This window comes from Polycladidibacter stylochi (assembly GCF_001562055.1).
Classification (GTDB): Bacteria; Pseudomonadota; Alphaproteobacteria; order Rhizobiales; family Stappiaceae; genus Pseudovibrio; species Pseudovibrio stylochi.
On the sequence record NZ_LLWE01000014.1, the window covers coordinates 173015 to 230685 of the forward strand.

Here is a 57671-nt window from a genome sequence, read left to right on the forward strand (position 1 = left end):
GTCGTCAATCTTTTGAATTTCCTTAATCAAGTCCGGCATGGACATAGCGTTATAGTACTCGTAGGAGCCATTTGACACCTTATGGTAAGGGTGATTTTCATCGCCCTGACGGTTAAACGAGAACAGAACATCATCAGCGTTAAAGTCGCGTGATGGCATAAATTCCTTGGTTGTATGGAATTTTACACCTTTACGAAGGTGGAATGTGTATTCCAAACCGTCTTCAGATATATCCCAGCTTTCAGCTAGACCTGGAATAATTTTGGTTGTACCGCGCTCAAACTCGACCAATTTATTAAACACTTGACGGGCAGATGCATCAAACGTTGTGCCGGTTGTGAAAAGAGAAGGCGTAAACCCCTCAGGAGAGGCCTCTGAACAATAAACCAGTGTTTTTGACATTGCAGGTGCTGCCAATACAGCAGAGGCTGCAAAAACAGAGGCTAAAAGAAAAGATTTTTTCACTATCTGTCCCCCAGACTTATAGGTGATTTTGAAGAGTAAACTCTTCCACTACACTATGGCAGTTTTCTTTCTTCCTATGATTGCCTGCCAACTACTCCCTGTTGACCGGGATTATTAAGTTAAGACAGTATTACTTTGCCATTCACAACGAATATGCAAACAGCACCTAAAACGTGAATATGTTTTCACCGCAACCATAAGAATCTAAGTGCTTACACTAGACATGTTTTTTGGAAAAATCTCCCTCTAAATGAGCGAAATCCCCGATAATAACTAATATTATATACCTACAGTAGAAATTTATTGTATATTTTTTAAGCACATTGCAAACATTATTACCAATTCGCCCTTCAAAGAGTTTTATTCTCTCTTTGCGGAAAAAGTTGTTCTCGGCAATAGCTTTAAAGTTTTTGACAAAAAAAGCCGACCCTAGGGCCGGCTTTTCTTTTTTTTGAATAACTACAGTTTAGCTATGCTGTGCTTGCAAGCGCTTTTTGATATGAGCGATATCCGCCTGTGGTGTCGCGTTAAACAATGTCTTGGTATAGTCGTGCTGAGGATTACCAAACACCTCATCACGCGTACCATGCTCAACAACTTCACCAAAGTACATTACCATCACCTCATCAGCGATATAACGCACAACAGACAAATCGTGGGAGATGAACAAGTAGGTTAGATTAAACTCGTCTTGTAAATCTGCCAGCAAGTTGAGGATTTGCGCTTGAACGGACAAATCGAGCGCGGATACCGGCTCATCCAAAATCAGCAGTTTTGGATTAAGCACCAAAGCGCGTGCAATTGCTACACGCTGACGCTGCCCGCCCGAGAACATGTGCGGATAACGATTGTAGTGCTCTGGACCCAGCCCCACCTTAACCAGCATATCCATTGCGTATTCGCGGCGCTGCTGCGGTGTCATATCCGTATTTAGCATCAACGGTTCGGTCAGTACATCTCCGACCCTTTGGCGCGGATTAAGCGAGCCATACGGGTTTTGGAAAACAATTTGCACTTTACGACGCATCTCACGAGTGAGCTTTTGCCTACGAATATCAATGGGCTGACCACCAATGAGAAGCTCCCCAGTGGTAGCCGGATCTATCATCGTCAATATGCGGGCGAGCGTAGATTTACCGCAACCACTTTCACCAACCACAGCAAGAGTTTTACCACGCTCCAACTGGAAGCTCACGCCTTTCAGAGCGCGGGTTACAACAGGTTTGCCGAGCAGACCTTCTTTGGTGTGATATTCACGTACGAGATTTCGCGCCTCTAGAACAATATCTTTATTCTGTTCCATTATGATGCTCCTCCCTGTTCAAGGTGGAAATCTGAAACAGTTGGCAAACGATCTCCAGTCGCATTTTCCGGCAACGCCGATAGCAAGGCTTTGGTATAAGCGTGTTTTGGACTTTCAAAGAGGTCCAAAACACCCGCCTCTTCCATTTTGTTGCCTTTGTACTGCACCACAACGCGATCCGCAGTTTCGGCAACTACAGCCATATCATGGGTAATCATGATTAAGCCCATGCCACTTTCTTTTTGCAACTCCAACAACAAATCAAGGATTTGCTTTTGAATTGTCACATCAAGAGCCGTTGTCGGCTCATCTGCTATGAGCAGTTTCGGGCGACACGCAATAGCCATAGCAATCATGACGCGCTGACATTGCCCGCCCGACATCTGGTGCGGGAACTTTTTCAGCGCTTTTTCAGGTTGAGGCATGCCAACAGAGTCTAGCAATTCAACCGCACGCTCATGACGCTGTTTGCGATTGAGCTGTGTATGCTCTTTCAAGGTCTCGCTTATTTGAAAGCCCACAGTAAAACAAGGGTTCAAGCTGGCGATTGGCTCCTGAAAGATCATGGAGATATCTTTACCAATGACTTTGCGGCGCTGTTTGGGCGACATCGTGAGAAGGTCCTGCCCCTCAAACATCAATTTGTCCGCCCAAACATGGGAATTGTTTGCCAATAGACCCATAACTGCAAGCATGGCGACAGATTTACCCGAGCCACTTTCTCCCACAACAGCCAGCACTTCACCAGCCTCAACGGAGTAGCTCACGCCATTCAAAGCTCTAAAACGACCGTTTACAGTATCGAACTCGACCGTTAAGTTTTCAATTTCAAGAAGCGCCATAATCAGCTCCTTTTCAACTTAGGATCAAGTGCATCGCGCAAACCGTCACCGATCAGGTTGATAGCAACCACTGTGGACAATATGGCAAGCCCCGGGAAAGCCATTATCCATGGTGAGGACAGAATGAATTCACGAGATTCGGCGAGCATAGTACCCCACTCTGGTGTTGGTGGTTGCGCTCCTACACCAAGGAAGCCAAGTGCAGCTGCATCCAAAATTGCTGTCGAGAACGAGAGCGCTGCTTGCACAATTAGCGGAGCCATACAGTTTGGTAGTACTGTTTTGAACATTAGGCGCGGAGTACGCACACCGGAAACACGTGCGGCCATGACGTACTCACGGCTCATTTCTGACATAACCGAAGCACGTGTAAGACGCACATAATATGGCTGCTGCACGATGGCAATTGCTATCATGGCGTTTACGAGTGTAGGCCCCAAAATTGCAACCAAAACTAACGCAAGCAATAGTGATGGGAATGAGAGGATTATATCCATGATGCGCATGATCACAGTATCCACCCAACCGCGGAACGTCCCCGCAAGCAAGCCTAAAAAGATACCGGCGATCAAGGCAATTGAAACCACGATAACGCCAACAAACAAGGAGTAGCGCGAACCATAGATTATACGTGATAGAATATCGCGCCCCACAGCATCCGTTCCGAGGATAAACTTCCAGCTGCCGCCATCCATCCAGACAGGAGGCTGCTGAAAAGCATCACGGTATTGTTCAATCGGGCTATGCTGTGCAATGAGTGGTGCGAAAATGGCAACGAATACCAGCGCCACAAAAAAGTACAGGCCGTATACAGCACCTTTGTTGGTGCGGAAGTGACGCCAGAAATTCACGAGGAGATCCAGCTGTGTATCCGCTTTTACTTCTGTAGAAACGTCGCTCATGCCTTACTCCGTATGCCTGATTTTCGGGTTCACCAAACCGTATGTTAAATCTACGATCAAGTTCACAATCATAATGATAGCCGCAATCATGAGTAGACCGCCCTGCACCACCGGATAATCACGGCGGAAGATGCTGTCTACCATCCACTTACCGATGCCCGGCCAAGAGAAAACGGTTTCTGTGAGGATAGCGCCTGCGAACAGAACACCAATTTGCAGCCCAATAACAGTCACAACCGGAATTAAAGCATTTCGTAGTGCATGAATGCCAATAATGCGGAATGGAGACAACCCTTTGGCACGTGCGGTGCGCACAAAATCTTCATCCAGCACCTCCAACATAGCCGAGCGGGTTTGACGCGCAATCACAGCTAGAGGAATGGTGCCCAACACGATGGTTGGCAAAATCAGATGCTGAACAGCTGATAGAAATGCTCCCTGTTCATCTGAATAGAACAACGTATCAATCAACATGAAACCGGTGGTTGGCTCTATCCAAAACATATTGGAGATGCGACCGGATACCGGCGTTAAACCAAGAAAGCCTGAGAAGATAATTATCAGCATTGGCCCCCACCAAAAGATGGGCATGGAGTAGCCAACAAGAGCGGTTGACATAACAGTATGGTCAACCGCTTTACCGCGACGGATGGCTGCAAATATACCAGCGGGCAAACCAAAGGCGACCGCAAAGATAATTGCGCACACGCCTAGTTCTACTGTCGCCGGAAAGAGCGTGAAGAACTCTTGTACCACCGGTTGCTTGGTAGAAAATGACACGCCCAGATCCCCATGAAAGAGATCAATCAAGAAATTCAGGTATTGAACGAATATCGGTTTATCATATCCGAACTGCACCATTAGCTCCTGATAGCGTTCGGGGCTTACACCACGCTCACCAGCCAGAAGTAGAATTGGATCACCCGGAAGCAACCGGATGAAAAAGAAAGATGTCAGGGTCACACCAACAAATGTTGGAATGAGAAGCCCCAGTTTTTTTAATATGAGACGAAGCATTCTTCAGTCACACTATTCTAGCGGGTTGATCACACAGTGACCAAAGCCACTGACACGGAACATAAACATAAAAGTATCCCGGCGAATACTCGCCGGGATACGTTATGTCCAGCGGAAAATTATTTTATTTTAGGTCGACACCATAGAAGTTGTGGCCACCGAACGGATCAATCTTGTAGTTTTTAACACGTACACTGACTGGCTCGGAAACAACAGAGTGTGCAATGGTAGCCCAAGGAGCTTCACGTTTAAAGACCACTTGTGCCTCTTCGTAAAGTTTTGTCCGCTCTTTAACATCTGAAACGGATTTTGCCTTTTTAATCAAGGCATCGAACTCCTCATTACACCACTGCGAGCGGTTGGAACCTCCAATGCCATCGCATGACAACAACACGCCTAAGAAGTTATCTGGGTCACCATTATCACCAGTCCAACCTAAGAGTGCCGCACCGTCACGATCGACCTGAGAAGAACGCTTTAAGTACTCTCCCCATTCGTAGGTGACGATTTCCACATTTACGCCCACTTTTGCAAAATCAGCTTGCATAAGTTCAGCCATGCGTCGTGCATTTGGATTGTACGGACGCTGCACAGGCATTGCCCATAGCTTCATAGACAGATTCTTTACACCTGCCTCTTCCAGCATTTTCTTTGCAGTTTCTGGGTCGTACTTGTCGTCCTCAATAGCGTTATTGTAAGACCACATTGTTGGTGGAATCGGATTTTTAGCAATTTTACCCGCGCCTTGGAACACTGCATCAATAATCGCTTGCTTATTGATTGCCATGTTTAGCGCTCTGCGCACTTTCGGATTATCAAAAGGAGCCTGCTGGGTGTTGTAGGCCATATAACCGATATTCAGCCCTTCTTGCTGCATCAAGTTGATATTCGGATCCTTTTTCATTTCCGCAATATCTGCAGGATTTGGGTAGGCCATAACCTGACACTCATCCGCTTTCATCTTCTGATAGCGTACGGCAGCATCTGGGGTGATTGTAAATACGAGCGTATCAACCGGATTCACACCACGCCAATAGTCTGGGTTCGCCTTATAGCGGATCAAGCTATCCTTGCGATACCCAACCATCTGGAATGGTCCGGTACCTACAGGTTTTTGATCAAACAGATCTTTATTATCTTTGGTTTTATCGGCAAATTCTGCTGACTGGATAGAAGCAAAGTCCATCGCCAAGTTGGCAATCATCGGCGCTTCAGGTCGGTTCAAAATAAATTTAACAGTGTAATCATCGACCTTGACGATATCTTTAATCAGATCACCCATGCCCATGCCACTGAAGTATTCATAGGAACCACCAGAAACATTATGGTAAGGGTGGTCTTTCAGGCGTTGGCGATTGAAAGAGAATAGTACATCGTCGGCATTAAATTCACGAGTTGGCGTAAACCATTTTGTTGTATGGAATTTTACGCCTTTACGAAGGTGGAATGTGTATTCCAAGCCATCCTTTGAAATATCCCAGGATTCAGCAAGCCCTGGCTGAATTTCTGTGGTTCCTGGCTTAAACTCAACCAGCTTATTATAAACAGCACGTGAACTGGCATCAAATGTTGTACCAGACGTAAACAAGGCTGGTGTAAAACCCTCCGGAGAGCCTTCAGAGCAATATACCAATGTTTTCGCAAGTACAGGGCTTGCAAAACTCATAGCTGCGGCCAAGCTAACACCGACCAATAGTTTCCGTGAAAGGTTCATTTTTCCCTCATTATATCATTGGCACCCAATGGGGGTGCTTACTCAACAAAAACGCAGACTTACACGCAATGACATTGCATATGCATTTTGTGCATGAGTCACATAAAAAGGGAAGATCAATTCAAATGCTGACGTCAACACTTCCTAAAGATCAGATTTGTTTTTGACAGGGTCAGAGACGTTTGGCACGTCTAAAACTATTCAGCGACCTTCAATTGCGCGTGTACATTCCTCAAGTAGACACGGACTTCGGCTTATCTCACTACATAAGAACCAACCCAAAGTACAAAGCACCAATTCAAGATAGCAAAGTAGCATATAATTGCCCAAACACCCGCCTTGAGGTGTTTTTGTTCGCTGTAACCCTATTTTCCCTCATTAAGTTTCTCATATAGCCAATTAAACTAGTAAAAATTTCCGGTATTTATATATAGTTGGTAATATTACATAGCTATCTAGGGAGAAAATTTATGCAAGTAATGGACATTGTGAAAAGGCGCTTACTAAAAAAAATAAAGACGCACTAATAAACAAAACTCCAAAAAATCAACTTTCCTCAAATAATAAATAAATAAAAAAATAGTAGTCCATGTATACGAATGAGTTTCTCTTTGTGTAATCATTATTTATTATTACCAGACGCAATAGAGAAAGTAATTTATGTATTATGTATTAAACACTTATCAGCTAATATACTGGCAAAGCCAATTCTCATAACAACATTTCGTTTTTCGATTTAACATGAGTTGCGTAGTGCTAGCACCCAATACACTTCACATGATATTGTAGCTATGCTTTGAGCTGTATAAAGTGCTCTAGCACCTACACATGATGACCATACATAGCCGAATGCGGAAAATACCCATGAAATCCGAGCTAGAAGCACGTATCGTTGATTTAGAAATACACGTCGCTCATCAGGCCGATACGATCGAGGCGTTGAATGACGAATTGATTAATCAGCAAAAAAAGATGAATCGACTCATTGCAAGTATTGGCGCTCTTAAAGAACAGCTCATCGATTTGCAAGATCTCATTGATGAAGCACCTAAAGTTGAAAAGCCGCCACATTATTGACCTGAGACCACAGCGAAATGAAAAAGAATATCGAATTAATAAATGGCGACACCACAGGTGTTACCTATAGCTTTAACTGGTTTCGCTTTGAAGGGATATCGTCAACAGCCCCAAGCGCGTACCTGCAAGCCGGTCTACATGCAGATGAACTGCCTGGTCCTGCTGTTTTGCATTTCCTTATGAACAAGCTCAGAAAAGCAGAACAAGACGGCAAAGTACTGGGACAAATTACGATTGTACCGCAAGCGAACCCTATTGGCTCGGCTCAGTGGAGCTTCTTAAAGCTGAATGGGCGTTTTCATAGTGCCACAAGAGAAAATTATAATAGAGCGCATCCACTCTTCGATAAGCCTGAGAGCAAACTAGCACATACCAATGAAGAACTGCTGAGCGTCGACCAAAGGTTAAAGCACCGTTTGGCACGATTGTCTTTGGGGCATCAAATAATACTTGATTTACACTGTGATGACGAGTCACTGAACTATGTTTACATTGCTGAAGAGCTCTGGCCACAAACCTGTGATTTGGTTGCCTCGTTGGACGCTGATGCCGTGTTGTTATGGCAAGGAGATGCAGATTGCCCATTTGAAGCCGCTGCCTTGCACCCATACCTCGGTGCTGAGTATGAAAAGGATCGTCAGGAAAACATTGTTATTGCAACGCTTGAGTTGCGTGGTGTTTGTGATGTTAATCTAGAACTTGCTCAAAAGGATGCAGACAGAATTTTCGATTTTCTTGTGGCTCGCGGCACCATTAAAGGTGAAAGCACTAAAACAGCAGCCAATTATAGTGGCCCGGCTGTCCCACTACAACATATCGAAATGCTGCCTGCTCCAACCAGCGGGGTGATTATGTATCATGTGGCACCAGGAGCAATCGTAGAAGAAGGCGATAAACTCGTAACGATCATCCATCAACCGGGCTCCCCCGAGAAAGACGTTGATATATTCGCGCCGCAAAGTGGGCTTGTGCTTACACGCCGCTCCCATCGTTATACACGTGCTGGAGATGATCTGCTGAAATTGCTTGGAACGAAACCAAGCCGTGACAATCGACAGGGCATACTAGAAGCTCGTTAGCCTTTCCTTATTGAGGCCGCCACTCTCGTGGCCTCAATAACTACTAAACCGTATATTTCCATTGCGTAATTTTAAATTCTACCAACAAATTTTTACAAATTAGGATGTGCAAAATATTATAAACTCCGATATATTAGCTAAGGTTTAGGACAGAATTAGCCATAAGCTACAATAGCTCCGAAAGACTGTGACATGTTTGCGCATCTTTCACGTAGGGGCTTTATTAAGGTAAGCATTTGGTTTTTAAAGTCGGAGCTAGATAAAGTATCACAGTATTCGTTAGGTCGTCCATTTTAAGAAGTCGGCAATTAAACCTAACGTTTAAACGTCCGCCCCCCGCTAGCGGACAAAACGGAAAGAAAGAAACCCATGGCGATTGAAGATATTCTCTCAAAGCACACGAAAGAAAGTTTGGCTGATAAATCTTATCGTCTTATCGAGGAATTGATTGTCAATCTGGACCTAGTACCAGGTATGGCCTTAACAGAAGGCGACCTTTGTGATCGCACCGATATAGGGCGTACACCTGTACGCGAAGCTATTAAGCGCCTTTCAACTGAAGGGCTAATTGTTATCCGCCCTCGTAAAGGCCTTTTTGTCTCTGAAATTGCTCCCAGTGAATATGTTTTGGTACTCGAAACACGTAGCCCCCTAGAAAATTTGCTGGTTGCTTCTGCTGTAGAGCGGGCAAGCGAAGAAGAAAGGGAAGCACTACAGGCATGTGCGGACGAAATGGTCGCTCAAGCACAGGCTGGCGATGTAAAAGGCTATCTGCGGGCTGATAAGGTGTTTGACGAGATTTTAGCCCTAGCCTCGCGCAACCCGTTTACTACCCGAGCAATTTTACCACTGCAAACAATGAGTCGTTGGGCCTGGAGCGTATTTCGTGGCAACCAGAAGCTGGTTGATTCAGCACAAATGCATAAAAACCTTGCTGAAGCAATTGCCAAAAACGATCCAACTGCTGCGCAAGAGGCAGCTGATGCAATGATGCAGCACCTGAGCAGCTTTGCTCGTGAAAATGCAGCAAAATAACCACTACAAACAGAAAAACCCGCTTTCGAGCGGGTTTTTTACGCCTTGAAGACGGTATTTTGCATAACTTAGCCGATTGAAACCGCATGTAATGCGCCCCTTAAGGCACGGGCACTGAAAGCTACCTTGCTAAATCTATTCGTGCTGTACGCCCTGTCGCGCCCATCAATATCATGTAGGACTGACTATAGGATATTCGGCACGGAGCAGCACCATACACTCCGGTAAAGCGAAATCTAATTTCCCCATGGGGGGTATCGGCTGCATAGGTCCCGCCGCCATGATCTTTGATCTTGGCTGGTGCGTATAGTATTTCACTTCTTGTGGGCGCACGCGTCGGGCGCAAGATAATTAAGGCATTGGCTTTAATATCTTGACCCTCAGCATTCACATCAAGGCGCCCCATGGCATGATGTACAACCGTAAAATTACAAGTCATCAATTAGCTATTGGTATTTGTATTCGCTGGCTTGAGAGATTCTTTTAGGGAATCTTTTTGGGATTGCATGTCACGTGGTACGTGGAAAGTAAACTCTTGCACCAACAAATCTTGAATTAACTCAACGCCAAAACGCTCGTTAACACGGTGGCGTATTTCTTCAGTCAAATCGCGCAGTTCTGTTTTTTCAAGTTTTGCAAATTCCGGATCTGCCTTGCTATAAATTAATCGAAACGCTTCGTCGATTACAAATGCCTCAGGTGGAACAGCCAATTTCGAAAGTGTTTCGCCATCCACCGTAAACACAAATTGCGCAATAATGTAACCATGGACACTACCGTTATCCAAAACCGGTACGTTAATAACGTCGGTCTTTTGATAATCCAGCCCTTCCATGTGCGCTTCTTTCTTCACCATCGGGTCATAATAGGTTTTGTACAGCGCAGTACCGTACCCTGCCGCTATAGTTACGGCACATATCCAAAGACTTGTAATAATTATTTTCAGCATGGAATCCTACCAGTTTCCGTAGGGAGCCTGATACGTCCCATCAGAATCAAGGTCTTTCATTGTCACTGTGAGCCGATCGGTGATCCCCTTTACGGCCTCAAGCTGTGTCGATAGCAAACGCATATTGAGATCTATTCTCTCACGTAATTGATTGAGCTTTTCTTCAGCTTCCTCCGGCAATTGCGTTGCCCTTGCAAAGCTCTCTGCACGCTCCAGTTCGAGCATCGCTTTTGCCTTGCGATAAGCTGATTCCTCCAAATCAATTGAGTCAAAAGCTAACAGCCTTGTGTTTTCATCTTCAAGAACTCCGTCCAACCGATCAACAACAGCATACAAAGCCATCAATGTTTCCGGGACTTCAGGCGCTTCAGTTTCAACAAGTTCTGTCGATTGTTCCGTAACTTGTGCTGGTTCGTATAAATCTTCAGTAACAGCTACCAGATCGGTGGAATTTGACTGCACAGTTAAGCCTCATTTTCTTGTTTTTGTACTGCATCAGGAAGAACCTTATCAGCAAGCCCCAAGACACCATTTTTTGCGATCTGATTTGCCAATTGCTCGGCCATCATTGACTTCCAAATAGAGCCGGCAGTTCCACCGCCATACACGCTTTCCATTTCTTGCGGCAGCATATTTTGCACAAATGTTTGCAAAACAGCCGCTTCAAGCTTTTCACCCAATTTATGGCTATCTTTTCTTTGGGTTGTATTGTTTTGCATTGCTGTAATTACATCGTCTGCGGATGAGGAGGACAAACCTCCACGCGCAAGAGGAGATAATGGCGCACGTTTATTTTCAGCCTTTTGCATTTCGTCAGCAAAGCTAAAGTCACTGCCATTTGATGCAAATACATTTCCGGAATTGGTAACAACAGGCAGATCTGCAGCAACCTTAGCGGGTCTGGCTAAAGCGTGGCGGGCGCGTGAAGAGGCTAAAGGGTCTGCCTCTTTTAGTACATCAAGAACCAGATCACCGACGGGTTGAATCGACATGTTTTATTTCCCAGCTCTTCGCGCCACCAAATGGCAGGCGTCAAATCGAATTATTGAAAGGGTTCGTGCCGGTCTTTTAAACCGAGATGAAAGTTACTTATTGAGACTTATCCGTAACTGACCTTTCCGCAATAAACTGGAGTTCGGTTATATCCATCAAGTTTTTGCGTTCTTGTTTACGGGAGTAATCTGTTTTCACTTTTTTATGTTGGCGTTTGGCCACTGTGGTTGTTCTGGAAGAATCCAACAAGTCTTCAAGTAATGATTGTTTATAATCATTTTTAATGGACTTATCACGCTGGAAGGAGCGCATACGTCTTGCTATGGTTTGATCGACCAATTCACGTATCGGGCCTTCATGCTTCCCCCACATGGAAAGCATTTCAGTTTCCTGGTCTTCTATCGCGTTAATCTCGCTATCCATCAAAGCGATTTCGTAGCGTATAGCTTTTTCGCGCTGCTCTTGTAGTTTTAATAGGCGTTGCAATCGCTGAACGCGTTTATGTTCTGCCATTACGTCCTCATATCAACTGTAGCCATGTATCTAGACCTGCAAAAAACAGGGTAATAACTTCAGTGATGACTTTCCATAGAAGGTATAAGCCACCTGCCATTACAAAAGGCATACCTATAAAATAAACCGGCATTTGCGGCATCAATCGGTTGGTAATACCTAGCGATAAATTGACGATGAGACCGTAAACAATAAAAGGTGAAGTAATACGAAGGGCAAGCATAGTCGCATAAAGAAGCTTCGTGGTTAGCTGATCAATACCTGCTGCCGGTACGTATTGACTACCTACTGGCACAGACACATAAGATTGCATGAGAGCGGCAAAAACATCAGCATGTGCGTTACTAATAAACATCATAGCCATAACGCTTAAAGATACCATTTCAGCAAATGGTGGCAATTGCTGATATTCTTCTACCATGGGTACTGCCATATTAAAGCTGGACATTTGTGCAGATGCACCAGCCATCATACGAATACCTTCAAAGAAAGCCCTCCCAAATAAACCAATCAAACCGCCCAATAATAGCTCTGTGACCAGTATACGATAGATTTCAGATTGCGGCGCTGCTGTAACAACCGGCATGATACTATCAACAACCATTGGTGCTACAGCAAAAGTACTGGCTAAAGCCAAGGCTAATCTTATTTGAATTGAAACACGTGGAGAGGAAAACCCCGGCATGGCCATAAGGCAGCCGCCAACTCGACAAAATACAATAAAGACCGAGAGGATATAATCCGGGGTAGCCGATAATGTCACGAAATTGATCCCAAAACTTCAATCTCAACACCGCGCGCAACTTCCATATGAGATAGAACCGGCAATGCCGGGAACATGCGTTCTGTAATCATGCGAACGTATTGACGCGCCTCTGGTGAAACAACAACAGCAAAGCGAACACCGGAACTGATCAATTTGCGAATATGCTCTGCACTTTCCTTAGCAAACTCCTCAACCATTTTAGGCTCCATATCAAACTCAACCGCTTCTCCTGAAGGATCACGGCGTATTGACTGATGGAAAGCCAAATCCCATCGATTGCCAAGACGCAATACCTTAAGAGCGCCATCATCAGAAATATCGCCACAAATTTGCGTCCCCATACGCACGCGTACATGATCGGCAATTTGCTCAGGGCGACGCGCGTGAGGAGCTATTTCGGCGATGGCCTCAAGGATTAGAGATAGGTTGCGGATTGAAATGCGCTCGGTCAAAAGTAGTTTCAAGACCGCTTGCAAACCGGAATAGGAAATATGCTGAGGGCAAATATCATCCAGTAGTCTTTGATAGGCAGGATCCAAACGGTCGACAAGTGAGCGCATATCCTTGTATGACAACAACATAGACAAATTGTTACGAATAACCTCACTCAAGTGCGTTAATACCACAGAGAGGTTATCGACAACCGTGTAACCATTGCGCTTCACTTCATGCTCAAAAGCGCTTTGAACCCACATCGCCTTCATACCAAAGGCCGGTTCTTTTGTCTCCACACCTGGTAATGCTGGCAATTCACGATCGCCACCGATGACAAGCAGCTCGCCAACATTGATCGATTGTGCAGCAACTACGGTGCCATGAATTCTAAACTCATAGCTCTTGGGTGCAAGGTCGATATTGTCGGTTAACTTGATTTCAGGCACAACGAAGCCGTATTGCTCGGCAAACTTTTTACGCATTTTGTTAATGCGATTACCTATCTCAGGTTTTGCTGCCAACAAACGCGCTGTCAGCTGCTTGCCAAGGCGTACTTCAATTTCTGGTAGCTCCAAGCTATCCTTGACAGACTCGCGCTTATTTTCAAGCTCCAGCTGTCTTGCTTCTTCAATTTGTTTCGCTTGCTCAGCTTCTGCTTCCTGTGCTTTACGCGGTATGATGTAGGTACCGAAAGCAAATAGTGCGCCTAAGCCTACAAATGGTAAAAACGGTAGGCCAGGCATGATAGCCATGACGAACATCATAACAGCTGCAACTGCCAACGCACGGGGGTAACCTGCCAGCTGGCCGATAACAGCCGCTTCTGCGGTTCCTCTTGTGCCGCCTTTTGATACTAAAAGACCAGCAGCGAGTGATACAATAAGCGCCGGGATTTGCGAAACCAGGCCATCGCCTACAGATAGCTTCGTAAATACATCTGCAGCTTCTGCAAGTGTCATTTCATAGCGTGTTACGCCAATGATAATACCACCTAAAATATTCACCGCGGTAATGATAAGACCGGCAACCGCATCACCGCGCACAAATTTCGAAGCACCATCCATCGCACCAAAGAAGGAGCTTTCTTCCTCCAACTCGGAGCGCCTTTGTTGTGCTTCTTTCTCATCAATCATGCCAGCTGATAAGTCGGCATCGATCGCCATTTGCTTGCCTGGAATAGCATCCAAGGTAAAACGAGCGCCCACTTCCGCAATACGTGTGGCACCCTTTGTAATAACAAGAAAGTTAACAATAACAAGAATTGCAAATACGATAAGACCAATGACAAAGTCGCCACTCATCACGAACTTTGAAAAACCGTTGATAACGTAGCCCGCGGCCAAAGGCCCTTCGTGACCATTTGCCAAAATTGCGCGCGTTGTTGCAATATTGAGTGATAATCGCAACATTGTAGCTATGAGTAGAATTGTTGGGAAAGAGGAGAATTCCAATGGTCTTTGAATCCAAAGGGACACCATTAGAATTAACACTGAAAACGCCACTGATATCGCCAAACCAAAATCAATCATAAAGGTTGGCATCGGCAGGAATAGCACCGACAGGATAAATACTATCCCTAATGCGAACCCTATATCTCGACGGCTATCAGAACCGGTGACGGGAGCTTGTAATGTTGACATCTACTCTCTCAAAATACAACGTGCGCCTAGCGCTCTTCTTTGGGACATTCGCCAACGAAACTTGTGTGAACATGGACCATAAAAACTCAAGGATTTAAACAGTAAAAAACCGGCTCAGAAGCCGGTCTCTATGCGCCCATATAACATTTCTGTTAGCGAATATATTTGGGCTCCCATATACGGCCCTGTCATCGCCACCATTAACATAATTATGATAATCTTCGGTATGAACGTTAGGGTCATTTCTTGAATCTGTGTCAGCGCTTGAAATAACGCGATAATCAGACCAACAAACATCGCTGCACCAACAGCTGGCCCTGTAGCCACAATAACTGTCCATACCGCATTACGCACTATGTCCAGTGCATCGGCTTCATTCATAGTTTTTCCCTTGCAAACTTTTCGTCCTTGCAGGGCGATTGGGCAGACATCTCAGCCCAATCGTTGCGCAGATTAGTTCGATATCAGTTTTAGGCCTTTGCTTCAGGCTTAGTCTCAGATACTGTCATGCCAGGCCCTACTAAGACTTTCGTCCCATCATCAAGTATGGCCACATTACCATCAGAGAAAATTTTGATCGAACTTACTTTACCAACAACACCGTCAGATGTTGTTACATATTTTCCTATAAGGTTAGAAGCTTGATTGACATTGCTTTGCTGCATCATCGCGGTCAAGTTCTTATTCATCTGAACGGTTTGTTCAACATTCGAGAACTGCGCCAGCTGCCCCATGTATTCGGCTGTTTTCATAGGAGCTGTTGGGTCCTGATTTTTCAAAGACGCCATAAATAGCTTTAAGAATGCCTGATAATCTAGATATGACTTATCTGTACGCTGGGTGCTTGTAGTTGGATTTGATTTTGTGGATGCTGCCGGTGTAACTGGTGAAACTGTCATAATTGAATCCTAAGCTGCAACATTTGCAATTTCTTCAAGACGATCTCGTTCGGTACACCCCTGTTCACCGTTCAAGATGCTTTCTTCAATTGCGAACAATTTTCTCAATGTTTTTAATGCATCGAAGTAGCGTTTCCTAGAAACTTGATCCTCAATTAAATCAAGTCCCTCGTGAATATCGATGTTCGAAATCGCCCTGCGAATTAGTCCCATGATAGTTGTATACTGGCACAAAGATGCCGCATCACCTATCGGAGAAATCAACGCGTCTTGTATTGTAAAGTAAAGTTGACGCAGTGGCGTTGTTGTCTCTTCTACCTGCAATACATAACTACCTAGTAGAAACCTGACATCATTCAACAAGTTGAGCGTTGTTTTTTGGTCAAACGAAATCACTGCTCCGTTTAGAAAAACTTTTTCCCCTGCCCTTAGATGAATCCGCATCCAAGCCCCCTAATTCAAACCGTCACGAATGTTTTCGTTAATCTCGATCAAGCCATCGAAGTCATCGCTCTCACCTGAGCGAATTTTATCAGCCTGCTTCACACACCAAAGGCCGATTGAAATCAAATCTGCACGTAGATTTTCAGGAAGCGAATTTTCGTCGCTCCCCAAGTCTTCAATTAAAAAAGTCCAGAGGCGACCAATAGTCGTTAAAGCAGTAATCGCTTCATCCGAGTTAGGTCCTTTTTCTTTTGCCTCGCGCAATTGCATGATTGCGAGCGTGAAGACTTCTTTTTCTTGTCCACGTTTATCGTAGGCTGAGTCTTCGATGGTCTCAGCATATGACATTTGATACATTAGATTACCTTACTGCCTATTTTGTCTTATCTGAGATAATTCAAAATGCTCAACTGGTTTAGACGTGATGTGACGCTATAATTGGCCTGAAGTTGAGTTTGCACATTATTCAGCTCAAGCGCGATTTGCTCCATACTCACGTTTTCAATAGAGTTGATACGCTTATTTAAAACATCCATCTTCGCTTTAAGATCGGTAGACATATCATTGACACGCTTAACGTTCGCACCATTTTGCGCCTGATCTTTAATAATTAGAGATGTACCGGTATGTAGCTTTTCTGTTGCGTTATCGATTATTGTTTTTTCGACATCAGATTTCAAACCGATATTGCCAAAAGCGGTTATCATTACATAGCTAGAAGCAATATCTCGATAGCTCTTCGCATTTGCTGAGGCTGTATTATCTACGCTCACGCCTTCTGAGACTGTTGAGGTCATCAAATCATCAGTGGCTGTAGACCAGTTTGCCTTCCAGTTTGCTTCGCTAAATAAGTTAGCAAAATCACCCTTTAAGAAGGTGTCCATTTCCGCTGATGTAATGTCAGCAACACGTGGATCTGTGACTGGAAAACCAAAATGGGCGTCAAATGCCTCGTTCACCAAGTCCCTATTAGATTTTGCAGGTGTGCCTACTTTTTCATCAAATCCACGCATCGGAGATTCGTTGACATTTAAGCCAGAGAAAACTGAAATACCGCCAACTGAAGTATTAAGCTGTGACAACAACGAATCCAGTTCGGTATTGGCAAGCTTTTCCATCGACTTCAAGGTACCTTTGGTATCGCGAAGACCGACCAAATCAGCACGAAAACGTTCTGCACCCTTACGCATCGCAGAATACGAAGTATCCATTACATCGACGCGCATTTTCACTTGGCTGTTCGATGTTTTTAACGCGTCGAGATACAAAAACTCACGATGCATAGATACATCGTTACCGAGTGATGCTCCGAGGGTATTGGCCATATCCGCGTGTTTGCCAGTACCGGTTGATGTCACCAAATCATCAAGCTTACGCTTGTTGAATTCGATATAATCCATCATTTTGGTACTCATCGTCAAAGACGAAACATTATAAATACCCATAGCTACCTCGCAGCATTCAGCAATGTTTGGAACATGCCATCAATTGTCGTTAATAAACGCGCTGATGCGCTGTAAGACTTTTCAATACTTAGCAACAACTGCATTTGCTTATCTATGCTAACGCCTGTTTTACCTGAGAGCGTTTCATTTGCAGCACGGAATGCAGTCGAATTCAACGCGGCTGTCTCGGTTCCGCGTTTCCTCTCAGCAGCAAACCAGCTCGCCGTATTCGCGGCAAATTGCATCAAGTCAGATTCAGTATTTACACTGGCAGCAGCATCAAATGTGCGTGACTGCTTCATGCTATCAACCAGAGTATTTAATCGATCTGCATATGCTGCGTTATTATCTGGATTATAATCGTAGGTAGCGCCATCACGCACTAGCTCAAGATTACCCACATAAGCATCATTTACCTGAATGGACGCTGCGATGTTATCTACATCTGCTGGCCTTGTCGGCATTGCTGTACCACCGGCCCAAGTAAATAGACCAGGTGCATCAGCTCCACCTCCTGCTGGATCCGTCTCTTTAAATGCATCAATGAGTGAAAAAGCGAGTTCATCAACTTGCTTTTGCATAGTGATTGCAGTCTCATCACGCATTTTCGCATAGCCAGCAATAGCACCACCCTTAATAGGGTTCCTTGCACCAGGACCTGCTACAGTTACACCATCTACAAAAACATTATTAGCAACCGTACTACCGTCGAAAACGCCTGTTGGCGTGAACGAGACTTCACGCGCCGAAGTCTCAAACAACGTAATACCACTATCAGTGTAGATAGCAATGTCGTTTTTTTCTCGATAAAGCACATCAATACCCATCTCCGAAGAGAGGGTTTTCAACATCGCATCGCGTTCATCAAGCTTTGCGTTAACGTCATGACCTAAAGCCGTACCGCGCACAATTTCTCTGTTGATCGTTTCTATATCAGCCAGAGTTTTATTGATATTCTTTACAGCCAACTCAATTGACTGATCGGCACTCATGCGTGTTTTTTGTATATCAGCCGAGGCTTGCTTAATGGTATTTGCGAGTGAGCCGACCGAGTTCACAACCTGTTGGGCCATAACCATATTTGATGGCTCGTTGGAATAGGTGCGCAAGTCACCTTGCAACTGGCCTATACTCATCGATATACCAGTTGTAAACGGCTTTCCAACCGAAGATTCCAACTCGTTTAATAGCGTACCGTAAGAGCCTGATGCTGTTGCAACGCTCTGCGATTTAAAAACAGCATCCAGCGCTGAGTCGCTTGCTGCACGCTTTGCGTTCTTCACATAGATCCCCATACCACTGTCAGAGACAATGGTATGAACACTAGCGGTTTGGCGATGATAGTTCTGATTATTTACATTCGCAATATTTTGCGAAGTAATTGAAAGCTCAGCACTACGCGCAGCCAAAGAAGACCGCGCTGTCATCATAGCTCCTGTTAATGACATCGCTATAATTCCTTACCGAAGATTAACAAGAACCTGCAAAATCTCAGAGCTTGCAGTGAACACTTTAGAGTTTGCAGTATATGAACGCTGCGACTGGATCATACTTGTAAGCTCTGAAGCCAGATCAACGTTGGAACCTTCGATCTGATATCCGGCGATTTTACCTGTACCGCCAGAGCCCGCATTAACCACACGAAGCACACCTGCATCGTTATTCACACGATAGGAGTTACCGCTTACAAGTGTTAACTTGTCCGGGTTCGCCACATTGCCGAGAGGAATTTTATAGACGGCTTTTTCTTCACCATTACTGTAAACAGCAAAGAGCGTCCCCTCATCATCAATACGCACATCAGAGACACTTGAAGGACCTGTACCATCTTTTTTCGCTTCGATAACACTAAAATCAGCAGCAAGCTGTGAACTACCTGCCATGTCGATATCCACTGAGCGACCACCAGGCAGCGCTATTGTCATAGTAGAGGATGCCGTTTTAATTTTACCTGTAGCTTTATCAAATGTTAGATCTTGCGATGTACCTGGAGGAGTAACTGTCAACTCCCAAACTGGATCAGTTGTGCCACCTGCTGAGGCTGTTTTCTTTTTATACTCGAAAGTCAGCGTTTCTTCGTTACCGAGATTATCATAGACCTTCAGTGAGGTCGTTTGAATATCATCCACTGCAGCTGTATCTGGAAGGTTAACGTTTAATGTTGCGCTTTTACTTGCCTGTGCTTCCATTTGAACGTTTGAAACATTCACATTTGCTAGAGTTGTTCCGGCCTTACCTGAATCATCAACAGGATAACCTTGCAAGTAAAAACCGGCCGCATTTACCAGATTACGCTTACGATCGAACACGAAGTCGCCAGCACGAGTTAAGTATTGGCCGCCATTACTATCGTTAACAATAAAGAAACCAGAGCCAGCAACAGACATATTTGTAGAAGTTTGGGTAAAGTTCGCAGAGCCGGACTTTGAAACAGACTGCTGGATAGTGGTCTTCACGGAACCTGAATCATAGGAAGAACTAGAGGAGTTCACAACCATGGAAGAAAATGAAGTAGACACAGCCTTATAGCCATTTGTGTTTACGTTCGCGATATTATCGGCAACGGTTGAAAGCTTATTCGCCTGAGCGTTCATTCCAGAAACACTCGTATTCATGATACCGTAAATACCCATTATTAGCTCCTACTGGCATTGGCCTAATACTATTTAGAGTAGAGTAAAGCGTTGTAAACTTGCCCGTACCTGACTGTAACTAAGCTTTACGGAATATACTCTATACCATTGTTTTTATTGGCAAAATTTCTTCGAATTTTTTGTCCATTTTCCGAATCCACTTGCCACCATGTTGGTTATTACCCGGCACACATAACGTTTTTGCGCCGGGTTGTTATTTGGTCCCGCGTGATATCTTGCAACAGCCATTGTCCAGCTGCCTTCACGCTTTTTTAATTGTTTTAAAAATTTTGCAGCATAAGCTACATTAATTGATGGCTGCAGCATTTCCTCAAGCGAGGAAAAATGTTCTCCATGGTAATGAAGGTTTATTTGCATACAGCCAACATCAATTAGTTTCTTACCTTGCCGTTGCGCAGCTCTTACACGCTGTATTGCTTCAGCCCTAGTTTTTGGAAAAAATGTTTTCCCGTGAATATTTAAGGCAAAAGGATGCAGCGAATTTTTCCGTCCTGTTTCAGTTAGGCCAACGGCATAGAGAATACCAAGCGGCACCTGATAGGCCGCAGAGACTCTTTCCATCTCGCGCTCACAGGGCCGAACAGCTATTTTCGTCGCGGCATAGGCTGATACAATGCTAGAGGTAAACACCGTCGCGTAGATTATTAGTATCTTGAGCCAAGTCACCATTTGCCAATGACTTTTCAATTTTATTCTCATTATAGTTCTGATTGCGGCCTGCCTCTTGCTGATTACTTTGGCTGTTGCCGCCAGAAGAGCCTCGCTCTCCTTGTCCACCTGCAAAGCGACCGTCGGCCCCTTGCTTAAACTGGTCAAAGTTATCTTCCTTGAAAGATATTGTGATGTGAGAGCTCTCGGCTTTATAGCCAACCTGCTGCAATACGCGGTGTAATGTACCTTTATCCCTTTGCAACATTTCAGCAGCTTCGCGTGTAGTCGTGCTAAGCGAGACTTGTAATTCATTGCCACGAAGTTGCATATTCACCCGAACTGTACCCAAGTTATCTGGGCGAAGCTGTACTTGAAGAACCCGAAGCGGCTGCGTTTTCTTCATTTCCGAAATGGTGGAATTGATATCGTTTAAAATGCTTTGAGCTGGAGTTGTTCGACTTGTCGAACGCAATAAAGCTTCAGCAACCTGTTTGGAAGGCGTCTTTGCTTCAAGCGAAGGCATAAAGTGCGTTTCTACCTTCATCACCTTGACATCAGGTTTTTCAGCAAGATTGTCTGCCTTCGTTGTCGCCAGCTCTTTAGTGCTGGCTTGCAATGTGGCTTTTAGCTTATCGATATGCAAATCAGCCTTCTGGTCGACTTTCTCAACATTAACTGTATTCGTTTTGGCAGACTTTACATCAGTTTGAGCCGTATTTTGCGCGTTAGATGCTGATTTGCCTTTTCCATTCTTCTTTGCCTGAACAACAGAGGCAACTACAGTTTGGTGCTCATTTTTATTTGATGATTGCTTTTTCTTTGTTTTCGATAGGCCCTCACCAGCGACCAGCACACCCTGTTTCTCGGTATTATCTTTTAGTGCTGCAGATGTAACGGCCTCTTGTTTATCACTGCTCTTAGTTGCGAGCTCTTCTTTAGTTGCAGTGCTTTCTTTTTTTTCTTCGCCGCTCTTTTCAGTCTCTACTTTATCTTCAGTTTTATCTTTTGATTGTTTTTCATCTTTTTGAGAAACATCTTTAGTCAATTTCTTTAGGGAAGCTAAAACTTCTGCGATTGATTTAATATCAGATGTATCTTTAGCACCAACAGATTTTCCACTCGGCTCCTTGCCTGACTCACTATTGGATTGCGTTTCTTTTTTGCCTTCTTTGCCTTCGCTAGATGCAAATTCTTTTTTCGTAGAGTCAGCCTCTTTACCGTTTTTATCAGAGGTAATTGATTTTTCTTGATTACTACTCTTTGGGTTTTCATCCGCCTTTGAATAAGATTGACTAGGCTCATTCTTTGAACCTTTCTCATCCTGGCTTTTTACATTCTTATAAATTCGACCAAACTCTTCTGATTGGTTATCAGATGGGTTTGTATTGTTTTTGGGAGGGACATTAGCTTGCTTATTGTTGACGCTTGTTAAGTATTCTAGCATTTTTAAAACTCCGCATCGGCAAGCGTTGCTTCAGCTGAAGCCAACGTTTCATTAAATGGTTCAAATGTTTTTGGCTCAAGTAGCTTATCGTCCAGCCCTACAAGCGGCATCTCAGGCACAAACTCGGAAGCTGGCTCAATAACTGGAGAAGGCCATTTTCTAATCATGTTTGCGGTAATAATTGCTGAATGCAGCATAATCCGGTCTACTGATCGCAATAATTTCTCATCAACCGCAATGAGCTCATTAAGACCCTTGCGCCATTCACGCGTTGGTGCCAACCCTGCACCATGATACAAATGAGCCGCTGCTTTTTGATCTATGCTCGCACCATCTGATGCAAGAACAGCCTCTCCTGCTTTCACTGCAAAATGCGTATTACCAGTAGAGAGAGCGGCACGCCCTAATTTAAGCAGTACTATACGCTGCGATTCAGGATCGTAATCGTTAAGAAGTTGCATAACCTTATCCCAATCACTTTCAGTGGAGAGATAGTCTTCTGTACTGATTGTTTGAGCTAAACGATCACGAAACTGTTTGGCAAAGACGGACGATTGATATTGAAACAAATAGCGCCTTGCCAAGCGCTCATACTTCTTGTTGTCACCAAGATTTGCAACAATAGGCGCTTCACGTCGCAATGCACTCTCTTCAACCAGCGTGCCAGGCATCAGCAAACGCGCCAAATCGAAGTACTTTATCGATTTTTCCGGCTCATTTTGACTGAGCAAAATGGCTTGTGACAACGCTACCTGCCCTGCAATCACTGTTGGCAAATCAAGAGCCTCAACCTTCAACAGGAGATTTTTAGCCGCCTCGCGGTTACCTTGAGAATATGCCATTGCTCCCGCGAAGAGGTTAGGATCAACATTAAAAGTCACCCCCTCATCCGCCAGAGCTTGAAACACGGAACCGGAACCACCTGAGAGCATAAAAGCAACCGCAGCATAGCTATTTTGCTTTGTTTTCCAAAGCGCCCTGTCTACGCTCAAAAAGCGACGACCAATAACTATCAATGAAGGTTGTAAAAGTTGGTAGGCCTCCCGATTGCCCATGACGATTTCATCTTGCAAGACCTGTAGCTCAAGCATCATCAAATCAGGGCTAGCATTCGACGACATCTGCGCTTTCGCAGGTAAATCTGAGATTTGCAGAGCCCCCACGGCTAATGCCGTGGAGAGACCTAACACTTTTAGAAAGCGACGCATTATCACCCCTTATCTTTCAAAAGAACAATTTCGATACGTCTGTTCTCTGGGGCAAACGGTTCGTTTTTAAGTTTCAGGCGGCGATCTGCATAACCTTCAATGCCGACAATTCGCTTTTCATCCAGACCACCCCTTACCAACATGTAATAGGCCATATGGGCACGTGACATGGATAAGCGCCAGTTGTCATTGGTTTTAGAACGGAATGGACGGCCATCTGTATGACCTCTAATAACCACATCGCCCTTTTCGTTTGCGAGCACTTTTGCGATACGCTCCATCGCCTTCACGACTGCCGGCTTTGGTTCTGCAGAACCGATGGCAAACATACCAAACTTATCATTATCCATAAGGCGGATGAGCACACCATCCGAGCTATTTGTAAGTTCAATACTCGCGCCGGCTTTAGATTTGGTCAGTGCCTCATTAATCTCTGAAGATATTTTATTCAAGCGCCGCTTTTTCTCAATCTCCTGCTTTTCAGCCTCAGAGAGCTTGATATCCAATGGCGATTGCTTACTCGCGTTTTGCTGTTGCTCAGATAGTCCTTGGTGAGCCAAGGCGAGTTTTTGATTTTCTTTAGAACTTGATTCTTCACCCTCAACAATGAGCTTTACTGGTGCATTTTCCTGATCCAGTTGTTTTGAGAGCTGCGAAGCAGTCAGTTTCTGATCGCTTCCTACATCAACACCATCTTGCGTGCCTAACCCATGGTTTGCCCCCTGACCAGAGAACGCACTTTTACCACTCAGGTTATTTTTATCTTTAAAGTCGCTCGTATTCTTATCTGCAGAAGTAGAGAGAGGTTTATTTGCATTAACCAACGCTTCAGCCGCCGCTAAAATTTGCTTCGCATCCACTAGGCTCATCTCATCTTGGCCAGTTTTTTGCTGTGCAACTTGTGAGGCTTGTGCAAGTGCTAGAACTAGCGCGAGCTCTTTCGCTTCCTCACTTGCTGGGTCAAGCTCTTCAGGTATTCCAGCTTCACCAGCGGCATCTTTAGCTTTACTGCGTATCATCATGAGAGCATTTTGCAGCTTCTCATTTCCTGTTAACTCGACACCCGGTATTTTTTTACCTTCTCGTGTCAAACGAACAGCTTCTTCTAATACTTTTATTTGCTCAGGCGTCAAATTGCTGACATTGATACCAGCCTCGTCTCTTTCTAGGAGCGGTATTTGCGCAAGCAACGGTGCATTACCTGGTAGCGGGTCTTCTTGCCATCCTGAAGGATCGAAAGGGTCTCTAAAGCTTGTACCGTCAGCTAAACCTTCTCCATCCGGATCACGATTTGGCTGTGCAAATAGAACAGGCGTTTTCGCCATTTCTAATGCACCTTGCCCACCTGCGCCCGGAGAGCCATCTGTTTGCATGATAGCTTCTGCATCAGATGCGAGCGCTGCTAAAATAGCATAGGGATTTTCAAAGAGTTCTTTCTCGGAATACTTTGCTTGATCCTCACCATCAGCACTCGTTTTATTACTATCGATCTCACTAATTGAAGCATTACCGGCACCCGTTGGATCAAGTACCATATCCGCTTCATCATCCATAGGAGCGACCATATCGGAGCCACCACCTGTGGTTGGCCCCTGTATTTCTAAACCACCCTCACCTGCTGGACGTCCTGCTGATACACCTTCATCTCGGGTTGAGGGCAAAGCCACATCTTCAGGATCCTTGAGGCCTTTCGGCTTTTCAGCTGAGTCGACAAGCTTTAACGGATTAAAGTATGTAACCATTGCCGCTCGTGTGGTTTCATCTGTTGCTGAGATCAACCACATGACCAAGAAAAATGCCATCATAGCGGTCATAAAGTCCGCATATGCAATTTTCCATACACCACCATGAGCGCTACCACCGTCGCCCAAACCGTGGCGACGCCTAACTATTATAAGCTCATTTGGTTCTATATTTGACATTGCAGAACTACCCTTTTAACGCGGCATATAATTCATCGCGCCATTCATCCAGCCCGGTGGAGAGCTTCATATCTCCAACTTTAACGAGCAAATCTGTTTTATCGTTTATTTTGAAATCGATTTTTCCATCAGAATCCAATTTCGCCTTAAACATCCCCTGCAAGTCCTCGGGTCCTTCAACCAAAACCAAATCACTTGAATTAGAGGAAAGCTGGGATTTTAAAACCGAGACAAGGGTGGACACAGCCCTTACACGCGCTTGCTCTTCAATGAACGGCACAAGAATCTGCGCTACTGAATGTGCAACCGTCTCTTCAATTTCACGAATGGCATTTGCCAACTCCATTTCGAGTTGCATTCCCTCATTCGCCTTAAAAGACGCTCGCTCATCAGCTAGCTTCTGATCCAACTCGCGCTTCATTGCCTCGATTTTCTTTTCACTTTCTTCACGAGCCGTCTCCAAGCCTTCTGAAACCCCATTTTCATAGGCTTCAAAAACTCGGTTTACCCAGTCCCCGCCTTCGCTATAGCTCTTAGGTAATCTGGAGACGATTTCCTTAATTTCCTGAGCTTCAGCAATACTCGGCGGGTTTTCAGCTGTGAAATCCGAAAGACAAGAAGCAAGCGAGTTGGTCATTATGCTGGCTCCTGATTATACATCCATTGCTTCAGAATGATCGCAGCTTGCATGTCATCAATCTCAACGGCACGCTCAAGTTTCTTAAGCGCTGAACGGTTAAGTAGCGTCTCATCCATTTCCTCAAGAGAGAATTGTGCGTCAGAATCTTGCGCATTCAAGTCCGGCAACAGAGCCAAGGCATCAGGATCACCTGCCGCTATTGCAGCCAACTGCTCTGGAGAAAGTTGTTTAGGTACACTACCTGCTTCAGCTTCTTGAGCAACTTTCTCTTCCGCCTGCGGTATAAGGAAAGCAACAGCTGGACGTAGACCGAACCAAATAATGAGCAAACTAACCACCAGAATAGATAGCGCATTTACGATACTACCCATATTTCTGGTTAAGACTTCTGTCAGTGTCCGCTCTGGGATAGCAGCCAATTCCCCGGTTGGATTAAGGAAGTTAACAGCCGTTACAGTAATCTCATCACCGCGCGCTTCTTTCAAACCCGAGGCCATTGCAATAATTTGCTTAATTTCTGTAATTTTTGGCGCAATATCAATCTCGGGCTGCTCTTCGCCTTCCGCAACAGGCGGCAACCCTTTCTTCACCTCATCGACCAAGCGATCTCTATTTACCAGCACCGCTATTGATAGCCGCTCTACTTTATAATCATCAAATACTGTTTCGACAGTTTTTGATGATATTTCATAGTTCGTCAGCTCTTCACGACGCTCATTTTGCTCTGTAGAGCGCTCACCATTAGATGCTGACACATCCTCCTCGGGTAAGTTTTGCTCAACAGTTGTTGGATTTTCCAAGCTGGAATTTTGAGAGGATTCGTTTTCTTTAACAACTTTAAAAGAACGCTCAACACGCGAATCGGGATCGTAGGTCGTTTCAGAAACACGTTGATTATCTGTATTAACTGAAGCCGCTACACTGACCTCAAAGTTACTCATACCAAGGTACGGGGTTAGCGCCTGGCGGATAGAAGCCTGAACTCGCGATGATATATTATCTTCAAGCATTGCCTTGCGACCCGTAGAGGCACTTTGCGGATCTTCACCGGTTGCCAACAACTTACCCTCAGTATCTAGCACAGTTACCGATTCTGCAGTCAAACCAGGAACAGCCGCCGCAACCAAATATCGTATCGACTGGGCCATAACACCTTCATTGGTGCCATCTGTTCGAATAAGTACTGATGCTGTTGGCTTTTGCTTTTCAGCCCTAAAGGTTGCTTTTTCTGGCAAGACCAAATGCACGCGCGCGGCTTTAATGCCGTGCATGGACTGAATTGTACGACTTACCTCGCCTTCAAGCGCACGTACCTTTGTTACACTTTGCATAAACGACGTTAAGCCTAATGAACCCATCTGGTCGAACAGTTCATAACCCGCGCCCGAACCACGCGGCAAACCTTTTTCTGCCAACAACATACGCGCACGCGCTGTACTACCGACACTAACAGAAACGACGGTTCCATCTGCGCTAACATCGAACGGGATACCGGCAGATTGCAACGCTGTTCCAATTTGCGTAACATCATCGCGCTCTAAATTCGCATAGAGCACTTCTTGCTCTGGACGGGATAACATATAAGCCGCAAAGCCAATTGCGGTAAAAGTAAAAATTGCAATAAAAGCCAAAGCCAAAAGGCGCTTTGCACCCAACTCAGCTAGATTGGCATAAATTTTTTCTGCGTTTTCGCGAGCAGCCATACGAACCTCTAAGGTATCTCATTCCTGCACACATTTGCTCAATAACCTTGCGCGAAAATTGAGCACACATTCTCTAATGAGTTTTGGCATTAATTAACGAGCAATTAATACCAGAAGTTGCATCTAGACATAAAAAAGAGGGGACAACCCCCTCTCCGATAAGCCAGAAATATAATAGGATTCAGCGAAAACTTTGAATTTTACCAATGTCTTTACTTAGTATTTTATGCTTATTAAATTTCATTTCTTTTTTCGCAAGCATTGCAACCGTAATTGCTTGCGACATAGACAGCGCGCGACCCTTTAACAAACGCTGTTTTCGATATACTTCACTTTGAACTTGCTCAAAAGCCTCAGTAAGTTTGCCGCGTAATTTGGCAATTTCCTCTGAACGCGCTTGAAGCACTTCCTGAACTTCGCCAATTGCCGTGACCAAACGAGGCAAATTACCTTGCAAACCAGCAGATGAAACATCTACATTCAGCAAATTATATTCAGCACCGTCAGCATACTCAATTATTGGTTGCTCTAATAAGCCACCTGCGCCCATGAGTTGATAACGCGAGAGATCGAACACCTCCCAAGTCAAGTCAAATATATCTTTATTCCGTCTGGTAAATCCTACCAGTATAGCTTCAAGTGCCTCAACCTGCTTTTGCTTATTAACGCTTGGCAAGCCCGAAACTGCCAATACATCTTGCAACTGAGATTGAATTCTTGCTATTTCTGACTGCAACTTTTCACGATCAGCGGTTTGCAACTCTGCCTCAAGCAAATAATTCCTTATTTGGAATATGAGCGAAGTAATACGCCCAAGGACCAACTCGGAACCGGCCTCCCAGTCACTCACAAGAGGTTTGTTTTTTTGCTTAACCTGCTCCTTACGCGTAACCGCACTTGTTAGAACAGCACCGGAAAAGTCCTTAATTCCGAAGTTACTAGCATCATCTACGGTTCTAATGGCCTGATTATAAGAGACTGCCATTTTTCACACCTTTTCGGTATTTTGCGCAGGAGTTATTGATCTTTTGAATATAAAAACAATAAAAAAAAAAGCTTGCCCGTACCTGACCCTCGGTACAATTTTATTCAATTAAAATATTTCACGTTTATGAAGGAGAGTCCCCCCCCTCCTCCATAACCACCTCACTTAAATAAGCTTAGTAGTGTATTTGTCGAGGCATTTGCAATAGATAGAGCCTTAATACCCAATTGCTGTTGCGATTGAAGCGCTTTAAGCCGTGTTGACTCAATGTTCATATCCGCATCCACCATCTGGCTCACACCGCGCGTAATAGCATCAGACAAATCCGACACGAATTCCTTTTGCATATTTATACGCTTTTTCGCGGAACCCAAATGTGTCGCAGCATCTGTGATTTTACCCATCTGCTTATCAACAGTCGATATAACAGCTTTTAGTACCGCCTTATCTTCCACCGACTTTTCAAGCCGAGAAATATCAAGGTCAATAATTGCCTTACCACCAAGCTTCAGAAGGGATTGATCAACACGATCAACAATTTCACTGAGTACTACCTTATCGTAGTCTGGTGCATACTCAGCAATTGTATCCTTAAGAGCTTTCTCATAGGCCCGGATTTTATAGCCGTCAGCTTTATCTTCCGGAACAACTAGCTGCATTTCCGGCTCAACTGCAGGCGCTGCAACAATTACAGGCACAGCCAAGGGGTCGGCCTCAACGGGTGAACTACCTGGCTTATAATTTAGCCAAGCTGTATCCGCATCCCCTTCCAGTGAAGAGGTCACCAAACCAATGTTTTTATCTGGATTGTCTTGCGTATCGACCAGAACCAACTTCGAACTATCAACTTGAATAGATTCTATATGCACCGAACCATCGGCGTTACGCGTAAACGAACCAGTTATTTGCTTGTTAAGATCATCTAGTTCTGCATTCTGTTCCAGCCAATTCTCACCGGAGAAGTTAGCAGAGGAAGCTATTGTTGAAAGCTGTCCTTGAAGTTCATTCAAATCAGATTGGATTTTATCTTTATCAATGGACCCATCAGTGGAAGTTGTGAGCTTTTGTTCCATTTCAGATACGACCTTGACTGTCGTATCCATTGCTTTGAATGCCACATCAACAGTTGCAGCACCCAATCCAAGCGCGTCTTTTACAGCGGATAACGCCCCCTTATCGGAGCGCATTGTCGTTGCGATAGACCAATACGCGGCATTATCAGAAGCATTTGCCACGCGTTTACCTGAGGAAATTCGATCTTGCGTTACCGAAATTCCTTTTTCAATGCCACGCAATGTGTTTAGCGCGATCATTGCTGCTGTATTCGTCAGTAAAGCTGTCATTATGTGTCCCGCTAATTACTAAGGGACATTCCAGATAACTGGATATTGCAAAACGGCCTCATGCCTACTCATCGAGCTTGCAATTAATTAAAAGTATTAAGTCTTCAAACTTGCTTCTAGCTTATTAGTTCAGTTTTTATGTATTTTTTATTAGGTATTAATTCTAGTTATTTCATAACAAAAGAGGCTGCCCGAAGACAGCCTCCCGATGGTAAACCTTGAACTCGTTAAATATTAACGGAACAGGCTCAGGATGTTTTGCGCACCGGAGTTCGCAATAGACAGCGCCTGAATACCAAGCTGTTGCTGTGTTTGCAGAGCTTTCAAACGTGTGGATTCTGCGTTCATGTCCGCATCCACAAGCTGACCAACACCGCGCTGGATCGCATCAGAAAGCTTACCAACAAATTCTTTTTGCATGTTGATACGCTTTTTAGCGGAACCAAGGTTGGTTGCAGCAGTTGTCATTTTGGAGATCTGTGTATCCACAGAAGAAATAACAGCTTTCAGAACAGCTTTATCTTCAAGAGACTTACCAAGCTTAGAGATATCTATATCCAATACAGAGTTACCCTTAAGCTTAGCAAGGGATTTATCAACCCCATCCTTAATTGCTGTAAGACCAGCATCGTCAAACTTCGCATAATCTTCAGGCTTGGTTGTAGCAATCTTAGCTTCAATAGCTTTAGCATAAGCAAGAACTTTAAAGCCAACTTTCTTCTCGTCCAAAGATTTCCAATCAATATTCATCTTTGGAGCAACACCCGCTACGCCAGGTGTTGTTATAGCACCAGTTGCGGACTTAACTTCTTTGACTTCCTTAACACCATTAGTGATGAAGCTCTTAATCGCATCAAGATCCAACTCACCGGTCATATCTTTCGTCAAGATACCTTTATTATCGGCCTTTGTTTCCTGTGTATCAACAAGAACGACCTTCTCAGTATCAACACGGATATTCTTGATGGAAGTTGCGCCATCTGCAGTACGTGTAAAGGAACCTGTAATAGACTTATTCAGGTTGTCTTTTTTCATGTCCTGTTGCAGCCAGTTTTCACCGGAGAAGTTTGCAGAAGCAGCTACAGTTTTCAACTGACCTTGAATTTCTTTCAAGTCAGACTGGATTTTTTCTTTGTCAACAGAACCGTCAGTTGCTGTTGTCAGCTTTTTCTTCATTTCGTTAACGTTGTCAACTGCCTTATCCATAGCAGTAAAGGCAACATCAACTGTCGCAGCACCAAGACCCAAAGCATCTTTAACAGCGGAAAGCGCGCCATTGTCAGATTTCATGGTTGTCGCAATAGACCAGTACGCAGCGTTGTCAGAAGCATCTGCCACGCGCAAACCAGTAGAAATGCGGTTTTGGGTTGTTGCCATGTTGTTGTTGATGTCCTGCAATGTGGACAGTGCAACCATGGCGGAGGTGTTGGTCAAAAGGCTAGACATAATATTGTCCCTTCGATAATTGGGACATTCCGGATTAAAACCGGGACTGCAATTGGAGCATCATGCTGACCACCTATGGTGGTGGTATGCAGTAGTTATACAATTAATTAGTGTATCTTGCCTGTAGCTGACCAAATAACAAGTAAACCAAAACCAATGGAATAATATAAAAAGGGCCACCCGAGGGCGGCCCAATTTAAATACTTTTTGCTATATCCGATTAACGGAACAGGCTCAGGATGTTCTGCGCGCCTTGGTTAGCAATGTTAAGAGCTTGAATACCAAGCTGTTGCTGTGTTTGCAGTGCTTTCAGACGTGTAGATTCAGCATTCATGTCTGCATCAACAAGCTGACCAATACCGCGATCAACAGCATCTGTTAACTGACCAACAAACTCTTTTTGCATATCAACACGTTTCTTGAATGAACCAAGCTGAGAAGCAGCTTTCGTCATTGCCTTCAACTGCGTATCAACAGCCGTTTGAAGATTAGACAATGCTGTATCATCATCTGCAGTACCACCCATGGCAGAGATATTGAAGTCAAGAACATTCGTACCAGTGATACCGCCACCAGCAAATGTTAATGCTGCATCAAGAATACCAGCGCCACCGCCTGCTGTATCAATCAACGTTATATTCTTAGTATCAATAGCAATCATCTCAACCTTAGGATTGCCAGCCGCATCACGCGAGAAGCTACCAACAGTTGATTTAATAGGATTTGCTGTACCAACTTGTTGTTGTAGCCAGTTTTCACCATTGAAAGTTGCAGATGCAGCAATAGTTTTCAGCTGGTTTTGCATTTCTGTCAGATCGTCCTGGATTTGTGCTTTTGGCACAGAACCTTGTGATGCAGCAATCAATTTTGCTTTCATATCACGAACAACTTTAACAGCAGAGTTCATTGAAGTGAAAGCGATATCTACAGTCGCAGCACCAAGACCCAAAGCATCTTTAACAGCAGAAAGAGCTTTGTTATCTGAACGCATTGTTGTTGCGATTGACCAGTATGCAGCATTGTCAGAAGCATCAGCAACACGGTAACCAGTAGAGATACGGTTTTGTGTCATACCCATGTCTTTATTAATAGAAGACAGAGTTTGCAGAGCAACCATTGCGTTGCTGTTAGTCATCAAGCTAGACATATCTAAAAGTCCCTAATGAATAGAATTAGTGGACATGTCGGATTTACTTATACCGACAGCAGCAGAATGGCATCATACCAACTAATTAGCAACTATTTACTTATCAGCTCTGCGCTGACAACAGATAATTAGTTGAAACTTGCCTGAAATTTACCTATTTACTGTGCATAATATAGTATTTAATATCATAAATACATTTTTATTATTGTATGTATGGCGTATATTTCATACATTATTAATATATATGCATAATATTAGTAATAGTCGCTATGTATTTGCTTTGCATTTTTAGATATGAAATTGATAATAGATTTATTTTTTTTGCTCTGACTGTGAATTATCATGTTTTATCGAAAGGAATTCACTGCAAAACACAAAAAGGCCACCCTATCGGGCGGCCTTTTATCTTCTAAACCACTATCTTATTATCTAAATAAGCTGAGTATGTTTTGAGCGCTGTTGTTTGCTATTGAGAGGGCCTGGATACCCAACTGCTGTTGTGTTTGAAGCGCCTTCAAATGCGTAGCCTCAACATTCATATCCGCATCAACAAGCTGACCTACACCTCGAGATATCGCATCTGATAGTTCAATTACAAACTCACTTTGTAAGGTAACACGCTTTTTCACTGAACCTAATGTGGAAGCTGCAGAACTCATTTTCTTTTGTACAATATCAATTTCTTCTATGAGCTTGTTCAGTATCTTTAAATCGTTTTTAGATGTCGACAGACCTGAAATATCCATAGTTAAAGTGGACATTTCGCTAAAGTCTTTTTTATCGTCACTGCTTCCCATCCAACGGAACGTATCGGTCAAGATTGCTTTTTTAACTGGTACTTCAAAGAAAAGGCCTGCACCGTGCGTGTGCATCTCCCCATCTCTCATTCCAAAATGCAGCCACTCCAATTCTGGAGGCTTGGGAGATGTATTCACGAGTACAATATGTTTGGTATCAATATGGATTTCTTCTAAAGAAAAGACACCTTTATTCCGCCTGACCGAGCCTGAAATAGATTTTTTCAGCTCATCTTTATCAACGTTTTGCTGTAACCAGTTTTCTCCAGAAAAATTGGCTGAGGCTGTAATCGTGCTAAGTTGCTTTTGGAGCTGACTAATATCAGATTGGATCTTCTCTTTATCAAGCCCATTATCCGTAGCAGCGACGAGTTTATTTTTAATTTCATCGACGACTTTAATGGATTGATCCATCGCCGTAAAAGCCACATCAATTGTCGCAGCCCCTAGGCCTAGAGAATCTTTCACTGCTGAAAGCGCAGTATTATCCGATTTCATTGTCGTTGAAATTGACCAGTATGCAGCATTATCCGATGCATCACTCACACGCAGTCCAGTAGAAATTCTAGATTGTGTTTCGCCCATTTTTTTATTGACTGCACTTAAAGTGTTCAATGCAATCATCGCTGAACTATTTGTTAATAGGCTAGACATAAAGCCCCCATATTCCAGAAATATATTTTTTTTACTGCATTTTGTTTTTTCTTATGCAACTTACAGCATAAATTTTTTTATAATACAACCAAATTTGAAGAATAGATTATTTGATTTATTTGCTGTTTTAATAAAAATAGCCGCGCCTTTTAACAGACGCGGCTATCTCATTTATTTATATTGCTAATTAGCGGAACAAGCTTAGGATATTCTGAGAACCGGAGTTCGCAATTGAAAGCGCTTGAATACCCAGCTGCTGTTGAGTCTGCAATGCTTTCAAGCGTGTTGATTCGGCATTCATGTCCGCATCAACCAGCTGACCAACACCACGGGAAATCGCGTCGGACAAGGCACCAACAAAATCTTGCTGCATATCAATACGCTTTTTCGCAGAACCGAGTGTGGTTGCAGCATCTGTCATTTTAGAAAGCTGTCCATCAACATCAGATACTAAAGTATCCAATTTTGCCAAGTCGGCTGCGCTATCTGTCAAAGCAGAAATATCAATGGTAAGCATTGTCGAGGCACCGTCAGTGAGAACTGTATCAAGCAAACCTGCATTACCACCTGCAGAATCGACAAGAACAACACCTGATGTATCAACTGTAATAGTCTCTATGGAAACAGCTGTACCGGAGCGGGAGAACGACCCTACTACTTCCTTATTGGTGTTTGCTGTACCAATAGCTTGCTCCAGCCAGTTTTCACCGTTGAAGTTTGCAGAGCTTGCGATTGTTTGCAGCTGCTCTTGAAGAGCGGCAACGTCTTCCTGAATTTTAGCACGATCCACACCAGGCTCACGCGCAGCAACAAGTTTCTGTTTGATTTCATCAACTGTTTTAACAGCCTGATCCATTGCAGTGAAAGCAACATCCACTGTCGCAGCACCTAAACCAAGCGCATCTTTAACAGCGGATAGTGCGCCATTATCAGACTTCATGGTTGTTGCAATAGACCAGTAGGCAGCATTGTCGGATGCATCAGCAACACGCAGACCAGTAGAAATACGGTTCTGCGTTGTTGCCATCTGATCGTTAATACCCTGCAACGTTTGAAGAGCAACCATTGCTGAAGTGTTTGTCAGTAAGCTAGACATATTATTCGTCCCTATTTGATGCACTGGGACATTTCGGATTTTAACCGAAGCAACGAAACGGCTTCATACCCTGCCCTATTATTATTTTGTGGCAGTTCGTTACAGGACAAACATTGTACATGTAACTTGCATGAAGCTTGCTTAAATTACGTTACGTTACTTAGGGTTGTATTTATTTTATATTCTCTTTTTAGTTGTGTTAATAATTATGTTAAGGCTCTGATTAACAATAGAAAAGGCCTGAATATAGTTTCCTATATTCAGGCCTTGACTTAAAAATACAATTTTAAAAAGTAATTTCTTAAACGAACGAGCGTATCAGACCAGCTGTCAAAAGATGCCACCCATCGACGAGTACAAAAAACAAAACCTTGAATGGCATTGATATTACTGTCGGCGGTAACATCATCATCCCCATGGACATCGTTAGCGTCGCAACAATCATATCTATAACAACAAAAGGCAACGCTATGAGAAAGCCAATTTCAAAGCCACGCCTTAGTTCTGATATCATGAAGGCTGGAATGACAACGCGTAGATCCAGTTTTTCTACCGGTGCATCCTTATCGTAGCCAAAAGAGCTAACTGCCAACTCATCGAATAAGACTAAATCTTTTTCGCGTATGTTATTTAACATAAAAGTTCGAAAAGGCTTTGTCATTTCATCGTAGGCGGCTTCTTCGCTAATCTCATTATTTATGAGCGGCTGTAGGCCATTACGCCATGCCTGATCGAAAGTCGGCGCCATTACGTAAAACGTCATAAACAAGGCAAGAGATACCATGATTATATTGGCAGGCGTCGTTTGCAAGCCCATACCAGAACGCAAGAAACTCAATGCAACTGCAAAGCGAGTGAAGCTCGTTACCATTACCATTATACCAGGCGCTAGCGAAAGTACTGTCAATATCATCAAGTACTGTATTATTCGCCCGGAAGCTGCACCCTGCCCTTGAGGCAACATATCTGCTAGGTTAAACGATTGTGCAAAAGCAGCCCCCCCTATTGTTGTAAGAAAGAGGGCTGCCAATATAATCTGTATTTTTTTACGGTGTTTCGAGATCACTGTATTACCACCGATTCAAGTACCAGTTCCCGCACATTATTGCCCCCGCGCATTTTAGCACGTTCATTAAGATCATCTCGTAATCTCAGTAGGCCGCGTGTACCTTCAAGCTGCCTTGGCCCGAGTGTTCGCGCATAAAGCAAAAAATCCTGCTCTATCTCTTTTACCAAAACAGCGTGATCATCTTCACTAAGGCTATCTTTTACTAAGATAATCGAAGCTTCAATTCTTATCCAATGATCGGATGAGGAAAGCAGGTTGGTAACAATAGGCTTTAGGCCAATTATCTCGCTTCCCTTTACATATATTGGATTAATCATGCCTGGGTTATCTTCACGACGCTCTTCAATAAGTTGCGTATGTACACGGTCAACTAAAGAGGAACCTAGCAAAGCTCCTCCGATTGCAGCAAAAACTGTTAGTGTAAAAATTGCTGTTGCAGCTGCGGCTTTAGGGTTTTCCCGAAAAAAATTCTTGAGCATAGTCTCTCCTAGAATGGGGAAATCTTATCAAACACTTGCTGCCCTAAACCTGGCTGCTGCATTTGTGTCATTTGTCCACGCCCACCGTAAGATACACGAGCTTCTGCGATCTTGTCATAGGCGATGGTGTTGCGGCCGGTAATATCCATTGGTCTGACGATACCAGCTACATTAAGTACACGAATTTCGAAATTAACGCGCACCTCCTGTTGACCACTGATAATCAAATTTCCGTTTGGCAATACACGCGTAACAACTGCTGCAATTGATAGGTTAATTTTTTCTGCCCTATCAATTTGCCCCTCACCTTTCATTGTAGAACCACCAGTACCAGATACTTGTGCTTCCATGCTACCGGTGGATACTGTACCCCACTTAAATGAGCCACCAATTCCATTCTTTGCAGAAGAATTGCGTTTTCTTTCTGAGGTATTATCCAATTGCGCGTTGTCGTTTATTGAAATTAAAACTGTAACAACGTCTCCGACATCATGCGCTCTTGGGTCCTTAAAAAAGTTTTGCTTGTCTTTGGCCCAGAGCCCATGAAAGCTCCGCTTTTTTTGCAGGTTTTGATTAGGAACAGCAAAGCTGGAACGAGCTATTTTGGGGTGCAAACCATCACCAAGTGGTGTCAGTTCAGGCTCTCTTCCAATATCACTCATCACTGTTGAGCAGCCTCCGAGCGCTGTCAATGCAGCAATAATCATAAGTTTTCTCATGATTGACCCTCTTTTGCTTTGCGCGCTGTAAGCATTGCCATTGTATCCGTTAGGAAAGCTGCACGATCTGATGGCATTTCGGCCAAGATTGCACCTGCCTGTCTTGGTTTCATTTGTAATAGAATAGAAACAGCGGTGTTATCATCCAGGGTACCCAACTGGGCTGCAGCTGCATCAGCACGCATTTGCGCATAAATCTGCACAACGTGCCCTTCTGAGCGCTTTAAAATCTCATCTCGCTTGGTAACCCACTTTTTAAGCTCTGCAATTTTTGCATCAAGTGCAGTCATTTTATCATGCATACGCTTTTCAACATCGAATAATGCACGCATTTGCCATTCAATACGCGCATCCGTTGCAGATTCGGCAGTTGTTTTACAATAATTTTGCGCATCCTTTACAGCTTGGTGAATTAGTTCCTTTTCCACCTCAACCTGCTCCGGCTGTTCATTATATTTTTGCGCCATCACCGGTGATACACACACCATCAACACACTGGAAATGGCCAGGGTACGTATAACTTGCAGCGCTTGATTATGTGGTCTCAACATGGGCCTAACAGTTTCAATTCTATTTTATTGAATGTCTTTGAGTAAGCTTGTTTGTAGCTTACTCTCTCAGGTACAAACGGATCACTTAACAACCAAAGTTGCCTGAAGCGCTCCTGCACGTTTAATGGATTGCAAAATCGCAATAATCCCAGTTGGCTTCAAACCAATTCTGTTGAGCCCGCGCACCAGCGTTTGTAGGTCCGTACCTTGAACAATTTTGAGTTGACCATCGCCTTCTTCGGCATCAATTGCGGTTCGGGGCACAACTTGTGTTTCCCCAACACGAGCAAACGGACTTGGCTGAGAGACTTGCGGCTGCTCAGACACACGCACAGTTAAATTACCATGCGTAACAGCAACCGTTGAAACTCGTACATTGCTACCAATAACAACTGTTCCAGTACGTTCATCAATGACAACTTTTGCAGGACTATCCGGCTGTACCATCAACCCTTCAATTTGAGAGATGAAGCGTACTGCACTCATGGAAACAGGTCGTTGCACCTCAATCGAACGATAGTCCAACTCCTTAGCCATCTTCACACCGTAACGGTTCATTGTGAAAGCATTAATTGCATCCGTTACTCGTACAGAAGTCTTAAAATCGGGATTTCTCAACTCATAAATAAGTGCCGGCAACTCAGCAAATTGGTCTGGCAATGTTCTTTCAATTAAAGCACCATTGGAAACGACACCTGCTGTTGGCACACCTTGTGTCAATTGCTCGGCTTCACCTTCAGCAGAAAAGCCAGAAACAAATACAGAGCCTTGAGCCACTGCATAAACGTTTCCATCTGCCCCCATTAATGGTGTTACGAGCAAGGTACCCCCTTGCAGTGAACTTGCATCGCCAAGAGAGCCAACTGAAACATCAATTCTTGAGCCAAAGCCAGCGAATGGTGGCAATTCGGCTGTTACAACAACAGCAGCAACGTTAGCGGTTCCCAAACTAACATCGCGCACGTTAACACCCATACGCTCCAACATGCTTTGCAAAGCCTGCTCAGTAAAAGGTGAGCTTCGCATACTGTCACCGGTTCCATTCAAACCGATAACCAAGCCGTACCCAACCAATTGGTTGTCGCGCATGCCGCGTAAATGAGCAATATCCTTAATACGGACCATTGCTTGAGATGCTTCTGTCGCTGCAATAAAAATCATTACCACCGGGAGAACCAGGCGGATCATTCGAGACAATAAAGCCGTCATGGCCTAGCCTCCCTTAGCCAGTAAGGTACCATCTTCCTGAATTTCTCCAGTAACATTCAGGTCGGTATCCATATTTCTTGCTTTAATAATATCGCCAACACTGCCGGATTCGAGCGCTTCAACAACAGCACGAATTTCCAAACCGTTTTCTTTAAAAATGAGCGTTGCTGCTGCGCCGCGCTTAATCAGAATTGGCTTACGTAGGGCATTAAATGGAATTGGCTGACCAGGTAAAAGTGTTCGGCGCGCCTCTTGACCAATTAATTTAGAAGGATTTCTTACAACAGACATATTGCCTATTGATTTTTGATAGAAACGTTTTTCCGTCACCATGCCAACAGAAATAAGATCACCAGGATAAATTACGACAACTGGAACTGGTAAAGTTATTGTTGGCCTTGCTGCTTGTGCACTCAACGAGACAAGTAACAAGGTTGTTACAACAACAAAAAAACGTATTAGCCTATCAATAAGCAACATGCCTGCTTCATGTCCTAACTAGCGAATACCCTGACTAACGACGCCAGCCATACTATCAGCTGCTTTAATCACCTTCGAGTTCATCTCGTAGGCACGTTGTGCTGTTATCAACTCGGTAATTTCTTTTACAGGATCAACGTTAGCCGTTTCGAGGTAGCTTTGTTTAATTGAGCCAAAACCGCCCTCACCTGCAACGCCATTTATTGCTGCACCTGATGCTTCGGTTTCTTTAAACAGATTACCACCCATTGCGCGGAGACCTGCATCATTCACAAAACTTGTCATTGTGATCTGACCAAGATTCTGTGCAGGCTGATCATCATTGAACAACGCAAACACTTGACCGCTTTCGTTAATTGTCACATCTACGGCGTCTTCTGGAATACTAATGGAGGGCTGAATTTGATAGCCATCCAGTGTTACCAACTGCCCTGTGGCATTCACATTGAACGAGCCAGCGCGTGTATATAAGTTCTGACCTTCAGGACCTTGAACAGCGAACCAGCCATTTCCATCAATAGCCAGATCATACTTATTGCCTGTATTAACGAGCGGTCCTTGTTTAAACATTTTGCGCACAGCCGCGGTACGCACACCCAAACCTTGCTGAACACCCTCAGGTATAGCACCCTCTCCACCACGGTTTGCAATACCTGCAGCGCGATCCACTTGATACAGCAGATCTGTAAACTCAGCACGCGCCCCTTTATATGCTGTTGTGTTCATATTCGCGATATTGTTGGAAATCACTTCCAAGTTTTTGGCTTGAGCCGACATACCTGTGGCTGCAATCGCTAATGCTTTCATGGTCGTTTTCCTAAATAGCCATCCGTGAAAATTCTTGGTATGCAGCAACAACCTTATCGCGAACAGCAATAGCTGTGCGCAAGGAAACTTCGGCCTGCATAACGGCATCCACTACCTGTTGAGCAGAAGCCTCGCCTTTAACCGCTGCGATTGAAGCAGCCTCAGCTTTTTTCAAATCACCAGATGTATTTTTCGCAACTTGAGCCATCGCATCAACAAAGCTCGGCTCACCACTAACATCTGCTTTTGCAGGGGCATTCAAGTGCACAGTTTTCTCGCGAATACCACCAAGCAATTGTGTATCGCCAATCTTTTGACGTCCAAATGCGGTAACGCCCGAAACCAAATCAACCATTACCGGCTCCTCAGTAGATCAATAGTTTGATTAATCATTGTGCGCGACTGCTTCATAACTTGCAGTCCAGCCTCATAAGAACGGGAAGCTTCACGCATATCAGCCAATTCAATTAATGTATTAACATTTGGCATTTTCACATTACCGTCAGCATCTGCTGCCGGATTTGATGGATCGTGCTCGATACGATAATCAGATCTATCTGTACCAATGGCTTTAATTTCAACGAGCTCAGCGTTGAGCGCACGGTCCATTTCACTTTTAAAAGTGACTGTTTTCCGTGTATAAGGGCGCGCTCCTGGTGTATTCCCAGTTGAGTTTGCGTTTGCCAAGTTCTCTGAAACCACACGCATACGCTGTGATTGTGCATGAAGGCCTGAACCGGCAATTCGCAAGGACGCTGAAAGTGGATCAACCATTATCTTTGTTTTCCTAAATACTATCTAACTCTAGCGACTGAGACTCGCGAGCGTTAATGAATGAAATTTACCAACGATACCTGTTGTTAAACTGTATTCACGCGCCACCTGCCCTGATTTAATCATTTCCTGCTCTAAAGAAACAGAGTTCTTGGAGACCGAAACCTGCCAACTCTTACTGTCTGCCGCTTCTATCTGCGAACCAAGAGAGCCGTCCATTTGCAAGTGACCAGCCTGTGTTGCACGCATACCTAAATTTTCAAGATGTGTTTTATCGAAGACATCTCGAAAAGGCTCGACATCTTTCGCCGCATAGCCTGGGGTGTCCGCATTTGCGATATTCTCAGCAACAGCAGTTTGCCTTACAGACAACCACTGAGTCTTCCTAGAAGCTAGGCTGAACAAATAGACTGGATCCAACGAACCTACTCCGAACAAATCAAACTTGAGTTTGAGTAACAAGCCAATCTTGCCCGTAGCTTTCGGATTAAAAAAGGTTCTTAATCATATATTTTTCTTTTTAAAATCATAGACTTAAAGAGTGTAAACATTGACTTCCACTCAAACGAAAAATTAGAAATGCATATTTAAAGCCGAGTCAAAAATATACACTTTTAATTAATATTTTTCTTAGCGTCGTCCAACGCCTCTTTAAGTCTTTGGGTATTAATTAACGGCTCTTCTGAGGGATTATCAAATGCTATGTACTTAACCTCTACTGCAGAGTTCAACGGTAGAAGTATTAAGTGAAAAAGAATACAAACCCCGCGGTTTGCAAATGACATATGCAAGCAGATACTTGTTTCCCCACTCCAGCTAATATCTATCGTAGAAGTTGAAGCAAATTTAAGTGTATCTTGTTTAAAATACAGCTCACTTGATGACCCGATAAGATCCTCAAGGTTCGCGGTTTCATTCCCAAGAACATGCCTTGCTAAAGAGGTTAACTCAACCAAACGAAGCTCTGCAGCCACCGGACGAATAGCTTCTGCGACTATTGCCTCTCGTTGCGCTTCGATACTTACACTTTCCGTTGCGTTCATATTAGTCACTTCAACCGGCTAATCCTGCAACCCTATAAAAATATAGTCTACAGCTATTACTAGTTCTTTTTCTGCATATACACGTAAGAAATGATTTCAGCAACAGCCCTATAATATTCCGGTGGAATAAATTGATCAACTTCCACGGCAGAAAAAAGCGCCCGCGCAAGTGGTTTATCTTCAATGACAGCTACGTCATGTAAATATGCCAGTTCTTTAATTTTCAATGCGATTAAATCTTGCCCTTTTGCAATTACTTTCGGAGCCTCAGAACCAGTACGATCATACTTTAGTGCAACTGCAAAGTGTGTGGGGTTTGCGACAACCACGGTTGCCTCAGAAACATTCCCCATCATGCGCTTACGCGCACGATCCCTTGCAAGAGAGCGCTGGCGAGCCTTCACCATCGGATCGCCTTCAGTTTGCTTGTACTCGTCTTTGATCTCCTGCTTGGTCATACGAAGCTTTTTACGCCATTGGAAGCGCGCCAAAACCAAATCGAAACCAACCAATGCAATAGTTGCGATACAAACACCTGAAAGTAGCTTGATTGCCATTTTAACAATTGTTACTGGCAGCATATCTGGATCAGAATACATTGTCGTCAAAGCTGCAGCCGTTTGCGACTTCATAACAATAATTGCTACGGAGGCAACTGTAACCAGCTTAAATAGTGACTTCAAAAATTCCATCAGATTATTCATGCTAAACAATCTCTTAACACCTTTTGGAATTGATATTTTTTCCAATTTCGGCTGAATTCTGTTCAGCACCATGCGAGGTGTATTCTGCAAGAAAGAAGAAGCGAGACCAAAACCAATCAGCAATGCAACTATTGGCAATGTAAATATAAGTAGTTGCCTACTAACTGCTATTAATAAGTTCGTTAGGTCAGCACTTGAGTTTAAGGCAATCTCACCAGGGTTATCAATAAACCAAACAAGCAAGTTTATTAGGGAGTGTGCCCTATCTACAGCTAGAAAGCTAAAAATGAGCACCATTGCCAGGAGAGAGGCCAATACGGAAGCTTCCTTTGAAACAGGCACGTTACCTTTTTCAATTGCATCACGTATCTTTTTTTCGGAGGGTTCCTCCGTTTTACTTTCTTGATCCTGATCGTCGGCCATGGCCCCTCGTATCGCATCAGAATATAGAGAGGTAGGCCGGCGTTAAAACCGGCCTATTACACTATACAAATACTTCTTCACCACGTCCGATCTCTAAGTCAATTTCACCGTTGTTTGCTTTTTCAAGAGCAAGGTCAGTGATTTCGCGACGAGCATCAAGCACTTCACGCTGAGCAACAGGCTCACCTGTAGCCAGGTCATTCTCAACAATACGACGCGCACGAGATGACATTGATTCCAAAATCGCTTCACGGAAGGTCGCATCTGTCCCTTTAAGAGAGATCGTAACCATATCCGTCGTCACGTCATCAAAGATAGCCATACGTGTACGAAGATCGAGATTTTGAATATCTTCGAAAGTAAACAACAGGCCAGCCAGTTGTTCTGCAGATTTTGGCAAAACTTCGCGCAGATTGGAAAGTGTGTCTTCCAGATCGTCACGCTCCATTTTGTTCAAGATATCAGCCATTCTTGAATGCGCATCCGTACCAACAGTTCGCGCAAAGTTAACCATGAAGTCTTCATGAAGTGTTTTTTGCACTTCATCGATAACATCCTCAACAATTGGCTTGAGGGTTAACATTCTACGGACAATTTGATTTCGCCGACGGCGCGGTATTTGCGAGATGACTTTAGCCGCAGCATTTGGTGAAATCTTAGATAGAATTACAGCTGCGGTTTGAGGATGCTCTTTTTGCAAATACGTCGAGAGAACATGTTCAGATATTTGAGAGACTTTATCCCAAATCGAACGCTTGGAATAGCCCATAACATCGGACATAATTTCCGCAACCTGATCTTCTGGAAGCAGACCACGCAATAAGTTTTCAGCACCTTCAGCAGTACCAAAAAGGTTCACACCACCTGAGAATAAGCCAATAAATTCTTCGATGAGTTCATCGAGTTCATTTGCAGGTACTGTACCCAAGTCCGCAGCAGCACGAATTATCATGCGCATTTCGTCATTATCGAAATGCTTGAGTACTTTCGTTGCTTTTTCACTCCCCATAGCCAGAAGCAAAGCGGCTGCTTTTTGCGTTCCCGGTTTATTTGGAGTTAATGCTTCATTTGTATTGGCAAGAGCGTTTTTCATGTCCGACCTGTATTACTAGAATTAAGCGTAGCTGCCTTTTGCCCCTACGATCTCGGTCAACGAAACACCAAAACGAGAGTTATCATCTTCAACCACAACGATCTCGCCACGTGCGACGGTACGACCATTCACAACCAAGTTCACAGGTTCGCCAACACGGTGATCAAGTGGAATTACCGCACCGCGACCCAGCTTAAGCAAACTTGCAACAGGCATAGTTGCAGAACCAAGAACAACCTGCATATCAACAGGAATGCCTAATACTGCATCTAAGTTGCGATCAACATTCTCATCACTCACGCCATCAGAAATTGACTTAGTGGTTGCCGCACTTGCTGTACCTGTCGCAAAGGCCGGCTCTTCTAAATCCATTTCACTTTCAGAAGCAGCAGCTTCCCATTGCAGGGCAAGAGCTTCATCACTTAATTCATTTGGGTTTGACATTTTCGATCACTCACTTTTGAGGAATATTCTTTTCAGAGCTAGCAGGATGCGACTGAATATCTTGATCTTTTGCACTTACATGACGAAAAGCACCATCATCACCAACACCAACTTTACGAACGCGCATCGCCCCTTGCTCCTCAGACTTTTCTGCTGGAGTGACAGCTGGTGTCGTAATTGAAGCTGTTTTACCACCTGTCAAAAGCAACGCCGCACCGGAAACAGATGTCGCCTTTTTCACGGGCTTGTTCGTCGCCTTGGCGGTTGATACATTTTGGCGTGCACGCGTTTCTGAAGCTGTTCTTTCTCGTCGCCCCCGCCCAAATGAAGAGGGCATTGATACAGCATCATCTACTTTGCCGTTTTTCTTTAGCCACTCTATATGCTCTTGTAGCACTTTCATTTCTGTTTGTGCTTGTAATATGACAGAGCTTATATCAACAGTCGCTTCACGCGCATCATCTATTCTTGCTCCGAGGGACTTGAGAATTTCCTCTCCACGCACCCTCAACTCCTGAAGCGAGATACCAACAGCATCCATAGCTTCAGTTGTCTGCTCAAAAATACGCGTATAATCCTCATGGTATTCCGAAAGCTTTTGCAGCTTCTTATACATAAGCATCACACGCCAAGTCGTTACTAGTAACGCAAGGAATAGACCGGCATCAATTAGATAAGATATCATCCAGCAACTCTCCTTCTTGCTGTATCAACTCATCAACACGAACCGTATAATTACCAGCCACTTGACCCAAGCGACAGTTAAACAGCGGCTGACTGTTACATTCCAGCTTTACAGGTGTCTTCGGAGTTGCGTTCAATTCAAGCACCATACCCACTTCAAACTGAGCAACTTCATCAAGCGACAAACGCTGCTCTTCAAGAACCGCAGTCAACTCAACCTCAGTTTTCTGCACCTCTTGCTGGAACTGCTTCGTCCAACGGGTATCCCGACCTGCCATCTCGCCTGACAGTACCTGTGCCAGGTTCTGGCGTAACGGGTTAAGCACCGATTGAGGAATGATAATAAAGATCTCACCCTCACGGCCAATAATTTCGGCAGTCATTCGCGCGATAACACATGGATTTGAGCGCCGCCCAGTCTGCGCAAACTCCATGCGCGTCTCTAAGCGCTCAACCTTAAGCGAGGTATCTGCGATTGCCTCAAACGCCGATTCGAGCGCTAATGCAGCCTCAGCAAACATTTTATAGGCAAGACGCTGCTCGACGTTTGTCAGGCCGCGATTTTCCTCTAGCGCCTCTTCTTCACCATCACCGCCTAATAACACTTCTACCATGGAGTAGATAAAAGCCCGATCAAAACCTAAGAGAATACGAGCATCCCACTCTTGCGCGTGCAATACCGCAACAATTGCCTTCTCATCATATTGATCAAGAACGTCGCCAATGCGCTCATTATCTACTGATTTCACAGCTATATATGGCGCCGAAGCTGCCATCTGCCTTAGCGTATCAATGAACTGCCTCGCCATACGATCAAAGACCACATGCAACATCGGCAATCGATCAACACCCAAACCAGAGGCATCTAACAGTCTGGATGGCAAATCAAACTTTGTACCATCGCCCTCTGGATTTGGCTTAATCGTTTCCAAATTCAGATCATCCATCAGACCGCTCCTGCGCTCATGGTTTCTTCTTCAACTTCATCGATTGTAGGGCGATCATCAGACGAGATTGTCTTACGGCCATGCTCAAGTGCAATTTGCGGGGCAGCACCATTCATAAACGCCAAGAGCGTTTGCTTGACCTCTACATACATCTGGAACTTGCGTTCACGCACAGAGCGAAGCTTATTTGCTATTGGCGTAACGATACCATAACTACAGAAGATACCGAGAAACGTCCCCACCAAAGCTGCACCGATCAAATGCCCGAGAACTTCCGGCTCCTGATCAATTGCACCCATCGCTTTAATAACACCTAAAACCGCAGCCACAATACCAAGAGCAGGCAAGGCCTCTGCAATAACGGCTAGCGCATTGTAAGGACGAAGCTCTTCACGAGAAAGCGTGTGCAACTCCTCATCCATCAAAGCTTCAATTTCATGAGGACGCACATTCCCAATAACAATCAACCGGAAATAGTCACAAATGAAGTTACGCAGAGAATCATCCGCCAAGACCTTCGGAAAGGTTTGAAACAACTCGGACTCATGTGGGTTATCGATTATAACCTCCACATCATTACGCCCTTTAGCACGCATAGTGCGCATCAAACCATACAACACACTCAAAGTATCCAAATGATCGCGCTTTGTGGGCGCTGCATTCATTAGCGCCTCGCGAATGCCACGCCCTGTATCTTTGAGGGTCTTTGCGGAATTGGCGACGATAAATGTCCCAAAACCAGCACCACAGATAATCAGGAATTCAAAAGGCTGATACAGAACACTTAAGTAACCACCCATGGCTACATAACCGCCCAATATTGAGCCAATAACGATAATAAGACCAATTATGATATTCAAAACCTGCTCCACGCGTTTAGGGAACCAGACTGGGTTAAGTAGCGTGGTACATTTAGTGGCTTGTCTGAAACTGGTTAGTCCCTGAGCCATTTCAATTAATAGGCCCTCTGTTCAGTTATCCCAATCAATTTCACTAAATTGCTAGCAAAAAAACAACACCCTAGAGAATTCATCAGCTCAGCTTCAGACAAGGAAAGAGCAAGATTATTTGCAGCAAATAATTATAAATGAGGTTCACCATGATCGACACTGCACTGCGTTACGGCATGATCGCTCGCGACATGAGCAAGACACTTGCACTCACAAAGTCCGATCCTATGGTGACCCGAGAGAGCGCTTATTATTTGGAACACATACGCGAAATTAAAAATGTTGATGATTTTATCAAGAATGACCGCATTTTTAATTATGCAATGAAGGCAATGGGCCTTGAAGACATGGCCTACGCAAAGGGGTTTATGAAAAAGGCCTTGAAAGAAGGCATCGCGGATAAAGACAGCTTTGCGAACAAACTTTCCGACCCGCGCTACAAAGAGTTTGTAAAGGTTTTTAACTTTGCCGAATATGGGGAAACAGCTACCAACTTTACTAGTTCACAAACGGCTATTGTTGATAAGTACGTTGAAATGACCCTAGAAATCAATGAGGGCAATGAAAACGAAGGCGTACGCCTTGCGTTGTACTTCAAACGTAAGTCAACAGGTATTAAGAGCCCGTATGAGCTACTGGCGGACCCTGCATTATACAAAGTTATTCGTACTGCCATTGGTATGCCTGACCAAATGGTTGGCACTGATGTCGACAAGCAAGCCAATTACATTAAGAACAAACTAGACATGAAGGTTTTTAAGAATCCGAATGAAGTTGACAAGCTCATTAATAAATTCACAGCGCTTTATGATGTTCTCAATAACATAAACACCTCTCCCACTCTTCAACTATTCACCGGGAATGCATTTGCAGGCGTCAATCCCAATACGCTTGCCTCCTTTAACGCAATCAAATTCGGGGGTTAATAATGGAATCAGCTCTCTACGTTTCCCTCTCAGGCCAAGTAGCACTTGAGCGAAGACTTAATACAGTTGCGCGAAATATTGCTAATATGAATACTGCGGGATATCGCGCAGATGAAGTTAAATTTGAAAGTTTAGTTACAAAGCCTGGGAAAGACCCAATCGCATTCGCATCTAGCGGAGAAACTTTCATTTCACGTCAGGCTGGCGCAATTGAAAAGACAGGCAATGCCTTGGATGTTGCTGTGAATGGCGAAGGATGGCTGGCGATGCAAACCGGAAATGGTGTTGCATATACACGCGATGGGCGCATGAGCATTGGCGTGGACGGCGTTTTGCGCACCGTAAACGGTAATCCTATACTTGATGCGGGCGGCGCGCAAATTGCGCTTGACCCACTAGGTGGCTCTCCAAGCATTTCACGCGATGGCACCATTACTCAAGGCAATCGCCGCGCTGGGGTTCTCGGTCTTTTCAGTATCGATCAAGATGCCAAGCTGAGTCGTGTCGGCAACTCTGGCGTTGTTCCGAACAAACCCGCGAAAGCTATTTTAGATTTTTCAGAAAATAGTTTTGAGCAGGGCTACGTTGAAGGTGCCAACGTCAACCCAATGCTCGAAATGACAAAGCTTATTGAAATTACACGGACTTTTGAGAGTACTAACTCTGCTATGCGTGAAGCCGAGAACATGCGCCAACGTGCCCTGAGAGAGATGGGAGCTTAGCATGTCCGTTGAAGCGGTTTCAAACAACAAGCCTCAGTTTGAGGAGACTATGTCTCCCACTTTGAATGAACTTCATCGCCGAACAGCTTTGAAAGCACAAGGTATTGAACAGACAAAGGATGTACCTGAATTCACACTAGGGGAATTCATTGATATTATTAACCCGCTTCAACACATTCCAGGCATTAATACTCTTTATCGCAATATTACCGGCGATGAAGCGTCTGTGCGCTCCAGAGTATTAGGCAGCTCAATCTACGGCATTGCAATAGCAGGTCCTGTCGGTATGGCCGGCCTTTTAGCGGGTAATGTTGCTGAAATGGCCGCTACTGGCCAACTTGATGAAGCTATGGCGAAAGCGAATACAAATGAAGTCGCCATGAATACAGCCAGTAATGCCTTAATTGATGGTGCCGATGTTCATAATGCCTTAGCTTCTCGTCCAGATGTTAAAGAGCTAATAACTGGTGAGCAAGCTCGTACAAGAGAAGAGAATGCCCTTGATATCCTTGAGCAAAAGCTCAAAGTAAATGGGGCTAATAATTTTGACCATAACAAACAAGCCCCTGTTTTTAATGAGAATATGGGAAGCTCTTCCGGGCCGCTTAATCTGACACCTGCCTATGATAACAATAGAGGCACTAACTTTCCTATGGCGCCTCAACGAGGTTGGGACGGGTCAAGCCTTGATGAAACAAAAGATTCCTATCCAAGTGTAAACAGGCTCGCAAGCGATCCCCGCAATGCCATTCCAACCAATATCCTTGAGCAAATGCAAAACATTCATTTGCAGAAGTCAGTAAGCCCAGATGAAAATGACGCCACTTGATCGATTAAAGTCGTTATCACGAACCATTCCAGATGGCGGGTGGGATATTGGTATTAGCGGGCGCCTGAGCGAGGTCACTCCTACTTACTTTAAGGTGAGCGGGCTTTCTAATGGCGTAAAACTTGGCGACCAAGTGAGCTATATTCAAGGGGACCAAAAAGAGTTTGGCGAAGTCATTCGAGTTGACTCCGACAGCGTTATGGTAAAGCCATATACCACCAAAACAGATTTAGGCCTAGGAACTGAAGTTTCGCGGCATGGTGCCCTTAAGCTCAAACCCGATCTAAGCTGGCGGGGGCGCGTAGTAAATGCACTTGGCCAACCCGCCGATAATTTAGGCCCCCTTTCTGCCGGGCCTGTAGATGTACCTTTTGACAGAGCACCACCAAGAGCTGTGGAGCGTGCTCGTGTTACCGAACCAGCCATAACCGGTGTAAGGGCGATAGATATTTTTACACCTATTTGTCATGGACAACGCATCGGGATTTTTGCTGGCTCAGGTGTTGGTAAATCCACTTTGCTGTCCATGATAACCCGATCGAACTCATTTGATACCGTCGTAATCGGGCTTGTGGGTGAACGTGGCCGCGAAGTGCGCGAGTTTCTTGAAGATACTTTGGGGGAACAGCTTAAAAAGTCTGTTGTCGTTGTCGCAACTGGTGATGAAAGCCCAATGATGCGCCGCCTTGCTCCTAAAACTGCAGTGTCAATTGCAGAAAGCTTCCGCGATCAGGGGCAGTCGGTATTATTGGTGTTAGATAGCGTTACCCGCTACGCACACGCTGCACGAGATGTCGCTCTTGCAGCCGGAGAGCCTGCCGTTTCAAGGGGGTATCCACCAAGCGTATTTACAGCGCTCCCAAGCCTCTTAGAGCGTACAGGGCCTGGCATTGAAGGCAGCGGCATGATTACAGCTGTCATTTCCGTCTTAGTTGATGGTGATGATCACAATGATCCAATTGCCGACAATATTCGTGGTCTTTTAGATGGCCATATTGTTCTTGATAGGGCAATCGCCGAAGAAGGGCGCTACCCTGCTGTTAATCTACTTTCTTCTGTATCACGGCTTTCTCAGCTTTGCTGGTCTGAGCAAGAGCAAGAACTGGTTATGAAACTTCGCGCTATGGTAGCCAAGTTTGAAGATACAAAAGACTTGAGAATGATGGGTGGCTATAAAAGTGGTGCCGAGCCATTTTTAGACCAAGCAATCGAAGTGGTACCCAAGCTTTATGAAGCTCTGAAACAGCCACTTAACGCTCCTTCTTCAGTAAATGCCTTTAGCGAGTTGGCTCAACTTCTTTAGCTAACTACTGATTTGGAAGCCTGCCTCATGTTGTGTCGGGCTCCTATTTTTCAAATAGTAGTTTTTTGATTAAGTGAAAGCATAGGTAATTTGAAAATAGAGCTCTGCTCTCAAAAACTATTACAGTCTTATAAACGACAAAACCCCGCTTCTACGCGGGGTTTTGTCTGTTGAGCTAGTCAATTACACAGTATTAATAATATAACCAAGATATCTTTTTGAATCTATAGGATCATAACCCATGTTGTTTCTTAGTTTTTTGCGGAGCTTTGAAATATGACTTTCGATAACATTTTCATCAACATCACTTTCAAAAATTCCGTAAACGTAATTGTAAATCTGTGTTTTCGTTAGTCGACGTCCATTATTTTGCGCTAAGTATTCAAGGATGCGACGTTCACGTCTTGGCAGAGGTAAAACGCTTCCTGCAATTTCAGGATCTCTTCCATCAAAATAAACCGTTAAATCACCAAGATCAACTTGAGCAGATTGCTTAACAGTACGTCGTTTAATCGCATTCACGCGTGCAAGAATTTCTTGCGGATGTATTGGTTTTCTTACAACGTCATCAACGCCTGCTGCAAAAAGCTTTAGTGTTTGATCCAATGCCTGTGTGTTGTTCATCACAATCACAGGTTTTTGTGCGCATCGCCTTCTGATAATTGGCGGAAGCATTTCCCTGTCACTACAATCACCTAATAAAATAGCTTCGATTGCATCGAAGTCAGAGTCTGGCGCAGTATCGAGCCAGTCACGAAAGTCTTCAGGTGTGAAGCCACTTGTTGAAATGCCTTCGCGACTAAAACCAGATGCATAGCCCTCAGTCACTAGCTCCTGCTCATCTACAATAAGAAACATTACCCTAAACCTAAAATAATCCCCACAACTGCTATTGAATTAATCTAATGAATTGGCCGATGTCAATTTATGTTTTAAACATTTTTCAACTTACGTTACGTTTGTTTTTGCAGGCTTTTTCTTATTTTGTTAGTCTTCTTTTATAATTAATTACATAAATTTTTACATTATTTTTCATTAAGAATATTTACATTGTAAACGCTACGTTTTTTTAGTTGCAATTTTAACAGTAAGGTTGGATCTTGTAAAAATTTGTAAGCCATAAGTGGTCATTGATTAAAAGATATATGAAAATAGTAGAGTTAATTTTATTTTGTTTTATCGAATAAGATTGTTCGCTGATCTTAAATTTTGTTAATAACTTAATCACATCTACTGCAATTATTCCATTGATTCTATCTGAGAGGAATTATTCCAAGTTTATGCTAGTATCAATTAGCAGTTCTCTAATTAAGTTCTTAGAGGCGTTTATTGTAAATAACACTTACAAGTAAGTTACAGGAAACAGGTCTTGTTATTCTTCAAAAGTGTGCCGCAACATTAAAATTATAAATAATTATTTACCAAAAATACATAAACTGGTGGCTTAACCCATATTAAAACATTTATCTATTATATAAAGATATAGCAAGGTGGAGTATTGTCACCACCTTGCAAAGACTTAGTTATATTAACTTATCTTATTTGAAGCTTTAAAAGGGTTGTCTCGCCATTTGCATCATCAACTCCATCATTGTCTGTTAGGACAATAATCTCGTTGTTTTGAAGTGCTAAGCCTTCTACCTTATCAGGCACCCAGCCATTGCTAAGAGTAAGTAAGGGCAATAAATCTCTAACCTGCTGCTTTTTCAATATCGGATATGTTTCGCCGTACTTAACCGGCTTAACACCATCCAATGAAACCTTAGTGATCTGTTTTATTGCCGCGTTTTGACCGCCCTGATTATCGCGCTCGATAAACAAGAGATCATTATCTTCTGTTGTCGTTACTTCAGAGAGACCAACCCAGCCGCCAGATTTGCTTTTTGGTGTATCGAGCGGATAATGGGCGAAACTCCAAGATTGTGTTTCCGGATTGTAAAAGATGACCTTGCTCAATCCTTTAGGGTCATCATTCCACTCGCGTTGAACAGCCATGACAACATTGATTTTACCATCTACTATGGCCTCTGTTACACCTTCTAGTGAAAACCTTTTGGCTTGTTCCACCAGCTTTGCAGGCAATTCAATTTCTTCAATGACCCGACCTGTTTCATCAGCCGCAATAAGAAGATGTTTTAGACCTTTCTTAGGATGCCCTTCAGAGACCAACCAAAAACCGCCCATTGACCTAATTGCAATCCCTTCCAGGTCATATTTTTTTTGTTGCCCGTCATATAATGAAACATAAGAAGTTATTTGAGCAGGATTTTGGGCTACATCCATTTTGTAGATACGCGCTTGATCGTAAAAACTATCATTTACCGCATATAGTTGATTTGGATTTTGCTTATCAGCTGCCAAACCCGACATAGCTCCCCAGCCAATAGGTGCTCCAGTTTCTGGGTCTTGTTGCGATACCACTTGCGGATAAAAACGCTTCTTGGCACCATATTTATAGACACTCAAATGAGAGCGAACCTTTTCTTCAATATCATCGACTTCATTTGCAACAATAAATAGACCACGTTTTGGAAGAGCGAGTAAACCCTCCGGGCCAATGTGAGTTGGCAAAACCTGCAAGAATTCAGGCTTACCACCTGTATCGCGATAGATCGCCACAAAATTACCGCGCTCGGAGTTTACGAAAATTAGTGTATCTGCGCCAAACTTTGCGGTTGTTACACCTTCAGGCTCACTCCCCTTTTTATGGGCGCGCTTTGCCGGATAATGACCTATCGACATGGCAAGGTGCTCGATTTGCTCTTTGCTGTCGAATAGAACCTTACCTTGCTTATTCCAAATGGTAAATCCACGGGATCCACCTTCGTAGTCGCCTTCATTGGCTGTTACGAAGCGATTTTCATCCAACCAAGCAACAGCGTCCGGTTCGCGGCGCACATCCTCCAAATTCCCTGAAGCATCGCTCATACGGGCTTTTTTCACCGGAATGCTCTTCAAAGATACGGTACCTGCAGAAAAGTGCTCTGTGATTTTTGATGTCTCTAAATCAACAATAGCAATATGATTATTTTCCTGCAGTGTAACAACAACCTCGTTGCTGTCGTTAATAGAAACAAATTCAGGCTCCGGGTCTGAACCGCCAATGGTTGCCAAACCCTGCATATCTACGATTGTGGCATTGTCACAGTTTTGCGGAACACCACTTTTATCCAGCTTGAATATTGCCAAGTGGCCTGCCGGTGCTTGCGGGAGGACACCATCGTTCAAGTCTTCATCGCGTTCATTTTCAACCGCCACCGTAAGAAAGCGACCATCCTTTGAAATTGCAAGAGAATCCGGCTGTCCTTTGACATCGCATTTAGCTGTAATTTGGTATTTTTCTTGATTTATTACGGCAACATAGCCCGAAGGCGCAATAAAGCTGGGTGAGGTATTAACACCGGCCAACGCCACTTCACTGGCCATAACAACAGAAGTGGGCTCTCCACCAACAGCGACACGCGCCTGCACTTTTAACCCACTTGGATTTTCAGCATTAAGGAAAACAATTTCTTCTCTAGCACCATCTGTAAATGCCAATGTCTTTTCATCGTCACTGGCAGCTATGATTTCAGCAAGGGTGTTTGTTTGCTTTGAAACCCCTTCTGGCAGACTTTGGTAAACCGGATAAGTGGCTACGCGGGTAAAAAAATTGGTCGGGGCAGAGAATGCATTAGTACTGCTGAGCGCTGCACCAAGTGATACTGTAAAGCACAAAGCATTTTTGAAAGATCTCATGATCACCTCTTCTGATCGAATACAGCGACGTGATTACATGGACCGGTTATAGCAATCATGACAGTTTCATAACTGCTTGGTGACAGTTTGATTGAAGTTGTTTTGCTTAATGACGTAGGACTTTAAATGTCAATTTTATAAAGGGCACTGAGTTAACTGGCAAACCACATAGCCCAATGAAACTGATAGAATAGCTCTTTATAGTCTTTTCCCTAACCTAGAATGATCTTGTTATTTTTCAAGACGTGGATATTGTGTCAGCAAGTTCGTGCATGCCTTGAACATGCCCATATTACTTGCCAAAAAGCTAGCCGCCAAGAGAGAACGCTTTTTAGCAAACTAATATTTGAATTTTAGTTATGGCAGAAGCAATAACAGGATAAACCTATGATTATTACAGTAATTGGCAGCGGTTATGTGGGCCTCGTTTCTGGTGCATGTTTTGCCGATTTTGGGCACCAAGTGATTTGCGTTGATAAAGCAGAAGATAAAATAGCCAAGTTGAATAACGGCGTTATTCCTATTTTTGAGCCCGGCCTTGAGGACTTGGTGGCAAACAACACAAGTGCTGGAAGGCTGAGCTTTACAACTGACCTTGCCAGCTCTGTTGCGCTAGCTGACGTTGTGTTTATTGCTGTTGGCACACCCTCGCGGCGCGGCGATGGCCATGCGGACTTAAGCTATGTTTATGAGGCCTCTAAAGAAATTGCGGCTGCATTGCAGGGCTATACTGTTGTTGTAACCAAATCGACCGTACCAGTTGGCACTGGCGATGAAGTGGCGCGTATCATTCGTGAAACCAACAAAAGCGCTGACTTTGATGTGGTTTCCAACCCCGAGTTTTTAAGGGAAGGCGCTGCCATTGATGACTTCAAGCGCCCAGACCGCATTGTTGTGGGCACGGAAAGCAAGCGCGCACAAGAGGTTATGACTGAAGTCTATCGGCCACTCTATTTAAACCAATCACCTATTGTGTTTACTGCCAGACGGACATCGGAGCTCATTAAGTATGCTGCCAATGCATTTTTGGCGATGAAAATTACTTTTATCAATGAACTGGCGGATTTAAGCGAGGCCGTTGGCGCGAACGTACAAGATGTGGCGCGGGGAATTGGCCTTGATAACCGTATTGGCAGCAAGTTTTTGCATGCTGGCCCCGGTTATGGCGGCTCATGCTTTCCCAAAGATACTTTGGCATTGGTGAAAACTGCCCAAGATTATTCTTCGCCCATACGCCTGATAGAAGCGACATGTGCTGTGAACGATCAGCGGAAACGCTCCATGGCGAAGAAGGTCATTGATAGCCTTAACGGAGATGTACGCGGTAAGAAAATTGCTATTTTGGGACTGACTTTCAAACCCAATACGGATGATATGCGCGACAGCCCTGCCCTTTCGATTGTTCAGGCTTTGCAAGATGTTGGCGCGGATATTCATGCTTTTGACCCCGAAGGTATGCCGAGCGCCGCTACACTTATGGATAATGTTCATTTTGGTGATGATGCCTATTCTATTGCTGAAGGTGCCCATGCCTTGGTGATTGTTACCGAGTGGAATGCCTTCCGCGCACTGGATTTTTCGCGTTTGAAGCAAACAATGGCGCAACCTGTACTGGTGGATTTGCGCAATATTTACCGTCGGGAAGAGCTGGAAAAACATGGGTTTAGTTACAAATGTGTTGGAAGGCCGGAGCAAGAGATTAGCTAGGATAGCAGGTCAGTACTTTTTGTACTGGCCTTTTTTACCGGGAGTTTAATATGTTGGATTTGCTTGAAAAGGAATATGTTAGTGCCCCTAGGCTAGAAACCGAGCGGTTGATTTTACGGGCGCATACAAAAGACGATTACTTGGCTATACACGAAATGTGGAGCGAAGAAGCCGTTTATAAATACATAAGCGGTACGCCCCCTACAATGACCGAGAGTTGGCTGCGGTTGCTGCGTTATTCCGGCCATTGGCAGCTTATGGGTTTTGGTGGTTTTGCCGTTGAGCTGCGCGAAAACGGGCGCTACATTGGCGAGGTTGGCGTTTCTACCTACAAACGCAATATGGGTGGGGATTTTGACCAATTGCCTGAGGCGGGCTGGATACTCCACCCCGATTACCACGGAAATGGCTATGCCTTCGAGGCAATGAGTGCCGTTCTGGATTTTGCAGCATCAAAGCTAGGGTTTTCCAAGAGTGTTTGTATGGTGGATGATGACAATGCCGCATCCAACCGGCTGGCGAACCGCTTGGGCTATGTGGCCTATAAGCAGGCCACATACAAAGACACGCCCGTAACATTGTATATGCGAACGTAATGAAAGCCTAAGAAAAATCGCGGGAGAGCCCTTTTTTATTCAGCTCTTGCAAGTAGTTATGCCAGTTATGCTCGTGTTCTTTATGTAGCTCATGCAGGTACTGCCAAGTGTAGATACCGGTGACGTGCAGATCGTCGAAGAACAGTTTAATGGCATAATTACCAACGGGTTTCACATCGATAATTTCTACATTGCGTTTGCCATACTGAGTTTTACGCTGGTCTGGCGCGTGGCCCTGCACTTCGGCCGATGGTGAAAAAACGCGC

Annotated in this window: 61 protein-coding genes (2 of these 61 running past the window's edge); 9 read left to right on the forward strand and 52 right to left on the reverse strand. The window is 44.2% G+C overall.

All coding sequences use genetic code 11. The features are described from left to right. The 6 genes from AYK67_RS02735 to AYK67_RS02760 all read right to left on the reverse strand — a co-directional run. Positions 1–465, reverse strand: partial view of an ABC transporter substrate-binding protein gene (locus tag AYK67_RS02735; RefSeq protein WP_068081967.1) — the beginning only. 1119 nt of this gene lie to the left of the window's left edge; only the first 465 of its 1584 coding nucleotides appear in the window; the start codon lies at positions 463–465; its stop codon lies beyond the left edge, outside the window. 466 nt (positions 466–931) lie between these two features. After that, positions 932–1768: an ABC transporter ATP-binding protein gene (locus AYK67_RS02740; protein WP_068081970.1), complete on the reverse strand. Its 837-nt coding sequence runs from the start codon at positions 1766–1768 to the stop codon at positions 932–934. Then, the gene (locus tag AYK67_RS02745) at positions 1768–2610 is read right to left on the reverse strand and encodes an ABC transporter ATP-binding protein (RefSeq protein WP_068081973.1); all 843 of its coding nucleotides are present in this window, start codon (positions 2608–2610) and stop codon (positions 1768–1770) included. The genes AYK67_RS02740 and AYK67_RS02745 overlap by 1 nt, the downstream gene beginning before the upstream one ends. Positions 2611–2612: 2 nt before the next feature. Further along, positions 2613–3512, reverse strand: coding sequence for an ABC transporter permease subunit (locus tag AYK67_RS02750; protein ID WP_068081975.1), 900 nt, complete (start codon positions 3510–3512; stop codon positions 2613–2615). Positions 3513–3515: 3 nt separating this feature from the next. Continuing rightward, positions 3516–4529 (reverse strand): ABC transporter permease subunit, encoded by a 1014-nt coding sequence (locus tag AYK67_RS02755; protein WP_068081977.1) that lies wholly within the window; start codon positions 4527–4529, stop codon positions 3516–3518. Positions 4530–4653: 124 nt separating this feature from the next. Next, a complete protein-coding gene (locus AYK67_RS02760) occupies positions 4654–6243 on the reverse strand; it encodes an ABC transporter substrate-binding protein (RefSeq protein ID WP_068081981.1) in 1590 nt (529 codons plus the stop codon). Between the two features lie 864 nt (positions 6244–7107). On the opposite strand from AYK67_RS02760, the gene AYK67_RS02765 reads away from it, so the two are divergent. The 3 genes from AYK67_RS02765 (at position 7108) to AYK67_RS02775 (ending at position 9434) form a co-directional block, all read left to right on the forward strand. Further along, complete coding sequence (locus AYK67_RS02765; protein ID WP_068081984.1) at positions 7108–7320, forward strand: SlyX family protein; 213 nt, start codon at positions 7108–7110, stop codon at positions 7318–7320. 17 nt (positions 7321–7337) lie between these two features. Further along, a complete protein-coding gene (locus AYK67_RS02770; RefSeq protein ID WP_068081987.1) occupies positions 7338–8399 on the forward strand; it encodes a M14 family metallopeptidase in 1062 nt (353 codons plus the stop codon). 369 nt (positions 8400–8768) lie between these two features. Further along, positions 8769–9434, forward strand: coding sequence for a GntR family transcriptional regulator (locus AYK67_RS02775; protein WP_068081989.1), 666 nt, complete (start codon positions 8769–8771; stop codon positions 9432–9434). A 121-nt stretch (positions 9435–9555) separates the two neighbouring features. Here the strand turns inward: AYK67_RS02775 and AYK67_RS02780 are convergent, their stop codons facing one another. The 43 genes from AYK67_RS02780 to motA form a co-directional block, all read right to left on the reverse strand. Then, the gene (locus tag AYK67_RS02780; protein WP_156453027.1) at positions 9556–9873 is read right to left on the reverse strand and encodes a hypothetical protein; all 318 of its coding nucleotides are present in this window, start codon (positions 9871–9873) and stop codon (positions 9556–9558) included. A gap of 3 nt (positions 9874–9876) precedes the next feature. Next, positions 9877–10383: a hypothetical protein gene (locus tag AYK67_RS02785; protein ID WP_068081999.1), complete on the reverse strand. Its 507-nt coding sequence runs from the start codon at positions 10381–10383 to the stop codon at positions 9877–9879. A 6-nt stretch (positions 10384–10389) separates the two neighbouring features. Next, positions 10390–10845 (reverse strand): hypothetical protein, encoded by a 456-nt coding sequence (locus tag AYK67_RS02790; RefSeq protein WP_068082002.1) that lies wholly within the window; start codon positions 10843–10845, stop codon positions 10390–10392. A gap of 2 nt (positions 10846–10847) precedes the next feature. Continuing rightward, positions 10848–11375: a rod-binding protein gene (locus tag AYK67_RS02795; protein WP_068082009.1), complete on the reverse strand. Its 528-nt coding sequence runs from the start codon at positions 11373–11375 to the stop codon at positions 10848–10850. A 97-nt stretch (positions 11376–11472) separates the two neighbouring features. Beyond that, a complete protein-coding gene (locus AYK67_RS02800; RefSeq protein ID WP_068082012.1) occupies positions 11473–11889 on the reverse strand; it encodes a hypothetical protein in 417 nt (138 codons plus the stop codon). 7 nt (positions 11890–11896) lie between these two features. Further along, positions 11897–12652, reverse strand: a complete 756-nt coding sequence (locus tag AYK67_RS02805) for a flagellar biosynthetic protein FliR (protein WP_208976198.1) — start codon at positions 12650–12652, stop codon at positions 11897–11899. Further along, positions 12649–14730 (reverse strand): flagellar biosynthesis protein FlhA, encoded by a 2082-nt coding sequence (flhA, locus tag AYK67_RS02810; RefSeq protein WP_068082017.1) that lies wholly within the window; start codon positions 14728–14730, stop codon positions 12649–12651. The genes AYK67_RS02805 and flhA overlap by 4 nt, the downstream gene beginning before the upstream one ends. A gap of 114 nt (positions 14731–14844) precedes the next feature. Beyond that, positions 14845–15111, reverse strand: coding sequence for a flagellar biosynthesis protein FliQ (gene fliQ, locus AYK67_RS02815; RefSeq protein ID WP_068082022.1), 267 nt, complete (start codon positions 15109–15111; stop codon positions 14845–14847). A gap of 89 nt (positions 15112–15200) precedes the next feature. Next, entirely contained in the window at positions 15201–15629 is a 429-nt protein-coding gene (gene flgD, locus AYK67_RS02820; protein WP_068082025.1) for a flagellar hook assembly protein FlgD, read from the reverse strand. Positions 15630–15638: 9 nt separating this feature from the next. Continuing rightward, positions 15639–16073 (reverse strand): flagellar biosynthesis repressor FlbT, encoded by a 435-nt coding sequence (locus AYK67_RS02825; protein ID WP_068082027.1) that lies wholly within the window; start codon positions 16071–16073, stop codon positions 15639–15641. Between the two features lie 9 nt (positions 16074–16082). Further along, positions 16083–16430, reverse strand: coding sequence for a flagellar biosynthesis regulator FlaF (gene flaF / locus AYK67_RS02830; protein WP_068082031.1), 348 nt, complete (start codon positions 16428–16430; stop codon positions 16083–16085). Positions 16431–16456: 26 nt separating this feature from the next. Further along, positions 16457–17518: a flagellar hook-associated family protein gene (locus AYK67_RS02835; protein ID WP_068082040.1), complete on the reverse strand. Its 1062-nt coding sequence runs from the start codon at positions 17516–17518 to the stop codon at positions 16457–16459. Positions 17519–17520: 2 nt separating this feature from the next. Further along, complete coding sequence (gene flgK, locus AYK67_RS02840; protein WP_068082043.1) at positions 17521–18966, reverse strand: flagellar hook-associated protein FlgK; 1446 nt, start codon at positions 18964–18966, stop codon at positions 17521–17523. 12 nt (positions 18967–18978) lie between these two features. Beyond that, entirely contained in the window at positions 18979–20151 is a 1173-nt protein-coding gene (locus AYK67_RS02845; RefSeq protein ID WP_068082047.1) for a flagellar hook protein FlgE, read from the reverse strand. A gap of 114 nt (positions 20152–20265) precedes the next feature. Next, the gene (locus AYK67_RS02850; protein WP_068082050.1) at positions 20266–20841 is read right to left on the reverse strand and encodes a transglycosylase SLT domain-containing protein; all 576 of its coding nucleotides are present in this window, start codon (positions 20839–20841) and stop codon (positions 20266–20268) included. Further along, positions 20789–22267 (reverse strand): flagellar hook-length control protein FliK, encoded by a 1479-nt coding sequence (locus AYK67_RS02855; RefSeq protein ID WP_068082051.1) that lies wholly within the window; start codon positions 22265–22267, stop codon positions 20789–20791. Before AYK67_RS02855 ends, AYK67_RS02850 begins: the two co-directional genes overlap by 53 nt. A 2-nt stretch (positions 22268–22269) precedes the next feature. Then, positions 22270–23475 (reverse strand): hypothetical protein, encoded by a 1206-nt coding sequence (locus AYK67_RS02860; RefSeq protein ID WP_068082053.1) that lies wholly within the window; start codon positions 23473–23475, stop codon positions 22270–22272. Positions 23476–23477: 2 nt separating this feature from the next. Continuing rightward, entirely contained in the window at positions 23478–25397 is a 1920-nt protein-coding gene (locus tag AYK67_RS17715; RefSeq protein ID WP_068082057.1) for a flagellar motor protein MotB, read from the reverse strand. 7 nt (positions 25398–25404) lie between these two features. Further along, positions 25405–26034: a hypothetical protein gene (locus AYK67_RS02870; RefSeq protein ID WP_068082060.1), complete on the reverse strand. Its 630-nt coding sequence runs from the start codon at positions 26032–26034 to the stop codon at positions 25405–25407. Next, a complete protein-coding gene (fliF, locus tag AYK67_RS02875) occupies positions 26034–27740 on the reverse strand; it encodes a flagellar basal-body MS-ring/collar protein FliF (protein ID WP_068082061.1) in 1707 nt (568 codons plus the stop codon). The genes AYK67_RS02870 and fliF overlap by 1 nt, the downstream gene beginning before the upstream one ends. Before the next feature lie 181 nt (positions 27741–27921). Beyond that, positions 27922–28725: a hypothetical protein gene (locus AYK67_RS02880; protein WP_068082062.1), complete on the reverse strand. Its 804-nt coding sequence runs from the start codon at positions 28723–28725 to the stop codon at positions 27922–27924. A 161-nt stretch (positions 28726–28886) separates the two neighbouring features. Continuing rightward, positions 28887–30068: a flagellin N-terminal helical domain-containing protein gene (locus AYK67_RS02885; RefSeq protein WP_068082064.1), complete on the reverse strand. Its 1182-nt coding sequence runs from the start codon at positions 30066–30068 to the stop codon at positions 28887–28889. A gap of 234 nt (positions 30069–30302) precedes the next feature. Beyond that, positions 30303–31514 carry a flagellin N-terminal helical domain-containing protein gene (locus tag AYK67_RS02890; RefSeq protein WP_068082065.1) on the reverse strand — a complete coding sequence of 404 codons (1212 nt, stop codon included), beginning with the start codon at positions 31512–31514 and terminating at the stop codon, positions 30303–30305. A 220-nt stretch (positions 31515–31734) separates the two neighbouring features. Continuing rightward, entirely contained in the window at positions 31735–32661 is a 927-nt protein-coding gene (locus tag AYK67_RS02895; protein ID WP_068082067.1) for a flagellin N-terminal helical domain-containing protein, read from the reverse strand. A 425-nt stretch (positions 32662–33086) separates the two neighbouring features. Beyond that, positions 33087–34112, reverse strand: a complete 1026-nt coding sequence (locus AYK67_RS02900) for a flagellin N-terminal helical domain-containing protein (RefSeq protein WP_068082068.1) — start codon at positions 34110–34112, stop codon at positions 33087–33089. Between the two features lie 187 nt (positions 34113–34299). Continuing rightward, positions 34300–35208 (reverse strand): flagellin N-terminal helical domain-containing protein, encoded by a 909-nt coding sequence (locus AYK67_RS02905; protein WP_068082069.1) that lies wholly within the window; start codon positions 35206–35208, stop codon positions 34300–34302. A gap of 301 nt (positions 35209–35509) precedes the next feature. Continuing rightward, on the reverse strand, positions 35510–36271 hold the full coding sequence (gene fliP / locus AYK67_RS02910; RefSeq protein WP_420800594.1) for a flagellar type III secretion system pore protein FliP: 762 nt from the start codon (positions 36269–36271) through the stop codon (positions 35510–35512). After that, complete coding sequence (locus AYK67_RS02915) at positions 36271–36756, reverse strand: flagellar basal body-associated FliL family protein (protein ID WP_068082073.1); 486 nt, start codon at positions 36754–36756, stop codon at positions 36271–36273. Before AYK67_RS02915 ends, fliP begins: the two co-directional genes overlap by 1 nt. An 8-nt stretch (positions 36757–36764) precedes the next feature. Next, a complete protein-coding gene (gene flgH / locus AYK67_RS02920; protein WP_068082075.1) occupies positions 36765–37475 on the reverse strand; it encodes a flagellar basal body L-ring protein FlgH in 711 nt (236 codons plus the stop codon). Next, positions 37472–38026, reverse strand: coding sequence for a MotE family protein (locus AYK67_RS02925; protein ID WP_208976199.1), 555 nt, complete (start codon positions 38024–38026; stop codon positions 37472–37474). The genes flgH and AYK67_RS02925 overlap by 4 nt, the downstream gene beginning before the upstream one ends. An 81-nt stretch (positions 38027–38107) precedes the next feature. Beyond that, positions 38108–39214: a flagellar basal body P-ring protein FlgI gene (gene flgI / locus AYK67_RS02930; protein ID WP_156453035.1), complete on the reverse strand. Its 1107-nt coding sequence runs from the start codon at positions 39212–39214 to the stop codon at positions 38108–38110. Between the two features lie 24 nt (positions 39215–39238). After that, on the reverse strand, positions 39239–39715 hold the full coding sequence (gene flgA / locus AYK67_RS02935) for a flagellar basal body P-ring formation chaperone FlgA (protein ID WP_082735601.1): 477 nt from the start codon (positions 39713–39715) through the stop codon (positions 39239–39241). Positions 39716–39733: 18 nt separating this feature from the next. After that, positions 39734–40522, reverse strand: a complete 789-nt coding sequence (gene flgG, locus AYK67_RS02940) for a flagellar basal-body rod protein FlgG (protein ID WP_068082078.1) — start codon at positions 40520–40522, stop codon at positions 39734–39736. A gap of 10 nt (positions 40523–40532) precedes the next feature. Further along, positions 40533–40877 carry a flagellar hook-basal body complex protein FliE gene (gene fliE / locus AYK67_RS02945; protein WP_068082081.1) on the reverse strand — a complete coding sequence of 115 codons (345 nt, stop codon included), beginning with the start codon at positions 40875–40877 and terminating at the stop codon, positions 40533–40535. Further along, positions 40877–41296: a flagellar basal body rod protein FlgC gene (gene flgC, locus AYK67_RS02950; RefSeq protein WP_068082084.1), complete on the reverse strand. Its 420-nt coding sequence runs from the start codon at positions 41294–41296 to the stop codon at positions 40877–40879. Before flgC ends, fliE begins: the two co-directional genes overlap by 1 nt. A 30-nt stretch (positions 41297–41326) precedes the next feature. Continuing rightward, positions 41327–41758 carry a flagellar basal body rod protein FlgB gene (flgB, locus tag AYK67_RS02955; protein WP_338012323.1) on the reverse strand — a complete coding sequence of 144 codons (432 nt, stop codon included), beginning with the start codon at positions 41756–41758 and terminating at the stop codon, positions 41327–41329. Between the two features lie 152 nt (positions 41759–41910). Beyond that, the gene (locus tag AYK67_RS02960) at positions 41911–42339 is read right to left on the reverse strand and encodes a hypothetical protein (RefSeq protein WP_068082088.1); all 429 of its coding nucleotides are present in this window, start codon (positions 42337–42339) and stop codon (positions 41911–41913) included. Positions 42340–42398: 59 nt separating this feature from the next. Then, entirely contained in the window at positions 42399–43466 is a 1068-nt protein-coding gene (gene flhB / locus AYK67_RS02965; RefSeq protein ID WP_068082091.1) for a flagellar biosynthesis protein FlhB, read from the reverse strand. Between the two features lie 61 nt (positions 43467–43527). Next, entirely contained in the window at positions 43528–44559 is a 1032-nt protein-coding gene (locus tag AYK67_RS02970; RefSeq protein ID WP_068082093.1) for a flagellar motor switch protein FliG, read from the reverse strand. A 21-nt stretch (positions 44560–44580) separates the two neighbouring features. After that, positions 44581–44931, reverse strand: a complete 351-nt coding sequence (fliN, locus tag AYK67_RS02975) for a flagellar motor switch protein FliN (RefSeq protein WP_208976202.1) — start codon at positions 44929–44931, stop codon at positions 44581–44583. Between the two features lie 82 nt (positions 44932–45013). After that, a complete protein-coding gene (locus AYK67_RS02980; RefSeq protein WP_068082095.1) occupies positions 45014–45688 on the reverse strand; it encodes a hypothetical protein in 675 nt (224 codons plus the stop codon). Then, entirely contained in the window at positions 45669–46634 is a 966-nt protein-coding gene (locus AYK67_RS02985; protein WP_068082096.1) for a flagellar motor switch protein FliM, read from the reverse strand. Before AYK67_RS02985 ends, AYK67_RS02980 begins: the two co-directional genes overlap by 20 nt. Further along, entirely contained in the window at positions 46634–47494 is an 861-nt protein-coding gene (motA, locus tag AYK67_RS02990; protein WP_068082099.1) for a flagellar motor stator protein MotA, read from the reverse strand. The genes AYK67_RS02985 and motA overlap by 1 nt, the downstream gene beginning before the upstream one ends. 239 nt (positions 47495–47733) lie before the next feature. Here motA and AYK67_RS02995 point away from each other — a divergent pair, with 239 nt between their 5' ends. From AYK67_RS02995 to fliI, 4 genes are read left to right on the forward strand one after another with little or no spacing between them, the layout of a single operon-like run. Continuing rightward, positions 47734–48510: a DUF1217 domain-containing protein gene (locus tag AYK67_RS02995; protein ID WP_068082100.1), complete on the forward strand. Its 777-nt coding sequence runs from the start codon at positions 47734–47736 to the stop codon at positions 48508–48510. Between the two features lie 2 nt (positions 48511–48512). Beyond that, on the forward strand, positions 48513–49232 hold the full coding sequence (gene flgF, locus AYK67_RS03000; RefSeq protein WP_068082103.1) for a flagellar basal-body rod protein FlgF: 720 nt from the start codon (positions 48513–48515) through the stop codon (positions 49230–49232). Between the two features lies 1 nt (position 49233). After that, the gene (locus AYK67_RS17425) at positions 49234–50061 is read left to right on the forward strand and encodes a hypothetical protein (RefSeq protein WP_068082106.1); all 828 of its coding nucleotides are present in this window, start codon (positions 49234–49236) and stop codon (positions 50059–50061) included. Further along, complete coding sequence (fliI, locus tag AYK67_RS03010) at positions 50048–51364, forward strand: flagellar protein export ATPase FliI (protein ID WP_068082231.1); 1317 nt, start codon at positions 50048–50050, stop codon at positions 51362–51364. The genes AYK67_RS17425 and fliI overlap by 14 nt, the downstream gene beginning before the upstream one ends. A gap of 183 nt (positions 51365–51547) precedes the next feature. Here fliI and AYK67_RS03015 read toward each other — a convergent pair whose 3' ends face one another. Then, positions 51548–52222, reverse strand: a complete 675-nt coding sequence (locus AYK67_RS03015; protein ID WP_068082109.1) for a response regulator transcription factor — start codon at positions 52220–52222, stop codon at positions 51548–51550. 675 nt (positions 52223–52897) lie between these two features. Continuing rightward, positions 52898–55102 carry an esterase-like activity of phytase family protein gene (locus AYK67_RS03020; RefSeq protein WP_068082112.1) on the reverse strand — a complete coding sequence of 735 codons (2205 nt, stop codon included), beginning with the start codon at positions 55100–55102 and terminating at the stop codon, positions 52898–52900. 387 nt (positions 55103–55489) lie between these two features. Here AYK67_RS03020 and AYK67_RS03025 point away from each other — a divergent pair, with 387 nt between their 5' ends. Together AYK67_RS03025 and AYK67_RS03030 are read left to right on the forward strand one after the other, a co-directional pair. Beyond that, complete coding sequence (locus AYK67_RS03025; RefSeq protein WP_068082114.1) at positions 55490–56809, forward strand: UDP-glucose dehydrogenase family protein; 1320 nt, start codon at positions 55490–55492, stop codon at positions 56807–56809. A 50-nt stretch (positions 56810–56859) separates the two neighbouring features. Beyond that, on the forward strand, positions 56860–57405 hold the full coding sequence (locus AYK67_RS03030) for a GNAT family N-acetyltransferase (RefSeq protein WP_068082117.1): 546 nt from the start codon (positions 56860–56862) through the stop codon (positions 57403–57405). A gap of 7 nt (positions 57406–57412) precedes the next feature. On the opposite strand, the gene AYK67_RS03035 is transcribed toward AYK67_RS03030, so the two are convergent. Further along, positions 57413–57671, reverse strand: partial view of a gamma-butyrobetaine hydroxylase family protein gene (locus AYK67_RS03035; RefSeq protein WP_244266868.1) — the 3' portion only. The gene runs 128 nt beyond the window's last position; 259 of the gene's 387 nt are visible here — the last part of the coding sequence; its start codon lies beyond the right edge, outside the window; it ends in the stop codon at positions 57413–57415.

What these genes read in the sequence shown, in the direction of transcription:
- AYK67_RS02890 (WP_068082065.1), bottom strand. Translation starts at nt 31,514, where the DNA reads ATGTCTAGCCTTTTGACCAACACCTCCGCCATGGTTGCACTGTCCACA.
- AYK67_RS02900 (WP_068082068.1), bottom strand. Translation starts at nt 34,112, where the DNA reads ATGTCTAGCCTATTAACAAATAGTTCAGCGATGATTGCATTGAACACT.
- AYK67_RS02860 (WP_068082053.1), bottom strand. Translation starts at nt 23,475, where the DNA reads ATGCGTCGCTTTCTAAAAGTGTTAGGTCTCTCCACGGCATTAGCCGTG.
- AYK67_RS02985 (WP_068082096.1), bottom strand. Translation starts at nt 46,634, where the DNA reads ATGGATGATCTGAATTTGGAAACGATTAAGCCAAATCCAGAGGGCGAT.
- AYK67_RS02745 (WP_068081973.1), bottom strand. Translation starts at nt 2,610, where the DNA reads ATGGCGCTTCTTGAAATTGAAAACTTAACGGTCGAGTTCGATACTGTA.
- AYK67_RS02885 (WP_068082064.1), bottom strand. Translation starts at nt 30,068, where the DNA reads ATGACAGCTTTACTGACGAATACAGCAGCAATGATCGCGCTAAACACA.
- flgI (WP_156453035.1), bottom strand. Translation starts at nt 39,214, where the DNA reads ATGATCCGCCTGGTTCTCCCGGTGGTAATGATTTTTATTGCAGCGACA.
- flgK (WP_068082043.1), bottom strand. Translation starts at nt 18,966, where the DNA reads ATGTCATTAACAGGAGCTATGATGACAGCGCGGTCTTCTTTGGCTGCG.
- flgG (WP_068082078.1), bottom strand. Translation starts at nt 40,522, where the DNA reads ATGAAAGCATTAGCGATTGCAGCCACAGGTATGTCGGCTCAAGCCAAA.
- AYK67_RS03030 (WP_068082117.1), top strand. Translation starts at nt 56,860, where the DNA reads ATGTTGGATTTGCTTGAAAAGGAATATGTTAGTGCCCCTAGGCTAGAA.
- AYK67_RS02770 (WP_068081987.1), top strand. Translation starts at nt 7,338, where the DNA reads ATGAAAAAGAATATCGAATTAATAAATGGCGACACCACAGGTGTTACC.
- fliF (WP_068082061.1), bottom strand. Translation starts at nt 27,740, where the DNA reads ATGGCTGCTCGCGAAAACGCAGAAAAAATTTATGCCAATCTAGCTGAG.
- AYK67_RS03020 (WP_068082112.1), bottom strand. Translation starts at nt 55,102, where the DNA reads ATGAGATCTTTCAAAAATGCTTTGTGCTTTACAGTATCACTTGGTGCA.
- fliN (WP_208976202.1), bottom strand. Translation starts at nt 44,931, where the DNA reads ATGGATTTAGAAGAGCCGGCCTTTGCGACAGGTACAGCAAGTGCGGCA.
- AYK67_RS17425 (WP_068082106.1), top strand. Translation starts at nt 49,234, where the DNA reads ATGTCCGTTGAAGCGGTTTCAAACAACAAGCCTCAGTTTGAGGAGACT.
- AYK67_RS03025 (WP_068082114.1), top strand. Translation starts at nt 55,490, where the DNA reads ATGATTATTACAGTAATTGGCAGCGGTTATGTGGGCCTCGTTTCTGGT.
- AYK67_RS02855 (WP_068082051.1), bottom strand. Translation starts at nt 22,267, where the DNA reads ATGCTAGAATACTTAACAAGCGTCAACAATAAGCAAGCTAATGTCCCT.
- AYK67_RS02760 (WP_068081981.1), bottom strand. Translation starts at nt 6,243, where the DNA reads ATGAACCTTTCACGGAAACTATTGGTCGGTGTTAGCTTGGCCGCAGCT.
- flhA (WP_068082017.1), bottom strand. Translation starts at nt 14,730, where the DNA reads ATGTCAACATTACAAGCTCCCGTCACCGGTTCTGATAGCCGTCGAGAT.
- flgC (WP_068082084.1), bottom strand. Translation starts at nt 41,296, where the DNA reads ATGGTTGATCCACTTTCAGCGTCCTTGCGAATTGCCGGTTCAGGCCTT.
- AYK67_RS02765 (WP_068081984.1), top strand. Translation starts at nt 7,108, where the DNA reads ATGAAATCCGAGCTAGAAGCACGTATCGTTGATTTAGAAATACACGTC.
- AYK67_RS02925 (WP_208976199.1), bottom strand. Translation starts at nt 38,026, where the DNA reads ATGTTGAGACCACATAATCAAGCGCTGCAAGTTATACGTACCCTGGCC.
- fliE (WP_068082081.1), bottom strand. Translation starts at nt 40,877, where the DNA reads ATGGTTGATTTGGTTTCGGGCGTTACCGCATTTGGACGTCAAAAGATT.
- AYK67_RS02755 (WP_068081977.1), bottom strand. Translation starts at nt 4,529, where the DNA reads ATGCTTCGTCTCATATTAAAAAAACTGGGGCTTCTCATTCCAACATTT.
- AYK67_RS02800 (WP_068082012.1), bottom strand. Translation starts at nt 11,889, where the DNA reads ATGGCAGAACATAAACGCGTTCAGCGATTGCAACGCCTATTAAAACTA.
- AYK67_RS03015 (WP_068082109.1), bottom strand. Translation starts at nt 52,222, where the DNA reads ATGTTTCTTATTGTAGATGAGCAGGAGCTAGTGACTGAGGGCTATGCA.
- AYK67_RS02740 (WP_068081970.1), bottom strand. Translation starts at nt 1,768, where the DNA reads ATGGAACAGAATAAAGATATTGTTCTAGAGGCGCGAAATCTCGTACGT.
- AYK67_RS02835 (WP_068082040.1), bottom strand. Translation starts at nt 17,518, where the DNA reads ATGGGTATTTATAATGTTTCGTCTTTGACGATGAGTACCAAAATGATG.
- AYK67_RS02750 (WP_068081975.1), bottom strand. Translation starts at nt 3,512, where the DNA reads ATGAGCGACGTTTCTACAGAAGTAAAAGCGGATACACAGCTGGATCTC.
- AYK67_RS02980 (WP_068082095.1), bottom strand. Translation starts at nt 45,688, where the DNA reads ATGATATCTTATCTAATTGATGCCGGTCTATTCCTTGCGTTACTAGTA.
- AYK67_RS02780 (WP_156453027.1), bottom strand. Translation starts at nt 9,873, where the DNA reads ATGACTTGTAATTTTACGGTTGTACATCATGCCATGGGGCGCCTTGAT.
- AYK67_RS02795 (WP_068082009.1), bottom strand. Translation starts at nt 11,375, where the DNA reads ATGTCGATTCAACCCGTCGGTGATCTGGTTCTTGATGTACTAAAAGAG.
- AYK67_RS02775 (WP_068081989.1), top strand. Translation starts at nt 8,769, where the DNA reads ATGGCGATTGAAGATATTCTCTCAAAGCACACGAAAGAAAGTTTGGCT.
- flaF (WP_068082031.1), bottom strand. Translation starts at nt 16,430, where the DNA reads ATGTATCAAATGTCATATGCTGAGACCATCGAAGACTCAGCCTACGAT.
- flgD (WP_068082025.1), bottom strand. Translation starts at nt 15,629, where the DNA reads ATGACAGTTTCACCAGTTACACCGGCAGCATCCACAAAATCAAATCCA.
- AYK67_RS02825 (WP_068082027.1), bottom strand. Translation starts at nt 16,073, where the DNA reads ATGCGGATTCATCTAAGGGCAGGGGAAAAAGTTTTTCTAAACGGAGCA.
- AYK67_RS02995 (WP_068082100.1), top strand. Translation starts at nt 47,734, where the DNA reads ATGATCGACACTGCACTGCGTTACGGCATGATCGCTCGCGACATGAGC.
- AYK67_RS02880 (WP_068082062.1), bottom strand. Translation starts at nt 28,725, where the DNA reads ATGGCAGTCTCTTATAATCAGGCCATTAGAACCGTAGATGATGCTAGT.
- AYK67_RS02785 (WP_068081999.1), bottom strand. Translation starts at nt 10,383, where the DNA reads ATGCTGAAAATAATTATTACAAGTCTTTGGATATGTGCCGTAACTATA.
- AYK67_RS02845 (WP_068082047.1), bottom strand. Translation starts at nt 20,151, where the DNA reads ATGGGTATTTACGGTATCATGAATACGAGTGTTTCTGGAATGAACGCT.
- flhB (WP_068082091.1), bottom strand. Translation starts at nt 43,466, where the DNA reads ATGGCCGACGATCAGGATCAAGAAAGTAAAACGGAGGAACCCTCCGAA.
- AYK67_RS02850 (WP_068082050.1), bottom strand. Translation starts at nt 20,841, where the DNA reads ATGGTGACTTGGCTCAAGATACTAATAATCTACGCGACGGTGTTTACC.
- AYK67_RS02960 (WP_068082088.1), bottom strand. Translation starts at nt 42,339, where the DNA reads ATGAACGCAACGGAAAGTGTAAGTATCGAAGCGCAACGAGAGGCAATA.
- flgA (WP_082735601.1), bottom strand. Translation starts at nt 39,715, where the DNA reads ATGTTGCTTATTGATAGGCTAATACGTTTTTTTGTTGTTGTAACAACC.
- fliQ (WP_068082022.1), bottom strand. Translation starts at nt 15,111, where the DNA reads ATGAATGAAGCCGATGCACTGGACATAGTGCGTAATGCGGTATGGACA.
- AYK67_RS17715 (WP_068082057.1), bottom strand. Translation starts at nt 25,397, where the DNA reads ATGTCAAATATAGAACCAAATGAGCTTATAATAGTTAGGCGTCGCCAC.
- AYK67_RS02915 (WP_068082073.1), bottom strand. Translation starts at nt 36,756, where the DNA reads ATGCTCAAGAATTTTTTTCGGGAAAACCCTAAAGCCGCAGCTGCAACA.
- AYK67_RS02970 (WP_068082093.1), bottom strand. Translation starts at nt 44,559, where the DNA reads ATGAAAAACGCTCTTGCCAATACAAATGAAGCATTAACTCCAAATAAA.
- flgH (WP_068082075.1), bottom strand. Translation starts at nt 37,475, where the DNA reads ATGAGAAAACTTATGATTATTGCTGCATTGACAGCGCTCGGAGGCTGC.
- AYK67_RS02870 (WP_068082060.1), bottom strand. Translation starts at nt 26,034, where the DNA reads ATGACCAACTCGCTTGCTTCTTGTCTTTCGGATTTCACAGCTGAAAAC.
- AYK67_RS02905 (WP_068082069.1), bottom strand. Translation starts at nt 35,208, where the DNA reads ATGTCTAGCTTACTGACAAACACTTCAGCAATGGTTGCTCTTCAAACG.
- flgF (WP_068082103.1), top strand. Translation starts at nt 48,513, where the DNA reads ATGGAATCAGCTCTCTACGTTTCCCTCTCAGGCCAAGTAGCACTTGAG.
- fliI (WP_068082231.1), top strand. Translation starts at nt 50,048, where the DNA reads ATGACGCCACTTGATCGATTAAAGTCGTTATCACGAACCATTCCAGAT.
- AYK67_RS02895 (WP_068082067.1), bottom strand. Translation starts at nt 32,661, where the DNA reads ATGTCTAGCTTGATGACTAACAGCAACGCAATGGTTGCTCTGCAAACT.